Annotated in this window: 54 protein-coding genes (2 of these 54 only partly in view); 32 read left to right on the top strand and 22 right to left on the bottom strand. The window is 63.6% G+C overall.

Annotated elements, in window-relative coordinates; all coding sequences use genetic code 11:
* Positions 1-246: the start of an MFS transporter gene (locus GGD40_RS22575; RefSeq protein ID WP_373565344.1), read on the bottom strand. It extends 1128 nt beyond the left edge of the window; only the first 246 of its 1374 coding nucleotides appear in the window; the start codon lies at positions 244-246; its stop codon lies off the left edge, out of view.
* A 304-nt stretch (positions 247-550) separates the two neighbouring features.
* Between GGD40_RS22575 and GGD40_RS22570 the strand changes: the two genes are divergently transcribed.
* Complete coding sequence (locus GGD40_RS22570; protein ID WP_179745149.1) at positions 551-1294, top strand: GntR family transcriptional regulator; 744 nt, start codon at positions 551-553, stop codon at positions 1292-1294.
* Positions 1295-1531: 237 nt separating this feature from the next.
* Here GGD40_RS22570 and infA read toward each other — a convergent pair whose 3' ends face one another.
* The 3 genes from infA to GGD40_RS22555 all read right to left on the bottom strand — a co-directional run bounded on the left by infA (position 1532) and on the right by GGD40_RS22555 (position 3051).
* Complete coding sequence (gene infA / locus GGD40_RS22565) at positions 1532-1807, bottom strand: translation initiation factor IF-1 (RefSeq protein WP_035557988.1); 276 nt, start codon at positions 1805-1807, stop codon at positions 1532-1534.
* Positions 1808-1940: 133 nt separating this feature from the next.
* A complete protein-coding gene (locus GGD40_RS22560) occupies positions 1941-2222 on the bottom strand; it encodes a hypothetical protein (RefSeq protein ID WP_035557986.1) in 282 nt (93 codons plus the stop codon).
* Positions 2223-2832: 610 nt separating this feature from the next.
* On the bottom strand, positions 2833-3051 hold the full coding sequence (locus GGD40_RS22555) for a hypothetical protein (RefSeq protein WP_028194708.1): 219 nt from the start codon (positions 3049-3051) through the stop codon (positions 2833-2835).
* A 229-nt stretch (positions 3052-3280) separates the two neighbouring features.
* Here GGD40_RS22555 and GGD40_RS22550 point away from each other — a divergent pair, with 229 nt between their 5' ends.
* The 3 genes from GGD40_RS22550 (at position 3281) to GGD40_RS22540 (ending at position 4523) form a co-directional block, all read left to right on the top strand.
* A complete protein-coding gene (locus GGD40_RS22550) occupies positions 3281-3925 on the top strand; it encodes a helix-turn-helix transcriptional regulator (RefSeq protein ID WP_035563390.1) in 645 nt (214 codons plus the stop codon).
* A gap of 86 nt (positions 3926-4011) precedes the next feature.
* A complete protein-coding gene (locus tag GGD40_RS22545; RefSeq protein WP_179745148.1) occupies positions 4012-4206 on the top strand; it encodes a DUF1653 domain-containing protein in 195 nt (64 codons plus the stop codon).
* A gap of 122 nt (positions 4207-4328) precedes the next feature.
* Complete coding sequence (locus GGD40_RS22540; protein WP_035557981.1) at positions 4329-4523, top strand: YqaE/Pmp3 family membrane protein; 195 nt, start codon at positions 4329-4331, stop codon at positions 4521-4523.
* Between the two features lie 46 nt (positions 4524-4569).
* Here GGD40_RS22540 and GGD40_RS22535 read toward each other — a convergent pair whose 3' ends face one another.
* Both GGD40_RS22535 and GGD40_RS22530 read right to left on the bottom strand, forming a co-directional pair.
* A complete protein-coding gene (locus GGD40_RS22535; RefSeq protein WP_179712867.1) occupies positions 4570-4881 on the bottom strand; it encodes a 2Fe-2S iron-sulfur cluster-binding protein in 312 nt (103 codons plus the stop codon).
* Between the two features lie 175 nt (positions 4882-5056).
* Positions 5057-7060 carry a sigma-54-dependent Fis family transcriptional regulator gene (locus GGD40_RS22530; RefSeq protein WP_179745147.1) on the bottom strand — a complete coding sequence of 668 codons (2004 nt, stop codon included), beginning with the start codon at positions 7058-7060 and terminating at the stop codon, positions 5057-5059.
* Between the two features lie 403 nt (positions 7061-7463).
* Here GGD40_RS22530 and GGD40_RS22525 point away from each other — a divergent pair, with 403 nt between their 5' ends.
* Positions 7464-7754, top strand: coding sequence for a DUF1488 family protein (locus GGD40_RS22525; protein ID WP_134964767.1), 291 nt, complete (start codon positions 7464-7466; stop codon positions 7752-7754).
* Positions 7755-7936: 182 nt separating this feature from the next.
* Here the strand turns inward: GGD40_RS22525 and GGD40_RS22520 are convergent, their stop codons facing one another.
* From GGD40_RS22520 to GGD40_RS22495, 6 genes are all read right to left on the bottom strand, one after another.
* Positions 7937-9238, bottom strand: coding sequence for an NCS2 family permease (locus tag GGD40_RS22520; protein WP_179745146.1), 1302 nt, complete (start codon positions 9236-9238; stop codon positions 7937-7939).
* Between the two features lie 19 nt (positions 9239-9257).
* Positions 9258-9635, bottom strand: a complete 378-nt coding sequence (locus GGD40_RS36985; protein ID WP_257030552.1) for a YaiI/YqxD family protein — start codon at positions 9633-9635, stop codon at positions 9258-9260.
* 246 nt (positions 9636-9881) lie between these two features.
* On the bottom strand, positions 9882-10142 hold the full coding sequence (locus GGD40_RS22510) for a DUF4148 domain-containing protein (protein WP_179745145.1): 261 nt from the start codon (positions 10140-10142) through the stop codon (positions 9882-9884).
* 153 nt (positions 10143-10295) lie between these two features.
* Positions 10296-11069, bottom strand: a complete 774-nt coding sequence (locus GGD40_RS22505; RefSeq protein ID WP_179745144.1) for a slipin family protein — start codon at positions 11067-11069, stop codon at positions 10296-10298.
* Positions 11066-12790 carry an NfeD family protein gene (locus GGD40_RS22500; protein ID WP_179745143.1) on the bottom strand — a complete coding sequence of 575 codons (1725 nt, stop codon included), beginning with the start codon at positions 12788-12790 and terminating at the stop codon, positions 11066-11068. The genes GGD40_RS22505 and GGD40_RS22500 overlap by 4 nt, the downstream gene beginning before the upstream one ends.
* A gap of 172 nt (positions 12791-12962) precedes the next feature.
* The gene (locus tag GGD40_RS22495; RefSeq protein ID WP_179745142.1) at positions 12963-14045 is read right to left on the bottom strand and encodes an AraC family transcriptional regulator; all 1083 of its coding nucleotides are present in this window, start codon (positions 14043-14045) and stop codon (positions 12963-12965) included.
* Positions 14046-14290: 245 nt separating this feature from the next.
* Here GGD40_RS22495 and GGD40_RS22490 point away from each other — a divergent pair, with 245 nt between their 5' ends.
* From GGD40_RS22490 to GGD40_RS22445, 10 genes are all read left to right on the top strand, one after another.
* On the top strand, positions 14291-15424 hold the full coding sequence (locus tag GGD40_RS22490) for an acyl-CoA dehydrogenase (RefSeq protein ID WP_179745141.1): 1134 nt from the start codon (positions 14291-14293) through the stop codon (positions 15422-15424).
* A 197-nt stretch (positions 15425-15621) separates the two neighbouring features.
* Positions 15622-17316 carry an AMP-binding protein gene (locus GGD40_RS22485; RefSeq protein WP_179745140.1) on the top strand — a complete coding sequence of 565 codons (1695 nt, stop codon included), beginning with the start codon at positions 15622-15624 and terminating at the stop codon, positions 17314-17316.
* A gap of 59 nt (positions 17317-17375) precedes the next feature.
* The gene (locus tag GGD40_RS22480) at positions 17376-18905 is read left to right on the top strand and encodes a CoA-acylating methylmalonate-semialdehyde dehydrogenase (protein WP_179712884.1); all 1530 of its coding nucleotides are present in this window, start codon (positions 17376-17378) and stop codon (positions 18903-18905) included.
* Positions 18906-18951: 46 nt separating this feature from the next.
* Positions 18952-19854 (top strand): 3-hydroxyisobutyrate dehydrogenase, encoded by a 903-nt coding sequence (gene mmsB / locus GGD40_RS22475; RefSeq protein ID WP_179745139.1) that lies wholly within the window; start codon positions 18952-18954, stop codon positions 19852-19854.
* Positions 19854-20702 carry an enoyl-CoA hydratase gene (locus GGD40_RS22470; RefSeq protein ID WP_179745138.1) on the top strand — a complete coding sequence of 283 codons (849 nt, stop codon included), beginning with the start codon at positions 19854-19856 and terminating at the stop codon, positions 20700-20702. The genes mmsB and GGD40_RS22470 overlap by 1 nt, the downstream gene beginning before the upstream one ends.
* Entirely contained in the window at positions 20699-21838 is a 1140-nt protein-coding gene (locus GGD40_RS22465) for an enoyl-CoA hydratase/isomerase family protein (RefSeq protein ID WP_179745137.1), read from the top strand. The genes GGD40_RS22470 and GGD40_RS22465 overlap by 4 nt, the downstream gene beginning before the upstream one ends.
* 310 nt (positions 21839-22148) lie before the next feature.
* Entirely contained in the window at positions 22149-23726 is a 1578-nt protein-coding gene (locus GGD40_RS22460; RefSeq protein ID WP_179745136.1) for a helix-turn-helix transcriptional regulator, read from the top strand.
* A 303-nt stretch (positions 23727-24029) separates the two neighbouring features.
* On the top strand, positions 24030-24212 hold the full coding sequence (locus GGD40_RS22455) for a CsbD family protein (protein ID WP_035557932.1): 183 nt from the start codon (positions 24030-24032) through the stop codon (positions 24210-24212).
* Between the two features lie 90 nt (positions 24213-24302).
* Positions 24303-24545: a CsbD family protein gene (locus GGD40_RS22450; RefSeq protein ID WP_179712894.1), complete on the top strand. Its 243-nt coding sequence runs from the start codon at positions 24303-24305 to the stop codon at positions 24543-24545.
* A gap of 157 nt (positions 24546-24702) precedes the next feature.
* Complete coding sequence (locus GGD40_RS22445) at positions 24703-25788, top strand: AI-2E family transporter (RefSeq protein WP_179745135.1); 1086 nt, start codon at positions 24703-24705, stop codon at positions 25786-25788.
* 91 nt (positions 25789-25879) lie between these two features.
* On the opposite strand, the gene GGD40_RS22440 is transcribed toward GGD40_RS22445, so the two are convergent.
* From GGD40_RS22440 to GGD40_RS22425, 4 genes are all read right to left on the bottom strand, one after another.
* Positions 25880-27136, bottom strand: a complete 1257-nt coding sequence (locus GGD40_RS22440) for an MFS transporter (protein ID WP_179745134.1) — start codon at positions 27134-27136, stop codon at positions 25880-25882.
* Between the two features lie 102 nt (positions 27137-27238).
* Positions 27239-28066: a siderophore-interacting protein gene (locus GGD40_RS22435; protein WP_179712900.1), complete on the bottom strand. Its 828-nt coding sequence runs from the start codon at positions 28064-28066 to the stop codon at positions 27239-27241.
* Between the two features lie 206 nt (positions 28067-28272).
* Positions 28273-29307 carry a PadR family transcriptional regulator gene (locus GGD40_RS22430; RefSeq protein WP_257030549.1) on the bottom strand — a complete coding sequence of 345 codons (1035 nt, stop codon included), beginning with the start codon at positions 29305-29307 and terminating at the stop codon, positions 28273-28275.
* Between the two features lie 479 nt (positions 29308-29786).
* Positions 29787-30701, bottom strand: coding sequence for a glutaminase (locus GGD40_RS22425; RefSeq protein WP_179745133.1), 915 nt, complete (start codon positions 30699-30701; stop codon positions 29787-29789).
* A 157-nt stretch (positions 30702-30858) separates the two neighbouring features.
* On the opposite strand from GGD40_RS22425, the gene GGD40_RS22420 reads away from it, so the two are divergent.
* Positions 30859-31617 carry an AraC family transcriptional regulator gene (locus tag GGD40_RS22420; protein WP_373565414.1) on the top strand — a complete coding sequence of 253 codons (759 nt, stop codon included), beginning with the start codon at positions 30859-30861 and terminating at the stop codon, positions 31615-31617.
* 29 nt (positions 31618-31646) lie between these two features.
* On the opposite strand, the gene GGD40_RS22415 is transcribed toward GGD40_RS22420, so the two are convergent.
* Positions 31647-33230 (bottom strand): DHA2 family efflux MFS transporter permease subunit, encoded by a 1584-nt coding sequence (locus GGD40_RS22415; protein ID WP_179745131.1) that lies wholly within the window; start codon positions 33228-33230, stop codon positions 31647-31649.
* 272 nt (positions 33231-33502) lie between these two features.
* On the opposite strand from GGD40_RS22415, the gene GGD40_RS22410 reads away from it, so the two are divergent.
* The 3 genes from GGD40_RS22410 (at position 33503) to GGD40_RS22400 (ending at position 36500) form a co-directional block, all read left to right on the top strand.
* Positions 33503-34162 carry an alpha/beta hydrolase gene (locus tag GGD40_RS22410; RefSeq protein WP_179745130.1) on the top strand — a complete coding sequence of 220 codons (660 nt, stop codon included), beginning with the start codon at positions 33503-33505 and terminating at the stop codon, positions 34160-34162.
* A 191-nt stretch (positions 34163-34353) separates the two neighbouring features.
* Entirely contained in the window at positions 34354-35406 is a 1053-nt protein-coding gene (locus tag GGD40_RS22405; RefSeq protein WP_179745129.1) for a rod shape-determining protein, read from the top strand.
* A gap of 305 nt (positions 35407-35711) precedes the next feature.
* Positions 35712-36500, top strand: a complete 789-nt coding sequence (locus tag GGD40_RS22400; protein ID WP_179747009.1) for an alpha/beta fold hydrolase — start codon at positions 35712-35714, stop codon at positions 36498-36500.
* Between the two features lie 25 nt (positions 36501-36525).
* On the opposite strand, the gene GGD40_RS22395 is transcribed toward GGD40_RS22400, so the two are convergent.
* Positions 36526-36927 carry a hypothetical protein gene (locus GGD40_RS22395; protein WP_035557907.1) on the bottom strand — a complete coding sequence of 134 codons (402 nt, stop codon included), beginning with the start codon at positions 36925-36927 and terminating at the stop codon, positions 36526-36528.
* Between the two features lie 419 nt (positions 36928-37346).
* Between GGD40_RS22395 and gltA the strand changes: the two genes are divergently transcribed.
* The 6 genes from gltA to GGD40_RS22365 all read left to right on the top strand — a co-directional run bounded on the left by gltA (position 37347) and on the right by GGD40_RS22365 (position 45376).
* The gene (gene gltA / locus GGD40_RS22390) at positions 37347-38645 is read left to right on the top strand and encodes a citrate synthase (protein WP_179745128.1); all 1299 of its coding nucleotides are present in this window, start codon (positions 37347-37349) and stop codon (positions 38643-38645) included.
* A gap of 316 nt (positions 38646-38961) precedes the next feature.
* Complete coding sequence (locus GGD40_RS22385) at positions 38962-41235, top strand: amylo-alpha-1,6-glucosidase (RefSeq protein ID WP_179745127.1); 2274 nt, start codon at positions 38962-38964, stop codon at positions 41233-41235.
* 98 nt (positions 41236-41333) lie between these two features.
* Positions 41334-42188, top strand: coding sequence for a MurR/RpiR family transcriptional regulator (locus tag GGD40_RS22380; protein WP_176057264.1), 855 nt, complete (start codon positions 41334-41336; stop codon positions 42186-42188).
* A gap of 123 nt (positions 42189-42311) precedes the next feature.
* Positions 42312-43379 (top strand): C45 family autoproteolytic acyltransferase/hydolase, encoded by a 1068-nt coding sequence (locus tag GGD40_RS22375; protein WP_257030548.1) that lies wholly within the window; start codon positions 42312-42314, stop codon positions 43377-43379.
* Between the two features lie 55 nt (positions 43380-43434).
* The gene (locus GGD40_RS22370) at positions 43435-44763 is read left to right on the top strand and encodes an aspartate aminotransferase family protein (protein WP_179745126.1); all 1329 of its coding nucleotides are present in this window, start codon (positions 43435-43437) and stop codon (positions 44761-44763) included.
* 58 nt (positions 44764-44821) lie between these two features.
* Positions 44822-45376 carry a carboxymuconolactone decarboxylase family protein gene (locus tag GGD40_RS22365; RefSeq protein WP_179747007.1) on the top strand — a complete coding sequence of 185 codons (555 nt, stop codon included), beginning with the start codon at positions 44822-44824 and terminating at the stop codon, positions 45374-45376.
* Position 45377: 1 nt separating this feature from the next.
* Here the strand turns inward: GGD40_RS22365 and GGD40_RS22360 are convergent, their stop codons facing one another.
* Positions 45378-45686, bottom strand: a complete 309-nt coding sequence (locus tag GGD40_RS22360) for a DUF4148 domain-containing protein (RefSeq protein ID WP_179745125.1) — start codon at positions 45684-45686, stop codon at positions 45378-45380.
* A gap of 359 nt (positions 45687-46045) precedes the next feature.
* Between GGD40_RS22360 and GGD40_RS22355 the strand changes: the two genes are divergently transcribed.
* The 5 genes from GGD40_RS22355 to GGD40_RS22335 all read left to right on the top strand — a co-directional run bounded on the left by GGD40_RS22355 (position 46046) and on the right by GGD40_RS22335 (position 50528).
* Positions 46046-46471 carry an OsmC family protein gene (locus GGD40_RS22355; protein WP_035557889.1) on the top strand — a complete coding sequence of 142 codons (426 nt, stop codon included), beginning with the start codon at positions 46046-46048 and terminating at the stop codon, positions 46469-46471.
* A gap of 226 nt (positions 46472-46697) precedes the next feature.
* Positions 46698-47546: an isocitrate lyase/PEP mutase family protein gene (locus GGD40_RS22350; protein WP_179745124.1), complete on the top strand. Its 849-nt coding sequence runs from the start codon at positions 46698-46700 to the stop codon at positions 47544-47546.
* 73 nt (positions 47547-47619) lie between these two features.
* Positions 47620-48258, top strand: coding sequence for a TetR/AcrR family transcriptional regulator (locus GGD40_RS22345; RefSeq protein WP_179712920.1), 639 nt, complete (start codon positions 47620-47622; stop codon positions 48256-48258).
* A 30-nt stretch (positions 48259-48288) separates the two neighbouring features.
* Positions 48289-49761 (top strand): MFS transporter, encoded by a 1473-nt coding sequence (locus tag GGD40_RS22340; protein WP_179745123.1) that lies wholly within the window; start codon positions 48289-48291, stop codon positions 49759-49761.
* Positions 49762-50252: 491 nt separating this feature from the next.
* Positions 50253-50528, top strand: a complete 276-nt coding sequence (locus GGD40_RS22335) for a YodC family protein (RefSeq protein ID WP_179712924.1) — start codon at positions 50253-50255, stop codon at positions 50526-50528.
* A 38-nt stretch (positions 50529-50566) separates the two neighbouring features.
* Here the strand turns inward: GGD40_RS22335 and GGD40_RS22330 are convergent, their stop codons facing one another.
* On the bottom strand, positions 50567-50878 hold the full coding sequence (locus GGD40_RS22330) for a superinfection immunity protein (protein ID WP_035557882.1): 312 nt from the start codon (positions 50876-50878) through the stop codon (positions 50567-50569).
* A gap of 206 nt (positions 50879-51084) precedes the next feature.
* On the opposite strand from GGD40_RS22330, the gene GGD40_RS22325 reads away from it, so the two are divergent.
* Both GGD40_RS22325 and GGD40_RS22320 read left to right on the top strand, forming a co-directional pair.
* Positions 51085-52548 (top strand): M20 family metallopeptidase, encoded by a 1464-nt coding sequence (locus tag GGD40_RS22325; RefSeq protein WP_179745122.1) that lies wholly within the window; start codon positions 51085-51087, stop codon positions 52546-52548.
* Positions 52549-53019: 471 nt separating this feature from the next.
* Positions 53020-53907, top strand: coding sequence for a crotonase/enoyl-CoA hydratase family protein (locus GGD40_RS22320; protein ID WP_179712928.1), 888 nt, complete (start codon positions 53020-53022; stop codon positions 53905-53907).
* 73 nt (positions 53908-53980) lie between these two features.
* On the opposite strand, the gene pdeR is transcribed toward GGD40_RS22320, so the two are convergent.
* Together pdeR and GGD40_RS22310 are read right to left on the bottom strand one after the other, a co-directional pair.
* A complete protein-coding gene (gene pdeR, locus GGD40_RS22315) occupies positions 53981-55984 on the bottom strand; it encodes a cyclic di-GMP phosphodiesterase (protein WP_179745121.1) in 2004 nt (667 codons plus the stop codon).
* Between the two features lie 247 nt (positions 55985-56231).
* Positions 56232-56481: the final stretch of a DEAD/DEAH box helicase gene (locus tag GGD40_RS22310; RefSeq protein ID WP_179745120.1), read on the bottom strand. Its footprint extends 4268 nt past the window's final position; 250 of the gene's 4518 nt are visible here — the last part of the coding sequence; its start codon lies beyond the right edge, outside the window; the stop codon is at positions 56232-56234.

Genomic DNA, 56481 nt, shown 5'->3' with positions numbered 1-56481 from the left:
GGCGCCGAACGCACCGATGCCCATCGCCACCACCGGCAAGCTGGTCAGCAACGATGCGCCGTAAAAGCTCAGGCCGGTGGCCGCGCGAATCGTGGTCATCAACGGACTGATCGACGTCAGCAAAGGCCGCAGATTCACGCCGATGACGACGATCGCGCCGAGCCATAACGCGTCCTGCCAGGTAAGCGTTCGGGATGCGTCGTTCGCATGGCGAGGGGTTGGGTTGACGCTGGAGGGCGAATTCACGATAGACATGGAGACGGAAAAGCGGCGCCATCGCGCGAGCGAGCGCCGGTTCAAAACTTGGCGCGGCCAGCGACGGCAAGGACACTTACGTGCGATGAAAAATCACACAAGCGCATTTTTGGTCAACCATAATAACATGAAATGGTTAACCATTTTTGCAATGCCCGGTATAGCTTATGACGTAAGCGGATGGCGCCGGTTTGGCGTCGCCGCTAGAATGCCCGGCGCCGGCACGCGGTTTTCAGCACGCGGCGGCGCGCTTAGTCATCACTTAGTTATCACTCAGTCACCCTTCATCGAAACCATGGCCACACGTTCCCGTCCTTCACCGTCCGCCGACACCGCAACGGCCATCCCCAGCGCGCCGGACGACGACCCCGTCAGCATCGAACAACGCATCTACGCGTCGATCACCGCGGCGTTGCTGCAAGGCCGCTTGCGGCCGGGCGCACAACTGGTCGAGCGGGATCTCGCCGCCGCGTTCGGTTGCACGCGCGGCGCGCTGCGCAAGGTGCTGGCGCGGCTGGGTTTCGAGGGCAAGCTGGTGCTGGAGGCGAATCGCGGCGCGTTCGTGCCGTCGCCGTCGGAAGAGGACATTCGCCAGGTGTATCGCGCGCGGCAGATCGTCGAAGCGGGCATCGTCGCGGCGCTGTGCGGGGCATTGAGCGCGCAGCACAAGCGTCGTTTGCGCACGCATGTGCGCAGCGAGGAAAAAGCGGCGCGCGGCGGCGCGATCGACGAGTCGGTGCGCCTCGCGGGCCAGTTTCACGTGTTATTGACGGAATTGGCGGGCGGTACGGAATTGTTGGGGCTGGTCGGACAACTCGTCGCGAAGACCGAGCTCTACAAAGCTTTGTTCGACCCGTCGAAAGGCTCGACGTGTTCCGCGGACGAACACCTGCAAATCATCGAGGCGCTCGACACAGGCGACCTGCACGCGGCGTTGGCGGCGATGCGCGAGCATCTGGCGGAGTTGGAAGAGCGCGTGATCGCGCAGGTGCGCCAAAGCGCCGCCGACGAGGATCTCGGTGCGGTATTCGGAGAATAGGGATAGAGAATGAAGCAGAAACGCCTGGCGCCGTTCAAGGCCGCGAGGGTGTGAAACGCCGTTGCCGCCGCAAAGGGCCGGCCGAGGTCAGGCTGGTGAACGAACGCAGCCGCAGCGCGCCGCTCAGGCTCGATTCAACGAGTCAAGCCGGAGAAGGCGCGCGAAAGGCTTCGCGTACAACTGACTGCAATAATTCACACCGGCGCCGTGTGGGACGCGCTCAGCGTGCTGTCCGTCTTAACGGCGACGGAATTGCGAATTGTTGCGGGCTCCGCCACCACCGCTGGCGCGCTCGTCTTTGTGACGGAAATTGATCCGACCTTTGGTCAGGTCGTAGACCGACAGTTCCAGCGTAACGCGGTCGCCCGCGAGAATACGGATGTGGTTCTTGCGCATGCGTCCGGACGCGTAAGCGCCAACCACGACGCCGTTGTCGAGCGTCACGCGGTAACGGCTGTCCGGAAGTACTTCGTCGACGATACCGTCAAGTTCAAGCAATTCTTCTTTCGCCATGCATAACTCCTGGTCGATGGGATAGCGGGTTGCTGGTGCCCGGCAAGACCGGGTGAACAGCAGGGATTACGGTTGACAGTTGGCTTTCAGGCCCACTGTCGTGCGGCATCAGCCTATGCGCTGATAGTACCGCTCAAAGATCGGCGACGGACTGGCCGTCTACACGGCCGTCGATCAGTTGTTCGGCGTGAGCCATGCACGCGATGCGCGCCTTGCCCGTACCGTCGAACGGAAACAGATACTGCAGACGGAACACCCGGCCGTCGGCCGCCGGATTGGCGCCCACGCGGCAGATGCGCACCGACGCGTCGTAGCCCGCGTCCGGATTGCGGCTCGTTTGACCGTCCGCCGGACGGCGCGGATAAACGAGCGGGTGAATTTCGTAACCTTTGTACGTCTTGACAACTGAATTCATGAAGCACGTGTCCTGTATTACGTGGCTGACGTGTCACGCGTGTTACGCGCGGCACGACAGGCCGGGCAGCGCAGCACCCTGGGGCGCGCCGCCATGGAAAAAGGTTGGCACAGGCCCGATGGCAAGGGCTTGAGCGCGGCCGCGCAAAATCGCGGATTCGATGGAGAAGAAACACGCTGATGTCGCGCGGACATCGGGCGCGTAAAAGCTGAACCACTCAGCTGCACAACTCGCGACGGCGCATGCATGCAGCGCATTGCCGGAGTGACAGGATCGCCGACAGGCGGCGGTCGAACAGTCGAGGGTGGTGCGGAGATGCGGGTTTGAGACTGCCCGGTGTTGCCTGGGTGTTACGTGTTGCTGCCGCTTATTGCTCCCGACACGGCGGATTCGGGATGCAGCTATTCCAATATGATGCACTAAATGGGGCTGATTGGATAGCAAAAAGTTCCACGCGCGAGCCAGCCGCCCGGCTGGTGGGGCTTTGGGCGAATCGCGACTGACATGGGCGGGGCGCCCGCGCAGCCGTCGCGTGCCGTCACGCGGCCGGCGTGACGCTCAGCGCATCGTTCAGCCCGCCAATGTCGGCCGCGGCGAGCGGCGGACCGACTCAGCGGGTGGTCTCGGCAACGCGCTTCTGCAACTCGCGCGACGCCGCCAGCGGAATGCGGGCGTCATCCCAGCCGGCCAGCCATTCGACTTCCTTCGACGTAAAGATCTGTCCGTGATTGCGCAGCGTGTACTGCAGCGAATCGATGATGTGATTGCGGATGATTTCCGGCGTGCCTTCGTCATCGAGCACGGCGCGAAACGCTTCGAGCGTGGCCATCTGTTGCTCCGTGAAATAGATGGTCTTTTATCGCACGAAAAAAAAATGCTCGCCAAGCGAACAAAATTCGCCGCACGCAATAGCGACGTTGCGCGCGCCGGCGGTTTTTGGGGGCGTGATCGGCGCGGCGGTCGCGGCGGCCGGGCCGGGTGGCTACAATGGCGAGTTGCCCCGCGAGGCCATCCGGCATGGCGGGCACGCGGCATCCTTCGAACACTGCGATTTTCCAATGCGCAAGACAACTGTGTCTCCTGTGAAAGACCTGCTGCTGGAGCGCTACGCTCCCATCGCCGACGGTATCGCGGCGCTGTTTTACCCGTGTGCCGAAGTGGTGATACACGACCTGCGCGATCAGACCATCGTCTACCTCGTGAACAATCTGTCGAAGCTCGAGGTTGGCGGCCCGTCGGTGCTCGACGAAGTCCACTACGCGGCGCGCGGCCAGACCATCGGTCCGTACGAGAAACTGAACTGGGACGGCCGGCGCATGCGCTGCGTGAGCAACATCCTGTTCGACGACGAGCGCAAGCCGGCCGGCATGCTGTGCATCAACTTCAACATCGCGGTGTTCGAAGATGTGCGCTCGACGCTCGATCTGTTCATCAAGGGCGGCACGCTGTCGGACGCGCCCTCGGAGGACCTGTTCCGCGACGACTGGCAGGACCGCATCAATACGTACCTGCACACGTGGCTGCGCGAGCGGCAGATTGGCGTCAACGCGCTCACGCGCGAGCACAAGCGTGAAATCGTCGAAGCGCTGCATGCGCAAGGCGCGTTTCGCGGCCGCAGTTCGGCGAACTACGTGGCGGCCGTGCTGACGATGGGGCGCGCCACCGTCTACAAAATTCTGAAGCAGATGAAAGAGGGCGGTTGAGCTCGGAACGACGTTTCCGAAGGGGACGTGTCGAGCGTCACCGACCCCACGCGCTGTGGTTTTCAATTCAACGAAGGAGCATTCGAATGGTGCGTTACCGGCACTACAAAGGCGGTCTGTATGAACTGGTTTGCGAGGCCACGCTGGAGTCCGATCCCACGATCACGATGATCGTGTACAAAGCGGCCAATGGTTCGATCTGGACGCGTCCGGCTTCGGTATTTTTCGAGCTGGTCGAGGTCGACGGCGTTAAGGTGCCGCGCTTTGCGTCGATCGACTAGACGCTTGTATTTGTGTTTGTATTTGGGTTCGCAATAAGGCGGTAGCGGTTGTCATTGTCATCGTCATCGCACTCGAACAACGCTTGCCGCCATCATCATCATCATCCAGACAGGAATTTCGAATGCGTCTCTTGCTTGCCATTGTTTTGCCGTGGTTTCAGTTCTTCACGATCGGCCGTCCGTTCGCGGGGATCATCTGTCTGTTGCTGCAACTCACGGTGATCGGCTGGATTCCGGCCGCGATCTGGTCGGTGTATGCGTTGAGCCAGTACACCACGGATAAAAAAATCGCCCGGGCAATGGGCAACTCGCGCTAAGTCAGGTTAGCGCGCATCGGCGCTCAAGATGCCGCCGGCGCCGCGTTCATTTCAGCGGCGCCAGTCCGACCGCATCGGGGACTTCCAGCACCACATCGGTTTCCGCGATCGCCACGCACGGCAGGATATAGCCTTCGGCCTTTTCTTCGCGGCTCAGCCCCGGCCACTCGATCATGTAGCTCACGCGTCCGGCCGTCATCCGGCACATACATGTTCTGCACGTGCCATTGCGGCACGAGCGTGGCAAATGCAGATTCGCGAACCCGGCGGCTTCGAGAATGGTCAGCGAATCGGGAGCCTCGAAGCTCTGACCGAGCGGTTCGATGCGAACCAGAGGCGGGCGGGTGGAATCGGACATCATGTGAGTTTGTGACGGATTGCGTCACACTTTACACGGTGCTGCTTCTGTTGACCGCCTCGACAAGCTGCATCAATGAGCGACCCTGGCGAGTCGTCTAAATGAGCGACCCCGGCGGAGTTGTCTCAACGAGCAGCGTTAACGTGCGGCCTTAACGGTCGCTCAACGCCCCACCTCAATGAGCCGCCCCGGTGCGCCGCAAATATCGGTACACGGTATTACGCGCCAGCCCCAACTCGCGCGCCGCCGCCGATACATTACCGCCGAGCCGAGCGAGCGTCTGCGCGATCAACCTGGCCTGCCAGTCCTCCATTCGCGCAGGCGATTGCGTCGCGACGCCGGCAAGGCGAGCGTCGCCACCATCGCGGCGTTCCACAGCCGCCACCGTCACCGGCAGCCGCACCACCTCACCGCCCGCCACATCGACGCAATCCTGCAAAAAGTCTTCCGGCAAATCATCGAGCTCGATCTGCTCCGCGCCTTCGGCCATGATGCTCGCGGTGCGTAGCACGTTGGCCATCTGCCGCAAATTGCCCGGCCAGCGGCACTGCGCGAAACGCTCGAGCACCGCAGCCGACACCCGCCGCGGCAGACGCTCGCCATCCGGCTGCAACGCCAGGATGCGCGTGACGAGCGCCGCCAGATCGCTGCGCTCGCGTAGCGCCGGTAACGTGACGACGAGTCCGTTGATCCGGTAATACAGGTCTTCGCGGAAGGTGCCCGCTTCGATCATTTCACGCAGGTTGCGGTGCGTCGCGCAGATGACGCGCAGATCGACCGGAATCGCGCGCGTGCCGCCGAGCGGCACGACGGTGCGCTCCTGCAGCACTCGCATCAGCCGCACCTGCTGGGCGAGAGGCATGTCGCCGATTTCGTCGAGGAACAGCGTGCCGCCGTCGGCCTGCACGATCTTGCCGACGCTGCCGCGTTTTTTCGCGCCGGTAAACGCGCCGTCTTCGTAGCCGAACAGTTCCGCTTCGATCAGCGTGTCCGGCAGCGCCGCGCAATTCAACGCCACGAACGGCGCGCCCCGTCGCGGCGAATCGTGATGGATCGCACGCGCGAGCCACTCTTTGCCGGTGCCGGTCTTACCGAGCACGAGAAGGGGAATATCGCGGCCACGCAGTTTGGCCACACGCCGTAGCACCGCGGCCATGTGCGCATCGCCGGTGTCGAGCGTTTCCAGGGTCGCGAGCGGGACGGGCTCGCCTCGCTGCTGCGCTGCCGTGAAGGCCAACTGCGCCGCACCGGATCCAAACTCACGCGACGAACTCGCGCGATTTTCCGCCGGCGCGACATAACGCGGCGTCGCGTACTCGCCGCGTGCCACCACGCGCACGCCGCTCGGCAATGTCAACTCGATACTTTCACCAGGCGCGCGCGTGATCTGCTGCAACAGCTTCGCGAACGCGATTCCGAACAACGCATCGATCGGTTGCCGTTGCAGATCGGCGAGCGGCTGCCCGAATTGAAACAGCGCGCTGCGATTCGCCGACAGAAACCGTCCGTCCGGCGCGAAGGCCGCGAGCCCTTCGAACAACGTGCCGATGAACTCCGCGCGCGCGTGAAAGTGGACCCGGATCGAATCGGCGAACTGGTTGGAGAACAGATGATTTTCAATCATCTGCGCCGACATTCTGACGAGCGCGAGCGTGTGCTTATGAAAGCCGCGCGTGTCGCCGCTCACGTCGAGCGCGCCGATGGTGCGCCCGAACGGATCGGCGATCGGCGCGCACGAACAGGTGAGAATCCGGTTGGCATGCAGAAAATGCTCGCCGCCATGCACGACGGTAGGTTGTCCGTCCACCAGCGCCGTGCCGATCGCATTGGTGCCGCGATCCGCTTCGGCCCACGAGACGCCCGGGCACAACGCGACGCGATTGGCTTTTTCGATGAAGTCGCTGTCGCCGAGACTATGCAGGATCACGCCGTGGCTATCGGTGAGCAGCACCATGCTTTGCGTGTCGACGATCTGCGCGTGCAGCGTCTCCATGACCGGCAACGCATGCGTGTAAAGCGATTGATTGCGCTCGACGAGCTCGCGCAACACCGGCTGACGCAGCGGATGAAAATCCGGCGTTTCCGACGCACGCAGGCCGATCTCGACCGAACGGGCGTGAGCTTGCGCGATGACATCAGGCCGACCGATGCTGGCCGGCGAGGCAGGGCGTTGGGTCAATGCGTGTCTCCGGTGATCGGACGCGACGGGTGCGTTGCCCGTCGCTCGATGCCGCATCGCAACATATGCGCTTGCGGCCCAGCACCGATATTACAGGACGAAGCGCATCGTGCGCGGCACGGGAAAAAACCGGGATCGCGCCCGCGGCGTGCCCAAAAAAACCGTGACAGGCACCAAAATCAAGCAAACGAAAAGGAAAACTTGCGCCGCGCCAGAACTCGTCTAGAGTGAATCAAATCACCTCCGCGGGGCGCGAATTGCGCGGCCGTCGTCATGGGGTGACGAGCCCGCGTCGCCGGCAATTGAACAAGGAGGAGTCAACGGCAGGCGCGATCGGACGTAACCGGCGTGCGCATAACCCGGCGACACCATGCGCGGCGCCCAACTCTCCAGGTGAACTCCCATGCAGATCCTATTCCCTAACGAAACTCCTGAATATTCAGGTCGCGAACTCACTTTGGCGTTCCCGGCGATGGTCGACGGGCAAAGGGTGGAATGCATGATCACCGCGGAAGCGCTGGAAGACCACTACGGCGCGGCATCGCCGCGACTGGAAGACATGGTCGGCGCATTCGACGCGCATCGCACCCGGATCGAAGCGGCCACGCGGCGTTTGCTGTCGGAAACGCGCGCGCAGTGCCTGGTGTTGCGAAGCGGCTATGTGCGCTTCTACGAAGCGAACTGGCGCAACTGAGGCGCCAATGGTCTGACTGCCGGAAGCGTGGGGGTCAGCAACCGCGCCAACCGGCGTCCCGCGTAATCGAGCCTGATCGCGCTTGAGCCTGCTTGAGCGTGCGGCTTTGCGCCGCATCGGCTCATGTCGTTGCCGCATCGCGCGGCAACCGACTTTTCAGATCTTCAGATCATGCGTCGCAATTATTCGCTGCCGAGATAGAAATATCGGAACAGGAAGATCGCGGCGATGATCCACACCACCAGCTTGACCTTGCGCGCCTGGCCCGTCAGCAGTTTCAATCCCGCATACGAAATGAAGCCGAACGCGACGCCGTTGGCGATCGAATAGGTGAACGGCATCAGCAGCGCGGTCAGCGCGGCCGGCACGACTTCGGTGGCGTCGTCCCACGGCAGGTCGAGCATTTCGCGCAACATCAGGCACGACACGTACAGCAGCGCCGGCGCCGTCGCGTAGCCGGGCACCACGCCCGCCAGCGGCGCGAAAAACAGCGCCGCGAGGAACAGCACTGCGACGGTGATCGCGGTGACGCCGGTGCGTCCACCCGCCTGCACGCCCGACGCGCTTTCGATATACGCGGTGGTCGACGACGTGCCCAGCATCGAGCCCGCCAGGATCGCCGTGCTATCGGCGAGCAGCGCGCGGTTCAGTCGATGCATCTTGCCTTCCACCAGCAGCCCCGCGCGATTGGCCACGCCCATCAGCGTGCCGGTCGCATCGAACAGTTCGACGAGGAAGAACACGAGGATCACGTTCAGCACGCCGGTGGACAGCGCGCCGCGAATGTCGAGCTGGAACAGCGTCGGCGAGATGGACGGCGGCGCGGAGACAATGCCGTGAAACTGATTGCCGCCGAAGAAAAAGCTCAGCACGGTCACGCCGACAATGCCGATCAGAATCGCGCCGCGCACCTTCAGATAGTCGAGCGTGACGATCGCGAAGAAGCCGATCACCGCGAGAATCACGTGCGGACTGTGCAGATCGCCGAGCGTGACGAGCGTGGCCGGATTGCCGACCACGACGCCGGCCGTCTTCAGCGAAATGATCGCGAGAAAGAGGCCGATGCCGCCGGTGATCGCGATGCGGATGGAGTGCGGAATGCCGTTGACGATCACCTCGCGCACACGAAACAGCGTGACGATCATGAACAGGCAGCCGGAGATGAACACCGCGCCGAGCGCGGCCTGCCACGTGAAGCCCATGCCCTTGACGACCGTGTACGCGAAGTACGCGTTCAGGCCCATGCCGGGCGCGAGCGCGATCGGGTAATTCGCGTACAGACCCATGATCAGCGACGCCAGCGCGGCCACGATGCAGGTCGCGACGAACACCGCGTCTTTCGGCATGCCGGCGTCGCCGAGAATCGCCGGGTTGACGAAGATGATGTAAGCCATCGTCAGGAAGGTGGTGAGTCCTGCGAGCACTTCGGTGCGCAGGTTGGTGCCGGCGGCGTCGAAGCCGAAGTAGCGGTTTATGGCGTCCATGAGGCGGGTCTCTCGTCGTTCAGAAAGCGTTTCTTGTGGTTGAGGCGGTGAGGCTGAAAACGGGCGATGCGGTTTGGCGTCGCGTTGTTTGCGTGGCTGTTGCGTCGGTGCCGCGGCTGCACGGCAGCACTACGGCCGGATTGTAATCACGATTGACGGCGGCGAGCGGAATGTCGGCGGTAATCACGAGATCGCCCGCGACGACGCGTTCGGCGATCCAATCGTCGGCGGCGTCGAAACCGGCCGGCACCTGGATCGCGCGGATCAGCGGCGACGGCGGCACACGTAGAAACGAATTGGCGACCAATGTCAGCGTCATGCCGGTGCGGCGCGCGGCGCGGTACAGCATTTCCTTGATCACGACCGGACAGGCGTCGGCGTCAACCCAGATTGGCATCGTGCGGATTCCCACTGCGGGGTGTGTCGAAGGGGCGAGATGATACCTTGCCAGCGAGCGAGGCGGCGCGGCAAGCGGATTTACGATGTTGTGGGGCGTGGGGCGTGGGGCGTGGGGCGTGCGGAGAGCGGAGGTGGACGTAAACAAGCGGAACAAGCGGAGAACAGAGACACGCCAGACCCACAACGCCCACGACCGTTGCAGTCGCGGGCGGCCCGGCATGCCGCGTGACGGCGTGAGCGCCGCTTACTGCGTCATCGTCCCGCCGGCCGCTTGCGCGCGCCGTGCCGCGACGATGCGCCCCGCGCGCTGCGCGTTGTTCGGATAGTCGATCCAGTCGAGCGGATCGTATCCGGCGGCGCGCCATTCGGCGAGATCGGCCCGGACCTCGGCACGCGTTTTCGGCGCGGACGGATCATTGGCGCGAGCCGAAGTCTGCGCGATCGCGCTGCTCATACTCACGGCGATCAACAACGCGCCGAGTCCAACCAGAGATGCAATTTTCATGACGAGCTCCCAGGGAGCGGTTAAAAACAATCCTCCTATTCTAGTTTTGCCCTCCACATCGAGTAAGGCGATTGAAGGCAATGCACCGTTTCACTTCGCGGCTCAATCGGGGTCTCACGGCACCGCCGCTTATGAAGCCACTTATGAAGCCAACTACGACCCCGACGGCTTGCTGAAGCGATCCAGCACCGCGCTCAACAGATCGATCGGCAACGGAAACACAATCGTCGAATTCTTGTCGGCGGCGATCGTCGTGAGGGTTTGCAGATAGCGCAGTTGCATGGCCTGTGGCTGCTGCGCCAGCGTCTGCGCCGCTTCCAGCAGATGCTGCGAGGCCTGCAATTCGCCTTCCGCGTGAATCACCTTGGCGCGCCGCTCGCGCTCGGCTTCGGCCTGCCGGGCGATCGCGCGAATCATCGTTTCATTGATGTCCACGTGCTTGATCTCGACGATCGACACCTTGATGCCCCACGCGTCGGTCTGCGCGTCGAGCACTTTCTGGATGTCGGCGTTGAGTTGCTCGCGATCGGCTAGCAGTTCGTCGAGTTCGTGTTTGCCGAGCACCGCGCGCAGCGTGGTTTGCGATAACTGGCTGGTCGCCTCGAAGTAACGCGCCACCTGAATCACTGCCTTCTCCGGATCGACGACGCGGAAATACACCACTGCGTTGACCTTCACCGAGACGTTGTCGCGCGTGATCACGTCCTGCGGCGGCACGTCGAAGACGACCGTGCGCAGATCCATGCGCACCGCCTGCTGCACGATCGGGATGATCAGCACCAGGCCCGGTCCCTTGACCTTCCAGAAGCGCCCGAGCATGAACACGACACCGCGTTCGTACTCGCGAAAAATCCGTATCGATGAAGCAATCAGCGCGGCCACCAGCAGAATCAGAATGCAGGTGAAGCCGAATGTGAAACCGATCATGAGCGTTCTCCTTGTTGTCGCCCTTCCGTTGGCACCACGGTGAGCGTCAGGCCGCGCCGCGCGATGACCCGCACGGTGTGGCCCGCCGCGACCGGGGCCACGCTGGACACCCGCCAGCGCTCGCCATGCACCTGCGCCCAGCCGGCGAGCGGGGCGTGGGCGGTGGTGGTTTCGAGGATGGTGCCGGCGGCGGTCGCGTTGCTGACCGCGCTTCCCGTTGGACTTTCGATTGCGTTCCCAACTGCGCTTCCGGCTGCGCTTCCAGCAGCGTTTTCAGCCGGGCTCTCCGGCAGCAAACCGCCATCGAGCACCACACCGATACTGCCGATCAACGCTTCCGCTCCCGTCACCACCGGCCGCCGTCGCGCGCGCAATGCAAGCCGCGACACGCCGAGCACGAACAGCACGCTGAACACGACGACGGCGGCGATCATCGGCAGTGGAATGCCGTAGCCGGGCACGTCGGTATCGATCAGCATCAACGCGCCGATCACGAACGCGACCACGCCGCCGAAACCGAGCGAGCCGAAGGTCGGCAGGAACGCCTCGCCGATCAGAAACGCGATGCCGAGAAAGATCAGACCGAGGCCGACGTAATTGACCGGCAGCATCTGCATCGCGAACAGGCCGATCAGCAGACTGATCGCGCCGACCACGCCCGGCAGCACGAAACCCGGGTTGGCGAATTCGAAGAACAGGCCGTACATGCCGATCATCAGCAGGACCAGCGCCACATTGGGATCGGTGATGACGGCGAGGAAGCGGCTGCGCCAGTCGGCTTCGAGTGTGACGATCGGGGCGTGCGCGGTGTCGAGCGTGACGTCGCCGCTGCGGGTGGTGACCTTGCGGCCGTCGAGCTGGCGCAGCAGGTCGGGGAGGTCGCGCGCGTTCAGGTCGACCACGTGTTGCGCGAGGGCTTCCGCGGCCGACAGGCTGACGGCTTCGCGTACCGCGCGCTCGGCCCAGTCGGCGTTGCGCCCGCGCATTTGCGCGAGGCCGCGGATGTAGGCGGCGGCGTCGTGAACCTGCTTACGGAGTTCGGTCGATTGGGTGTCGAGGGGGAGGGTGCTGGCGCTAGCGGTGGCAGCGGCGGACGCGCTTGATGTGCCGCTGGCACCTGTTGAACCAGCACCAGCACCAGCACCAGCACCAGCACCAGCACCAGCACCAGCACCAGCACCCGGCAACCCCGGCATTCCGCCACCCGCCGGCGGCTCCGCACCGCCCATGCCCATCTGAATCGGCGTCGCCGCGCCGAGGTTGGTCCCCGGCGCCATTGCCGCGATATGGCTCGCATAGACGATATACGTCCCGGCACTCGCGGCCCGCGCGCCGCTCGGCGCAATAAACGTGGCCACCGGCACCGGCGACGCGAGAATCGCCTTGATGATCTGCCGCATCGACGTATCGAGCCCGCCGGGCGTATCGAGTTGCAGCACGGCGAGTTGCGCGTGCTGCTCGGCGGCGCGTTGCAGGCTGCGCACGATGAAGTCCGCACTTGCCGGACCGATCGCGCCATCCACTGGAATCACCACTACGCTGCCGGGCGCCACCGCCGCTTCGGCCCGCAACGGCGCCACCGCTTCGCACGATGCGAACCCGATGGCCAAAAGCACGCCGAGCGCGGTCATGCCGCGCATCAACCGGCTCACGACACCGCCACGGATAAGCGGCATACGCGAGCCGGACTGCCGGAACGGGAGACGCGGATACGTGCTCATCGCTGACGGCTGCCGCGCCGGGTCGACAGGATGCGAGCGGCGCGGGCCGAACCCTCTGGTAAGGCAGGCCTGCTGCTTACAGCTTAGTCCGATTCCGCGCGCCGCGTGAAATCGCCGCGTGCCGTGCCTGCGGGCTTTAGAGCCTTCATCGCCTTAGCCGCCGTAACCGCACTCACCGACTCGCCTTAACAGCCGCAGCCGCAGCAGTCGCAGCAGCCGCAGCAGTCGCAGTAGCCGGCGCAGCGCCACCCCCCACCGGCCGATAATCAGTCGGCCGCATACCCGTCCACTTCCGAAACGCGCGATGAAACGCGCTCGGCTCGGCAAACCCCACCGACGCGGCAATATCCGCAATCGTGCGGTCGGTGTCCTGCAACTCGCCGATCGCGATGTCGCGCCGCAGGTCGTCCTTGATCGACTGATACGTATAGCCTTCCTGTTTCAGATGCCGCCGCATGGTCGCCTCGGCGACGTTCAGCCGCCCGGCCATCCGGTCGGCGGCGGGCCAGCCGGACATCGGCAGCGCGCGCAGCATCTTGCGCACGCGCGCCGCGAGCGAACCCGCGTTGCGGTACTTGACGATAAAACTGCCGGGCGCGTCGCGTAGAAACGGCTTGACCGATTTCGTCGTCTGAATGATGGGCAGTTCGAGAAACGCGGGCGACAGATCGACATAAGACTCGGCCTGATCGAAGCGCATCTCGTCGCAGAAAATCAGCCGGTATTCGCGCGCGGCGGGCGGTTCGGCGCAGCGAAAACGCGCTTCGAACAACGGAATACGCCGTCCGACCAGCCAGCACAGCAGCCCATAAACGAGGATGAACCACGTCGCATAGGCAAACATGGCCGGCGGCGCGGCGCCCTCACGCTCGACGAAACGCAGCCTCACGCGTTGCGCATCGGTTTCGATGCGCGCGCCGAGATCGTCGAGCACCAGCCGCATGAAACCGACCGCCCGCGCGAGTGCCTGCGCGCCGTTGCGCGCGGTCAGCGCGGTCTGCGTCATCGCGATGAAGCTGCCGCTTTTCATGCGACGCGAATCCTGGCCGAAAAACTCGTCGTCCAATGCGCGCGCGATGCCGGCCCACAGCGCGCCGTATTGCGCAGCCGACACGCGGCTCTTCGGTGAGGCGAGCAGCGCCGCCGCGATGCCGGTTGCTTCGGCCAGCGGCAGCGCGTCGAAGCCGCTCGCGCGCGCCAGCGCCAGGGTTTCCCCGACCATGCTGACGGAAATCGTGCCCTTGTCGTTTTTCATCCGAGTCTGCTCAAGCTGGCAAAAGCGCTCAACATTTTCCTTGTGACGATTCGCCAAGCCCTTGAAATTGCGGCTCGAATCGGGCTTGCATAGTATCAGTATGGCAAATGCGCTCACCCAGAATGATCGGGCTGAGCATCGAACCTGTCCAGCGGCTTGCCTACACTTATCCTTTATGAGATCGCGGGCGACCCAGGAGACGGGCTCTTCACCGCGATCAGACGGACCAGACAGGATCGAGCGCCATGGACAGCTTCTATACCGAAGACCAACGAATGATCCGCGACGCCGCGCGTGACTTCGCCACCGAACAACTCGCGCCGCACGCGGCGCAATGGGACCGCGAAGCGCAACTGCCTGCGGAGGTCGTCACGCAGATGGGCGAGCTCGGTTTGCTCGGCATGATCGTGCCGGCGGAATGGGGCGGCTCGTACACCGACTACGTGGCCTACGCGCTCGCGATCGAAGAGATCGCGGCCGGCTGCGCGTCGTGCGCCACGCTGATGAGCGTGCACAACTCGGTCGGCTGCGGGCCGATTCTCAAGTTCGGCACCCAGGCGCAGAAAGACCGCTATCTGCAAGATCTCGCGACCGGCCGCAGTATCGGCGCGTTCTGTCTGACCGAGCCGCAGGCGGGTTCCGAGGCGAACAATCTGCGCACCCGCGCCGTGCTGCAGGACGGCAAGTGGATCCTCAACGGCAGCAAGCAGTTCGTGACCAACGGCTCGCGCGCCGATATCGCGATCGTGTTCGCCGTCACCGATCCCGAGCTCGGCAAGCGTGGTTTGTCGGCCTTCATCGTGCCGACCGATACGCCGGGCTTCAACGTCGGCAAGCCGGAGCACAAGCTCGGCATTCGCGCGTCCGACACCTGCCCGATCTCGCTCGACGATTGCGCGGTGCCGGAAGAGAACCTGCTCGGCGAACCGGGCGAGGGCTTGCGCATCGCGCTGTCGAATCTCGAAGGCGGGCGCATTGGTATTGCCGCGCAGGCGGTCGGCATTGCACGGGCCGCGTTCGACGCCGCGCGCCTCTATGCGAGCGAACGCATGCAGTTCGGCAAGGCGATCAAGGATCACCAGGCCATCGCTTCCATGCTCGCCGACATGACCACGCAATTGAACGCCGCGCGCTTGCTGGTGCACCACGCGGCACGCTTGCGCACGGAAGGGTTGCCGTGTTTGTCGGAGGCGTCGCAGGCGAAACTGTTCGCGTCGGAAGCGGCCGAGCAGATCTGTTCGAAGGCGATCCAGATTCACGGCGGCTACGGCTATCTGGAAGACTATGCCGTGGAGCGTCACTATCGCGATGCCCGCATCACGCAGATTTACGAAGGAACCAGCGAAGTGCAGCGTATGGTGATCGCGCGCAATGTTTAAACGCGAGGCAGACCGCGTTTGAGCGCAAAATAGTTTGACCGCGGAGCCGACGCGCGAGGAAGCCGGTGCATGAGTGTAAAGCGGCAAAGAAACAAAGCAGCAACGCAGCAAAGCCAAAAAAACGGAGCGCATAGCGCGCCACCAATGCGACCCGAGTCAGCGCCCACCGCTAACCCGGGTCGACACAGGAGACGACGATGACGGCAGCGAAAGGTTTCTTCGACGCGCGTGACTTCCTACTGCGCCATCGAACCGACTACGACCGGGCGTACCGCGAATTCACGTGGCCGGCGTTGGGCGAGTTCAACTGGGCGCTGGACTATTTCGACGTGATCGCGCGCGACAATCACAACCCGGCGCTGTGGATCGTCGACGACCCAACCGGCGGCGGTCTGCGCCTGTCGTATGCGCAGATGTCGGAGCGCTCTTCGCGCATGGCGAACTACCTGCGCAGTGTCGGCGTGGGCCGCGGCGACCGCTTGCTGCTGATGCTGCCGAACCGCGTCGAACTATGGGACGTGATGCTCGCCGCGATGAAACTCGGCGCGATCGTGCTGCCCGCCACCACGCAGTTGTCAGCCGACGACGTGCGCGATCGCGTGCAGATCGGCGGTGCAAAATTCGTGGTGGTCGACAGCGCGGAGTTGAGCAAATTCGACACGCTCGACGTGCCGCTCACACGCATTTCGGCCGGCGCTCCGCGCGACGGCTGGCTCGATCTTGCCGCAGCCTACGAAGCGTCGCCGCAATTCACCCCGCAGGGCGTCACGCTCGCCACCGATCCGCTGTTGCTGTACTTCACGTCGGGCACGACGTCGAAGCCGAAGCTGGTCGAACATACGCATCAAAGCTATCCGGTCGGGCATCTGTCGACCATGTACTGGATCGGCCTGCAACCGAACGACATCCACTGGAACATCAGCTCGCCGGGTTGGGCCAAGCACGCGTGGAGCTGCTTCTTCGCGCCGTGGAATGCGCAGGCCTGCGTGTTCGTGTTCAACTTCCCGCGCTTCGTGCCGAAAGACACGCTGAACGTGCTGGTGCGTTTCAACGTCACCACGCTGTGCGCGCCGCCCACCGTCTGGCGCATGCTGGTGCAGGAGCCTCTGACCGATTATCCGGTCAAGCTGCGCGAGATCGTCGGCGCGGGCGAGCCGTTGAATCCGGAGATCATCGAACGCGTGAAGCACGCGTGGGGCATTACGATACGCGACGGCTTCGGCCAGACCGAAACGACCTGCCAGATCGGCAACTCGCCGGGACAACCAGTGGTGGCCGGATCGATGGGACGTCCGTTGCCCGGCTACAAAATCGAACTGGTCGACGCCGACGATCAACTCGTCACCGAAGGCGAAATCGCGCTGCCGCTCAACGGCGCGCGTCCGCTCGGCCTGATGACCGGCTACGCCAATAACGCCGACGCCACCGCGCAAGCCATGCGCAACGGTTTCTACCGCACGTCCGATGTCGCATTGCGCCGCGACGACGGCTACTACGTCTATGTCGGCCGTGCCGACGACGTTTTCAAATCGTCCGACTATCGACTGAGCCCGTTCGAACTCGAAAGCGTGCTGATCGAACACGAAGCGATCGGCGAGGCCGCCGTGGTGCCCAGCGCCGACGCACTGCGTCTCTCCGTCCCCAAAGCATTCGTCACCGTGCGCCAAGGCTACGAAGCCGGCCCGGAACTCGCGCGTGCCGTGTTCGCGTTTTCGCGCGAAAAGCTCGCGCCGTACAAGCGGATTCGCCGTCTGCAATTCAGCGAGCTGCCGAAAACCATCTCCGGCAAGATTCGCCGCGTCGAGTTGCGGCGCCGCGAAATGGAGCGCGAAGCCGAACCCGCGCGCCTGCCGGACGAGTACTGGGAAGAGGATTTCCCGGACCTGCGTTGATTTTTTTCATTCCCAGTTACTGCCCGGCCGCCGCGCGGCCACTGCACAGGAGTTTCAGCATGAACGCAATTGCTTCGAACCAGGCGGCGCACGAAGTGGCCACCGTCAAGTTGCTGATCAACGGCGAGTTCGTCGAATCGAAGACCACTGAATGGCGCGATATCGTCAACCCGGCCACGCAGGAGGTGCTGGCGCGCGTGCCGTTCGCCACCGCCGCGGAAGTTAACGAGGCGATCAGCTCCGCGCACGCCGCGTTCAAGACGTGGAAGGACACGCCGATCGGCGCCCGCATGCGCATCATGCTGAAGTACCAGGCGCTGATCCGCGAGAACATGCCGCGCATCGCGAAGACCTTGAGCGCCGAACAGGGCAAGACGATTCCGGATGCCGAAGGCGATATCTTCCGCGGTCTGGAAGTGGTCGAGCATGCGTGCTCGATCGGCAGCTTGCAGCAGGGCGAATTCGCGGAAAACGTGGCGGGCGGCGTGGATACGTACACGCTGCGTCAACCGATCGGCGTGTGCGCCGGCATTACGCCGTTCAATTTCCCCGCCATGATCCCGCTGTGGATGTTCCCGATGGCGATCGTCTGCGGCAATACCTTCGTGCTGAAACCGTCCGAACAGGACCCGATGTCGACCATGCAACTGGTCGAACTCGCGCTGCAGGCTGGCATTCCGAAGGGCGTGCTGAACGTCGTGCACGGCGGCAAGGACGTGGTCGACGCGCTGTGCACGCATGAGCTGATCAAAGCGGTGTCGTTCGTCGGCTCGACGGCGGTCGGCACACACGTGTACCGCCTCGGCAGCGAACACGGCAAGCGCGTGCAATCGATGATGGGCGCGAAGAACCACGCCGTGGTGCTGCCCGACGCGAACCGTGAGCAAACCCTGAACGCGCTGGCCGGCGCCGGCTTCGGCGCGGCCGGGCAGCGTTGCATGGCGACCTCGGTTGTCGTGCTGGTGGGCGCGGCGCAGCAGTGGGTGCCGGAGATCGTCGCGAAGGCGAAAACGCTCAAGGTCAACGCGGGCAGCGAGCCGAATACCGATGTCGGCCCGGTGGTCTCGCGCGCGGCGAAGCAACGCGTTCTCGGTCTGATCGAAGCGGGCGTGAAAGAAGGCGCCACGCTCGCGCTCGACGGTCGCGACGTGAAGGTGCCCGGCTACGAGCAGGGCAACTTCATCGGCCCGACGGTGTTCACCGACGTCACGACCGAGATGCAGATCTACACGCAGGAAATCTTCGGACCGGTGCTCGTGATTCTGAACGCCGCCACGCTCGACGACGCGATCGCGCTCGTCAACCGCAATCCGTTCGGCAATGGCGTCGGCCTCTTCACGCAGAGCGGCGCGGCGGCGCGCAAGTTCCAGAGCGAAATTGACATCGGCCAGGTCGGCATCAACATTCCGATTCCGGTGCCGGTGCCGTTCTTCAGCTTTACCGGTTCGCGCGGCTCGAAGCTCGGCGATCTCGGCCCGTACGGCAAACAGGTCGTGCAGTTCTACACGCAGACCAAGACCGTCACGGCCCGCTGGTTCGACGACGACACCGTCAACGACGGCGTCAACACGACCATCAGCCTGCGCTGAGCGCTTAATTGACCAGGCGATCACGCGAACACACGGAGACGACATTATGAAAATAGCTTTCATCGGACTCGGCAACATGGGCGCGCCGATGGCGCACAACCTGCTGAAAGCCGGCCACACGGTCAATGTGTTCGACCTCAACGCGCAAGCGGTGCAGGCGCTGGTCGACGCCGGCGCGAAAGCCGCCGCGTCGCCGCAAGCGGCGGTGACGGACATGGAATGCGTGATCACGATGCTGCCGGCCGCCGCGCATGTGCGCAGCGTGCTTACCGCAGCCGACGGCGTGTTCGCGGGCATCGCCAAAGGCGTGACGATCATCGATTCGAGCACGATCGATCCGGTCAGCGTGAAGGCCTTCGCCGAACTCGCGGCGCAGCACGGCAATCGGTTCGTCGATGCGCCCGTGTCGGGCGGCACCGGCGGCGCGGCGGCCGGCACGCTGACCTTCATGGTGGGCGGCAGCGCCAGCGCGTATGAGCAGGTCAAGCCGGTGCTGTCGGCCATGGGCAAGAACATCGTCCATTGCGGCGACACCGGCACCGGCCAGGTCGCGAAGATCTGCAATAACCTCGTGCTCGGTATCACGATGGCGGGCGTCGCGGAGGCGATGTCGCTCGGCGAAGCGCTCGGTATCGACGCGAAGGTGCTGGGCGGCATCATCAATACGTCGACGGGGCGCTGCTGGAGTTCCGACACGTATAACCCGATGCCGGGCGTGATCGAAACCGCGCCGTCCACACGCGGTTATACGGGCGGCTTCGGCACCGATCTGATGCTCAAGGACCTGGGCCTCGCCACCGACGCCGCCCGAAGCGCGCGTCAGCCGGTGTATCTCGGCGCGCTCGCGCAGCAGCTCTATCAAACGATGAGCACGAAAGGCGCGGGACGTCTCGACTTTTCCGCCGTGATCAAGTTGTATCGCAACGACAGCAAGGACGGGGACGCGTAATGATCGAACTCGATTACGCGCACGACGGCGCCGTCGCGCTGCTGACGCTGAAGCGGCCGCCCGCCAACGCGTTCACGCCCGAGGGCTTGCTGCAATTGCAGCAGACGGTCGAGCGATTGAACGTCGAGGCTCGCGTGCGAGCCATCGTGATTACCGGCGACGGCCCCAAGTTTTTTAGCGCGGGCGCCGATCTGAACACTTTCGCCGACGGTAACCGCGAAGTCGCGCGCACCGCGGCGGCGCGCTTCGGCGCGGCGTTCGAAACCTTGCAGAACGCGCGGCCGGTGGTGATCGCGGCGATCAACGGCTACGCGATGGGCGGCGGACTCGAATGCGCGTTGGCGTGCGATATCCGCATCGCGGAACAGCACGCGTTGCTGGCCTTGCCCGAGACCGCGGTCGGTTTGCTGCCTTGCGGTTGCGGCACGCAGACGCTGCCGTGGCTGGTCGGCGAAGGCTGGGCCAAGCGGATGATCCTGACGGGCGAACGCGTCGACGCGGCGACCGCGTTGCGGATCGGTCTGGTCGAGGAAGTCGTCGAGAAAGGCGCCGCGCGCGAGGCCGCACTGAGCATGGCGGCGCGGGTCGCGAATCTGAGCCCGCAAGCGGTCGGCTTCAGCAAGACGTTGATTCATCAGGGGCGCAACGGCGTGCCGCGCTCGGCGGCGTTGGCGCTGGAGCGCGAGCGTTTCGTCGATCTGTTCGACGGTGCAGATCAGCGCGAAGGAGTCAACGCGTTCCTCGAAAAACGCGCACCGCGTTGGGCGGTGGCGCAGGGGCAGCCGGGCGATCACTCTTCGGACCACGCCGCTCGTGCCGCTCAAGCCGTGCAGGAGACGAATCGATGAGCGCCGTGCAAAGCGCCGCCCTCGACACGCAAGTCGAAGCGGAACGCGAGATTCTGTTTCGCGTCGTCAACCGCGTGGCGATCGTCACGCTGAACCGGCCGGCTGCGCTCAATGCGCTGTCGCACGCCATGGTGCGCGAGCTCGCGGTGCTGGTCGAACATTGCCGCAGCGACGACGGCATCGTCGCGCTCGTGCTGAAGGGCGCGGGCGCCAAAGGCTTTTGCGCCGGCGGCGACGTGCGCGAAGTGCAAAAGCTGGCGAAAAACGCCGACAGCCGCTGGCTCGCGTTCTTCGTCGACGAATACCGGATCGACTACGCGCTGCATACGTTTCCGAAGCCGGTGGTCGCGCTGCTCGACGGGGTGACGATGGGCGGCGGCATGGGCCTCGGCCAGGCGGCGCGGCTGCGTATCGTCACCGAGCGCAGCAAGATCGCGATGCCGGAGACGCGCATCGGCTTTCTGCCCGATGTCGGCGCGACGCACTTTCTGGGCGTGATGCCGACGGAACTGGCGTTGTATGTCGGCCTGACCGGCGCGACGCTGTCCGGTGCGGATGCATTGCGCCTGCAGCTCGCCGATCTGTGCGTGCCGGCGGAATGGCTCGCTACCTTCGAAGAGCGCCTGCAGCGCATGCCGCACGACGGCGATCTGCTCGCCGCGTTGCGCGGCGTCTTCGAACCGCCGTGCAACATCATTCCGCACGCGGCGGTGGGGCCGTTCACGCAACTGATCTTGCGGCACTTCGATCGGCGCTCGAGCATCGAGCGAATGGTCGCGACGTTGCGCCACGATCTGGAGCGTGAGCCGCCGCGCGAGGTCAGGCAATGGTTGCAGGCCACCTACGACGCGCTCACCGGCCATTCGCCCACCATGCTGTACGTGACGCGCGAGGCGCTGCTGCGCGGCCGGCAGATGACGCTCGCCGAGTGCTTCCGGATGGAATTGGGCATCGTCAAACGCGTGATCGACGAGGGCGACTTCTGCGAAGGCGTGCGGGCGCAATTGATCGATAAAGATCGCAAGCCGCGCTGGGCGCCGGCCACACTGGCTGAAGTGCGGCCTGAGCGGGTCCGGCATTTTCTGGCTTCGCCGTGGAAGCGCGAGGCGCATCCGCTGGTTGCGTTGGGGGCTTAGCGGAGCGCGATTCGACAAGTTTTGACGCGGCGCCGGTCGGCGCCGCGGAATAACGCGTGAATCCACCTGACGGCGCTGCAATGGCACCGTATTCGTACTTTCTACCGGCTCGTCCTGAAGTTTGCCCGTATCGGAGCCGGAAAAAGCGTGAAGTTTGCCGGTTTGCCCACGCGACCGGCCTGTCCCTCCTGCACCTGGTGCACTTGCATCAGACCGCCTGGTGCATTGGCTATTGGCATAACGCCGCGATTTCGGCGATTCTGCGGTCTGGACAGGCTATCGCGCACGGTTCGCGCGCGCAAAAATCATAATGACCGACACGACTTCCGCTGCACCGGCGCCACTGGTGCAATCTCCCGCTTCGGACGACGCCCCGCCGCCCGACGACAAAGTGCTGCGCTCGCAGACCGATCGTCGCCAGTTGCAGCAGATCATCACCGGGCTCACCGAGGGCGTGATTCTCGTCGAGCCGGATCAGACCATCGTCTGGGCCAATCAGGCCGCGCTGGAGATGCACGGCATCACCGAAGTCGCGCAACTGGGCGCCGACGTCACCGAGTACCGCGAACGCTTCAGGCTGCGCTACCGCAATAACCATCCGCTGCCGGAAGGCAGTTATCCGATCGAGCGTGTGGTCGCGGGCGAGTGCTTCAGCGATGTGGTGGTCGAAGTTTTTCCCGCGCACGACGACGAAGTGAACTGGGTGCACCGCGTGCGCAGCCTCGTGCTGACCAATGCGCGCGGCGAGCCCGACTGTCTCGCGCTGATTCTGCACGACGCCAGCGAATGGGCGAGCGCCGAGAAGCGCTTCGAAAAGACCTTCAACGCGAATCCTGCGCCGGCGGTGATCTGCCGGTTGAGCGACCAGCGCTACATCAAGGTCAACCTCGGCTTTCTGGAGATGACCGGCCATGCGCGCGAGGACGTGATCGGCCGCTCGGTGTACGAACTCGACGTGTTCGAAGGCGCTGAAAAACGTGAACTCGCGATCGAACGCCTCAGCGAAGGCGCGACCATTCCGCAGATGGAGGCGTTGCTGCGCCTGCCCGAAGGTGGCACCAAGTTCGTGGTGGTGGCCGGCCAGCCGATCGATATCGGCGAGGAGGCCTGCATGCTGTTCACGTTCATGGATCTGGAACCGCGCAAACGCGCGGAAAGCGCGCTGCGCCAGAGCGAGGAACGCTTCGAGAAGTCGTTCAGGATGACGCCGGTATCCACCGCGCTCTTCGTCGCCGACGACTACACCACGCTCGATATCAACGACGCGTTTACCGCGACCACCGGCTTCGGATCCGAGGAATTGCTCGGCAAGCCGCTCGATCAGAGCCCGCTCTGGACCGACGACGCCTGCGCGCGGATCAGCGCGGCGCTGGTCGAGTCCGGCAGCTTGCGCAACGTCGAATTTCTGGTGAAGAGCCACGGTGGCGAGATGCTGAACTGCCTGGTGTCGGCGGAGGCGGTCAGCATTCACGGCAAGGACTGCGTGTTGATGACCTTGCTCGATATCACCGAGCGCAAGCGCTCCGAAATGGAACTGGTGACCGCGATCGAAACCGTCATGCAGGACGCCTCGTGGTTCAGCCAGACCTTGATCGAAAAGCTCGTCAACGTGCGGCGTGCGAATGCACCCGACGCGGGTGGCCATCTCGCCGATCTGACCGCCCGCGAGCGCGACGTGTTCGCCTGCCTGTGCGGCGGTCTCGCGGACAAGGAGATTGCGCGGGAACTGGGGTTGGCGCCGAACACGGTGCGTAACCACGTCGCCACGATTTACGCGAAGCTCGACGTGCATAGTCGCGGCGAGGCGATTGTGTGGGCGCAGACTCGCGGACATTTTGGACTCGCGCAGGGGAGTGCGCCGCGCAGGAAGGGGACGAAGGGGGCGTGAGTGGGTTTCGAGCGGTTTTTTTGCCGGAGAAGCGGTCCGGGAATGAACCGTGCTGTTGGTGTTCGGCTTGGTGTGTGAGTGGATCGGGCCGAAGCGGGGCGAATTGTCAAATGGTGCAGGGGTGCAGCCGGTTAAAGCTTCAAACGCAGAGGCTCAAATGCACCAGGCGATCACCTGCATTCGCGACTGTCGTCTGGTGCATTGAACCGGGACAATGAAATCCTGCATCGAATGCCGTGGGCACGCCCGACGTCGTTCGATTGGCAACGCGTTGGCAACTCAACCTTTTTCAAGGAAACCGTCATGGACAAGAATCGCGTGGAAGGTGCAGCAAAACAGGTCAAGGGCTCCGTGAAGGAAGCGATCGGCAAGGTCACGGGCAATCGCACGACGCAAGCCGAAGGGGCGGCGGAAAAGCTCGCCGGCAAGGTGCAATCGAAGGTCGGCGAGGCCGCGGACGCGGTGCGCGATCGCGTGAAGCGCTAGGTCGAATTCGAACTGAAGGCACATGACGCCGTCATGGCCGGCCGCCCACCGGCGCCGGCCGCCTGCTCACTCTGTTCAAGGAGAAACACGATGAATGCCAACCAGCTCGAAGGGACCGTGAAAGACGCCGCAGGCAAGGTGCAGGACGCTGTCGGCGGCCTCACCGGCGATGTGGATTTGCAAGCCGAAGGCAAAGTCCGCCAACTGGCCGGCAAGGCGCAGGCGAAATACGGAGACAGCGTCGACCACGTCGCGGAAACGGCCCGCAACAATCCGATCGGCGCGCTATTGATCGCGGTCGGCGTCGGATTTCTGCTGGGCAAGCTGATGTGACGTTTGCGCGTGCCGCACCGCCCGGTGCGTTCGGCACCGGCGGTGCGCGGCACGCTTCGCTGTTTCCACCCCGCCGGTGCCTGATTGATCCGATGGTTGTCCGATGCTCCCGGCGCGTTCGAGGCGCCGGATCTCATCGTCTATTCGAGGAAGGTTCATGCTGGGATTCGACGTTTCCACGGCCAGAAAAGTCTGGACCGCGTTTCTGATCGCGCTGCTGCTGTTTGTTATCTATACCGCTTCGTCCGCTGTGCTGGTGGTCGTGTTCGCGGTCTTCTTCAGCTACCTGATTTACCCGATGGTCGATCTCGTCGAGCGGATCCGGCCGCGGCGCGTGCCGCGCGTGGCGTCGATCGCGCTGGTGTTCGTCGTGGTGGTCGCGATGATCGCGGTGGTCGGCTCGATCTTCGGCGTTCAGTTGCAGGACCAGGCCTCTCATCTGTTCGCGCAACTGCCCGAACTGATGAAGTCCGATGTGCCCAATCGTCTTCCGTTGCCGCATTTTCTTGAGCCGTTGCGCGAGCGGATCGTGGATTTCGTGCGTAGCCAGATCGAGACCGGTTCCGACAAGGCCGTGCCGATGGCGCGCAGTGTCGGCCTCGGCGTCATGCATGCGGCGAGCAATCTGATTTATCTCGTGCTGATTCCGATCCTGAGCTTCCTGTTGATCAAGGAAGGCCCGCAAATGCGCGACGCGTGTCTCGCGTTGCTGACGGACCGGCATCGTGTGTTGTGGGAGGAGATCGTCACGGATCTGAACGTGCTGCTGTCGAAGTACGTGCGAGCGTTGCTGTTCTTGTCGCTGGCTACGTTGATCTGCTACGGCGTCGCGTTCTCGCTGCTCGGCGTGCCTTACGCGTTTCTGCTCGCGGTCAGTGCGGGATTGCTGGAGTTCGTGCCGTTCGCCGGGCCGCTAGGCGCGGTAGCGATCACGCTGGTGGTAGCGGTGTTCAGCGGCTATCCGCATCTGCTGTGGTTGGTGATTTTTATCGTGCTGTACCGGCTGTTCCAGGACTACGTGCTCAATCCGTATTTGATGAGCGAAGGGGTGGAGGTCAGCCCGTTTCTGGTGATTGTCGGCTTGCTGGCCGGCGATCAGCTCGGCGGTGTGGCGGGGATCTTTCTCGCCGTGCCGGTGATCGCGATGCTGAAGATCATTATCGGCCGCGCGTGGGTCTTCTACTCGGCTTCGCGTGCTGAAGGCGAAGCGGCGCGGCGTGCGCTGACGGGTAAAACCGATTGACGGTTTGCGTGGGTCTTGTGGATTCTTCCGGATGAGCGAGTCGCTCCGCGCTTTGGATGCTTTGGACCAGAAGCGCGGAGCGGCCAGCAGATTAACTTTCGCCGATCGCGTCGACCGGCAACGTGCTCGGCGGCGGCGCACTATGCTTTGAACCATGCACGCGGGAAACCCAGAACAAACCGATCGACGCGATGGCCACCGCGACCATGCCTACGGTGCCGTATCCGTCGATCCGCCCGGTCGGCGAATTGCTCAACATCAAGCCGCCGAACCACGCGCCGCAGCCCATGCTCAGCGCCTGAATCGCGCTGTTCGCACTGAGGAACGCGCCGCGCCGCGCGGGTTCGGGCACAGTGGTCAACAGCGCCTGCATCGGCACCATCCGCCCGGACAGCAGGACCATGAAAAACGGGAAAAATAGCACCAGCCCGTAGAACGGCAAATCCGGCAGATGTGTGACAAACAGCACGGGCAGGAACGACAGCACCGCCATGACCCGGAACACGCGCCGCGTGCCGTAGCGATCCGCGAGCCGGCCCACCCGGCGCGACGTGAAGAACGTCGCCGCGCCACCCGCCATGTACAGCCAGGACAACTGCTCGGGCGCTACACCGTGATTGGCGACCAGCACCGGCGAAATGAACGGAATCACCAGCATGTGCGAGACCATCATGACGAGGGTCAGCGCGAACGCGTTCAAATGGCGCGGGTTGCTCAGGAGTCGCCACAGATCCGGCAGCACTTCGGCGAGCGGCGGCGGACGCCGGCTCAAATGCTCGGCAAGCGACGGCACCTGCTTCTGGGCGACCACCCAGACCACGAGCGACAACACCACCAGTAGAAAGAACGGCGCGGCCCAATTGAAGTGCGCCCCTAGCATCACGCCGGCCGGCACGCCGGCAATCGCGGCGAGCGAGAAGGCCGTCATGATCGTGCCGGTCGCGGCGCCGCGGCGATTCACCGGAATCACGTCGCTGACGATCGCCATGATCACCGAACCCAGTACGCCGCCGGTGAGGCCCGCAAAGGCTCGTGCCGCCAGCAGCAGCGGAAAGCTGCTCGCGAGCGCGCAGGCGAGGTTCGACAGCGCGAACAGCGCATACACGGTGAGCAGCAGGCGACGCCGGTCGAAGCGGTCGATATAGGTTGCCGCGAACAGCCCCGACAGACCCGAACACCACGAATACGCCGATACGGCCGTGGCGAATGCCGCCGGCGTGATCGCGAAGGTGTGCATGATCTGCGGACCGAGCGGCATCATCACCATGAAGTCCATGATGATGGTGAACTGCGTCAGCGCGAGCAGCCAAAGCAGATGGCGCTCGTGTTTACTGCTGATTGAATACATCGATTGATTCCTCGTTGTAGTTGTTGTTTTCCGAAGCGTTATTGTCCGAAGCGCACCGCTCGATGCCAAAGCGCCGCGCGAATTATTGCGCGGCGCTTTGGCTCAGTCATCAAGGTTTTCGTGAACCGCCACGGCGCCCTGTTTCCAGTAGCTGGCCGCCCGAATGCGCGATTTGTCGACGCCACGTTCGGTGCACAGGTGATAGCGAACCGCGCGCATCGTCGCGGATTCGCCGGCGGCCCACACGTAGCCTTCGCCGTCTTCGGGCAGATAGATTTCGCGGACCGCTTGCAGCAGCGGTTCGCCGCGATAGCCTGTTTCGTTGCGATAGCACCAGACCAGATGCAGTTCGGCGCGGGTGGTGAACTCGATGCGCGCGGACGGATCGGCCACTTCGATGACGGCAGCGGCACGCGTGCCGGCCGGCAGTTCCTCCAGGCGGCGAGCGATGGCCGGCAAAGCCGTGTCGTCGCCGATCAGCAGATGCCAGTCGAAGCCGGTGGGAATCACCAGCGAACCGCGCGGCCCGCCGACGCCGAGATACTGGCCGACTTTGGCTTGCGCCGCCCACGTGGCCGCGGGGCCCGCTTCGTGCATCGCGAATTCGATGTCGAGCTCGCGCGCTTCGCGGTCGAACCGGCGCGGCGTGAAATCGCGCGCGGTCGGACGTGGCTGGCCGGCCGGGAACACTGGGCCGTCGGGGCCGGCTTCCGGCAGCGCCGGTCGGTCTGCGCCGGATTCGGGGAAAAACACCTTGATGTGGTCGTCGAACGAAGCGGAGACGAAGTCGTGCAGATCGTCGCCCGTGAAGGTGACGCGGATCAGGTGCGGGGTCAGCGCATTCACCTGCTTGACCTGCAGCAGACGGAACTTCAATGGATGCCGTACGCGTTGGACTGTCAGGTCGGCTCGGTGATCATTGGTCAGCATAGAGGGTCACTCCTGTGTCGACCCGAGTTAGCGCTTCAGCGCTGACTCGGGTCCCATGCAACAGGGTTGTATCGATTCGAGTTAGCGTTTCAACGCTGGCTCGGGTGCGATGCAACAGGGTTGCGGTTGGTCGGTTGACGCGAGCGCGCGCACGGGGCGGCGGCTTCTCGCGGGGCAAGCGTATTGCGGGGACGGACGGTGCGATCTCAAGAGGGGGGCTGTTCGCCACTTTGTTCGCCGCTCTGCTCGTTGCTTGCGTTGTCGGGCTTGATGTCGCTTTCAATTTCTCTCGCCGCGCGCATCAGAATCACGGCGATGCGGCGCTGTTCGTCGGCCGACGCGTTGCCGCGCAGCACCAGCATGTTCTTCAGCTTGCGCCGCGCTTCGGTCAGCTCGGGCAGCCAGCCGCCTTCGCTGATGTCGGCCGGTTCTTCGCCGGCAAACGCGCGACGCACCGAATCCATCTTGCGGGCGAAATGACTCAGCTTCGCGAGCATCAGGTCGATGCGGTCGCGGTTGGTGGTCAGATAGTCGCGGCCCGTGTCCGACAATTCGTAGCGTTTGCGATTGCCTTCCAGTTGTACCGTCACGTAGCCGAGTTCTTCGAGATACGTGAGCGCCGGATAGACCATGCCGGGGCTGGGTGTGTAGAAGCCGTTCGAGCGCGTTTCGAGCGCTTTGATCAGCTCGTAGCCGTGGCTCGGCTGCGCTTCGATCAGCGACATCAGCAGCAGTTGCAGGTCGTCGGAGCTGAATTTGCGGCCGCGCGGGAAACCGTCGCCGTCGCCGCCGAAGCTGCTGCCGCCTGCGCCACCGCCACCGCCGAAGCGGCCACCGCGGCCGCCGCCGCGATGTTCATGGTGGCCGCCGATCGCGTGCCACAGCGCATGGAGTGAGAGGCGGTCGTGGCCGCGGTGGCCGTGACTGTGACCGTGATCGTGGCCGTGCGCTTCGCTACGCGACCCGCGGCGGCCGTGGGCTTCGTCAGCATAGGCGTGATGGCCGCGATGACCGCGTTCGTCGCCATGAAACGCGTGATGACGCTCGCGGCCCTGATCGTCGCGCTGATACTCGTGCCGATCGCCGCGACGGCGTTCGAAGCCTTCGCCGCGTTCACCGCGATACTCAGGGAGCTGGCGGGTGAACGCGTGCCACAGCGCATGCAGCGACGCACGTTCATGGCCGGTGTGGATACTGTCGTCCGCGCTGCGCGAACGGGAAAAACGGTGATGATGACGCATCTTGGGTACTCCGTTTGTGTCTTAAGATGCATCGTAAGATATATATCTAAAGATAGTTTGTCAAACACCTTTTTTGCGATACGACCCTTCGCCGCTCCGCTCACATGACGAAATGTCATTGAAAAGGCAGCCCTTATGTCCCGAGAAGTCGCTTAGGCAGTCTGGAATGCTTGCCTGTGTGGTATCGACGAATTCAGGGGCAACGAACGTGTTCGCGGTAAGCGGCGGGAGCGAGGCAGGGCAGGTTGACGGCGCGACGGTGCGCGCGTTATCGGACGCCGGGCCCGCAAAGGCGGCGCATCATTTAGACAATCGATGGATTCAACTCGGGCTACACCGAGTTCGAGGACGACGTGAACGAACGGGGGGCGGATCGGAGGATGTTGGCGGAACGGGTGAAGCGCGCCAGATAAAACAGCGAAGGCTACAGTGTGGTGCGTGATGGCGAAGCCAATCACGCACCACACATTCGACAAAAATCAAAAAATCGACTGCCCCGTAAACGTGGTCAACCACTCAAGCGCCAGCACCCCCGCCAGCGAATTCCCATTGCTATCCAGCCCCGGCGACCACACGCACACCGCCATCTCACCCGGCAGCACCGCCACGATCCCGCCGCCCACGCCGCTTTTCGCCGGCAAGCCGACCCGATAGACGAAATCGCCCGCCGCGTCATACGTGCCGCATGTCAGCATCAACGCGGAGAGCCGCTTGGCCGAACTGGTATCCAGAATCCGCTCGCCCGTAGCCGGCACCACGCCGTGATTGGTGAGAAACAACGCCGCTTTCGCGAGCTCGACGCAACTCATCGAGATCGCGCATTGACGGCAGTAAGCGTCGATCACCACCTCCGGCGGCATCTCCATGTTGCCGAAGCTCGCCATGAAATGCGCCATCGCGCGGTTGCGGTGCGCGTGCTGCAACTCCGATTGCGCGACGCGCGAATCGTAGTCGATGCCGGTTTCGCCGGTCAGCCGTCGCATGAATTCGACCAGCGCGGTTTCGGCCTGGACGAAACGGCGGCACAACACGTCGGTGACGACCAGCGCGCCGGCGTTGATGAACGGATTGCGCGGTTTGCCTTGCTCGGCTTCGAGCTGCACCAGTGAGTTGAATGCGTTGCCGGACGGCTCGCGTCCCACGCGTTGCCAGAGCGCGTCGCCGAGTAGCCGGAACGCCATCGTGCAGGCGAACAGCTTGGAGATGCTTTGAATCGAAAAGCGCGTGTCGGCTTCGCCGGTGCGGAACACTTCGCCCGACGCCGTCACGATCGCCATGCCGAAGCTGTCGGCAGGAACGTTGGCGAGTTCGGGAATGTAATCGGCGACCTTGCCGGTGCCCAGATAAGGCTGCAGATCGCAATGAATCTGTTCGAGGATGGATGCGTAGTTCATTGGGCTCGGACCGTTGAAGCCGCGATTCTACTGGCAAGCCTGCACGAATGGGGCATGCGTGGAAAGCGCGGCGAGGTCGCAAACGCGTAGAGCAGGTCGTCGCACCGCCTATGCTAATCTTGCTGCCTTTCCCCCCATAACCGGGCAAAACGGACGCCTGATGGAATCTTTCGATCCGGACCTCGTCGAGCCAACGCCATTCGTGGTCAGCGAGCGCCATGACGCGCTGGATGAACCTTGGCGCGCGTATCGGCGCGCGCGGTTGATTCACGTCGGCGCAGGGGTGCTGACGGTGCGCACGGAAACGGGGCGTTGGGTGGCGCCGCCCGGCCACGCGGTGTGGATGACGCCCGATGTGCTGCACTGCCTGTCCGCCAGCCGTCCGGTGCAGTTTATTTCGCTGTACGCCGGCTCGGACGCCGCGCCGCTGCCGTCGCAAAGCGGCGCGATCGGGCCCGATCGGTTGGTGGAAGCTTTATTGACCGCCGCCGCCGAACTGCCCTACGACCAACCCTACGACGAACCCGCCAAACGCCTTCTGCAAGTGCTGCTGGACCGTCTCGCGCGCGTGCCCGCTGCGCCGCTCGGTTTGAACTGGCCGCGCGATCCACGCATCCAGCAGATTGCCGACGCGTTGAGCGCCGATCCGACAACGTCGGCGGTGCTCGACGAGTTAGCCGCGAGCGCGGGCGTAACCGCGCGCACGGCGGCGCGTCTGTTCGTCAAGGAAACGGGGCAGACTTTCGGCCAGTGGCGCCAGCAGTTGCGCTTGCTGGTCGCGCTGGAACATCTCGGCGCCGGTGCCAGCGTCACGCAGGTGGCGCTCGATGTGGGCTATCAGGATGTGTCGTCGTTTATCGCGGTGTTCCGCGATGTTTTCGGCGATACGCCGGCGCGTTATTTCCGCTCGGGTTGACGCGAACGCTGAGGTTGACGCTCACACCCTCAATGCGCGCCCGCCGCATCCGCACCGCCACCACCCTTGGCCGGCCGCGTGATCCAGATTAGCGGAATGATCAGAATGAAGATCACCGCCGACACGAAGAAAATATCGTTCAGGCCCATCATCGCCGCTTGCGTGTTGACGGTGAAATCGAACAGCGCATGCGCCGATTGCGTATTCAGATGCAGCAGCGACTGAGTCGACTCGATCTGCTGATTGAACACCGGGTTGGTGACGGACGCCTGCTCGGTGAGCCGTTCATGATGCAGCACGGTGCGGTTGTTCCACTCGTTGCCCGCGATCGACGTCCCCACCGCGCCGCAAAACACCCGCGCAAAGTTCGACAAACCCGCCGCGGCCGGAATCTTGGAAGGCGGCTGCCCGGACAGAATGATCGAGGTCAGCGGCACGAAGAACAGCGCCATCGGAATCCCTTGCAGCAGCGTGGGCAGCACCAGGTGCCATGTATCGATTTCGACCACGTACTTCGAGCGCATATAAAACACGATTGCAAAACCGATAAACGCCAGCGTGGCGATCACGCGCGCGTCCGAGCGCGGCAGCACACGGCCCATGACCGGCGCGAGCAGCACCGCGAAAATGCCGAGCGGCGCGGTGACCAGACCGGCATCTACCGAGCGGTAGTTCAGGTACTCCTGCATCCATTGCGGCAGCAGCACGAGATTGCCGAAGAACACGCCATACGCGACCGAAATCGCAATCGTGCCGCCGAGAAAATTGCGCTGCTGGAACAGCCTCAGGTCGACGATCGGATGTTCTTCGGTCAATTCCCACACGAGGAAGAACGCGAAACTGATCAAGGCGGTAATGCCCAGAATCACGATCACCGGCGACGAAAACCAGTCGAGGTCCTTGCCTTTGTCGAGCATGATCTGCAGCGACGCGACCCAGGTGATCAGCAGACCGAGTCCGACCACGTCGATAGGCGGCTTGCGGGTGGGCGACTCGCGCGTGCGATAAATCATCCACGTCACGCCGGCCGCGAAGATGCCGACCGGAATGTTGATGTAGAAGATCCACGACCAGCTATAACTGTCCGTGATCCAGCCGCCGAGCGCCGGGCCCGCGATCGGTCCGACGGTCGCGGTCATCGCCCATAGCGCGAGCGCGGTGGAGGATTTTTCCTTCGGATACGAGCCGAGCAGAATGGCTTGCGACAACGGAATCAAGGGGCCGGCCACCGCGCCCTGGAAGATCCGCGCGAGCAGCAGGATAGGCAACGTCGGCGCAATGCCGCACAACCACGAAGCGAGCACGAACGCCAGAATCGCGCCGACAAAAAGCTTCACCTGGCCGATGCGCTGCGTGAGCCAGCCGGTCAGCGGAATCGACACGGCGTTAGCCGCCGCGAACACGGTGATGACCCACGTGCCTTCATCGACCGAGACGCCGAGGTTGCCGGAGATCGTTGGAATCGCAACGTTCGCGATCGACGTGTCGAGCACGTTCATGAACGTGGCGAGCGCGACGGCGATGGTCGCCAGCACGAGTCGGCCACCTTGAAGTGGCGGCGGTGCGGGCGGTGGCGGCGACGCCGAGGCAGGCGCGGACGAGGGCTGGCTCAACGGATTCTCCAGATCGGGATGCTGCGGCGGGTCGGCGGATGGCCTGCCACGCCCGCGCGGCGGGCGCCGCGGCGAGACGGCCGGATGCTCACAAAAGCATACCTGCAATCATGCCGGGGCGTCGTCGAACTCCGCAGGCGAGGCGGCGGAAACAAATCCGGCAGCGTATGCTCGCGGCTGAAGCCGTACGGAACATGGCGGCAGGCCGCCAGGCAAGGCCGTCGCGTGCGGAACCACACAACACGAAACATCAGCGAAACAAGGGATCAGATATGGCCTGGGAGCAATTCGAACACGGCTGGCGGCGCGCACCGGCAAGCGCGCCGGCCAAGGGTCTGGTGGTGCTGTTGCACGGCGTCGGTAGCAACGCGCGCGATCTGATGCCGCTCGCGGACATCTGGAGCGAGAGTCTGCCGGACGTCGCGTTCACGTCGCTCGACGGCACCGACGCATTCGACGGCGGCTTCGGCGGCCGCCAATGGTTCAGCCTGCGCGAGGTCAACGAAGGCAACCGCGAAGCGCGCGTCGTCGCTGCCTACCCGGCATTGCGCGCCGTGCTCGACGCGGAACTCGCGCACTGGCGCGTGGCTTTCGACCGGCTTGCACTGGTGGGCTTCTCGCAAGGCTCGATCATGGCGATGCATCACGTGGCGAGCAGCGCGGAGGGCGCGGCCGGCGTGGTTGCGTATTCGGGTCGGCTCGCGTCGGTGATCACGGTGAACAACGGCACGCCGCTCACGCTGATCCACGGCGAAGACGACGAAGTGATTCCGGTGCAGGAACTGGAATACGCCGCCGACACCTTCAGCAACGCCGGCTACACGGTCGACGCCTACGCGTTGCCCGGTATTGGTCATACGATCAACGCCGACGGCGTCGCGCTCGGCCAGGAAGCGCTGGAGCACGCATTGGGCGCTTTGTCGCGCGGCTGACACGGCCCCGATTGAAAAGTGGCCCTAAAGAATTCGATCTGCTTGCCGTTAATAGCTCATTAGCATGAAAATCACCCCCGCCGCGCGGACCGCGTTACGTCCTGCTGGGCGTGCCACGCGGCTCGGGTGACCGGGGGCGCACTTTTCAGACTGCCCGGTATGGGCGGATAACGACACAACAGAGCCTTCTTATGGCCAAACCGACGCCGCATTACCCGCTTTTCGATCGCCTGTTCCGTCATGCCGTGGCGGTGGACCTCGGCACGGCCAATACCCTGATCTATACCGACGACGGCGGCATCGTGCTGAATCAGCCGTCCGTTGTCTGCTTCGAGAAAGAGCCTTCTTCAGGGCCGAAACGCGTCGCCGCGGTCGGCACCCAGGCGCGTCAACTGCTCGGCCGTGCGCCGCGCAATCTCGAAGCGGTGCGGCCGATGCGTCACGGCGTGATCGCCAACTTTTCCGCCGCCGAACACATGATTCGCCAATTCGTCGACATGGCGCGACCACGGCCGCTGTTCAGCCGTCGCGCCGCGTTCACGCTGTGCGTGCCGGCCGGCGCGACCCAGGTCGAACGTCGCGCGATCAAGGAAGCCGCGGTTGCGGCGGGCGCATGGAAAGTGAGCCTGATCGGCGAATCGTTGGCGTCGGCGGTCGGCGCGGGCTTGCCGGTGTCGGAGGCGATCGGTTCGATGGTGGTGGATATCGGCGGCGGCACCACCGAAGTCGGTGTGATCGCGCTCGGCGGCATGGCGTACAACGGCTCGATTCGCGTTGGCGGCGACAGCTTCGACATGGCGATCATCAGTTACGTGCGCAATCTGTACGGCGTGCTGCTCGGCGAGCAGACCGCCGAGCACGTCAAGAAGAGTATCGGTTCGGCCATCCGCGACGTGCCGGCCGAGCATATGAATGCAACCGGCCGCAGTGTCGACGACGGTTTGCCGCGCACGGTCCAGTTGAGCAACCACGATATCGCCGATGCGATCGAAGGCCCGTTGCGCCAGGTGATCGGCGCGGTGAAGCGCGGCCTCGAACAGGCTCCGGCCGAGCTGGTGACCGACATCGCGAACAACGGCATCGTGCTGACCGGCGGCGGCGCGCTGCTGAACAATCTGAGCCGCCGCCTGACGAATGAAATCGGACTCGAGGTGCGCGTGGCGGACGAACCGCTAACCTGCGCCGTGCGTGGCGCGGGCGCGGCGGCGAGCGCCGGTTTGCTCGACGATCTCGCGTACGAATGAGCCGGCGCGGGCTCGCCCGCGTCGTTGCTATCGGGCTTGCCAATGGCGCAATCCGGCCCCCGCACTGAGTGCAGCGCCGCTGCATCGCTTTGAACACCTGCCACGCAGTTCGAGTGGCTGTGTGACAATACGCCACGCGTCCCAATTGAAGGGACGCGGACTCGCTTTTTCTTTCAATTCAATTTCAAGCCGGCAACGCTGAACCCGCGTGTTGCCGCGCTGTCCGTGAACCACCCGTGAATCAATCTGTTTCCGCTTCGTCCCCGTCGCCGTCTTCCTTTATCGAACTCCAAAGCGGTTTGCGCATGCCTTATGTCGAAGCCGGCGAAGGCGAGTTACTGCTGTTCGTGCATGGCTCGCTGTGCGATCTCCGTTACTGGCAACCGCAACTCGCGGGGCTGTCGAAGCATTACCGCTGCGTCGCGGTGAGTCTCACGCATTACTGGCCGGTGACCGATACCGAGCCCGGCCTGCCGTTCAGCTGGAGCGAACATGCGGACGAAGTCGCTGAATTCATCGAACGATTCGGCATGGGGCCCGCGCACGTGGTGGGGCATTCGCGCGGCGGCTGCGTGGCCTACCATTTCGCGCGACGTCACCCTGGGCGAGTGCGCACATTGACGCTCGCCGATCCGGGCGGTCCGCTGCAAATTGCCGGGCGTCCGCCCGCGAGCTTGCCGGAAACGGTCAACGCGTTACGCGCCAAAGCCGCGCAATTGATCGAGACGGGTGAGGTGGAAGCCGGCTTGCAACTGTTCGTCGACTCGGTGAGCCGCCCGGGCTTCTGGGCGATGAGCACGCCAGGTTTCCGGCAGATGGCGACCGACAACGCGCACACACTAGCGCGTCAATTCCGCGATCCGTTGCCGGCGTATGTGCCCGACGAAGCCACTGAAATTCGCTGCCCCGTCTTGCTGATCGACGGCGAGAAAAGCCCGCTGATGTTCCGCCGGGCCGCCGACGCGCTGCAGGAATGGTTGCCGGATGCGCGCCGCGAGACGGTGCGCGGCGCGTCGCATGGGATGAACCTGGCGCATCCTTCAGCGTTCAATCGCTATGTGCACGAGTTTATCGGCGCGATCAACGCGGCTTGAGCGCGCGGCAAGCCTGCAAAAAAACTCAAGCCTTGCGATGTGCGTCTTTGTCGAGCGCGAGTTCCGCCGCTTCGCCAACCAGGCCGTGGTAGTACAGATGCACGCCGATCGCGAGCGAGTCGTTGCGGATTTCGTGGAACGCTTTCCACGCTTTCACCGGGTCTTTGAACAGCAGATAGTGCGCTTCCTGCGCGATCAGATCCGCGACTTCGTGCAGGCCATGGCCGTGCAAAACGTCGACGAGCGCGTCGAGGCTGCGATGGGTGCGTGCGTCGGTGCGCGGGTAGAGCATATGCAGTACCGCCACGTCTTGCGTCTTCAGCGCTGCTGACAACGCGACCACGATGTCCTGATGATTCAGTGCAGTGACGATGTTGTCTTCGTTGTGGACATGGTCCGGAAACAGCGTTTCGAGAGAGGCGTTCATCGGGTCCTTCCTTTGTTCTGGCCGATTAAAAAGGCCCGCCGTCAACCGGCGGGCCAAAGACAGCATGTGTTCGCAGGGGAAGCAAAACACGAAACCAGTATCGCAGATGGATTCCGCCCGTGCAGCTTGACTGCCGCAAAACATTGTTGCAGTGAGCGTGCTAGCTTTCATTTCAGGGGCGCTTGTAAATAGTTGCACGACGCGTTTGCGCGCAGCCTGCCGGCGCGCGTTTCAGCGCCGTTCGCGGCAACGAATGTTGCGCCAGTCGAGATGGATTGTTGCGGCCAATCGTCGCAATGAAGCCTTCTCTGGACCTTAGAATGCGAAGCGGAGCCTGAGCATGCCAACCCGCTCATAGCACGCTATGACGATCGAGCATGCCGGCACGTGTGCGATGTGACAGTAAAAGGAACGTGTAGATGAACTCGAAGACACACGCAACGCTGAGCTTTTCCGACAGCGACCAGACTATCGATCTGCCGATTTATCAAGGCTCGCTCGGGCCCGACGTAATCGACATTCGCAAGCTTTACGGCCAGACCGGCAAGTTCACGTACGACCCGGGTTTCATGTCGACGGCGGCCTGCAATTCCGAAATCACGTATATCGACGGTGATAAAGGCGAGCTGCTGTATCGCGGTTATCCGATCGACAACCTCGCGCAAAACGCGGACTTCCTCGAAACCTGCTATCTGCTGCTGAAAGGCGAACTGCCCACCGCGCAGCAGAAGGAAGAGTTCGTCGAGACCGTCACGCAGCACACGATGGTGCATGACCAGATGCACTTCTTCTTCCGCGGCTTCCGTCGCGACGCGCATCCGATGGCGATTCTGGTCGCGGCTGTCGGCGCGCTGTCGGCGTTCTATCACGACTCGCTCGACATCAACAATCCGCTGCACCGTGACATTTCCGCGGTGCGCATGATCGCGAAGCTGCCCACGCTGGTGGCGATGGCGTACAAGTACACCGTCGGTCAGCCGTTCGTTTATCCGAAGAACGACCTGTCGTACAGCGCGAATTTCATGCGCATGATGTTCGCCAATCCCGCCGAAGAGTACGAGGTCAACGACGTGCTGGTACGCGCGCTCGACCGTATCCTGATCCTGCACGCGGACCACGAACAGAATGCGTCGACGTCGACCGTGCGTCTGGCCGGTTCGTCGGGCGCGAATCCGTTCGCGTGCATCGCGGCCGGTATCGCGTGTTTGTGGGGTCCGGCACACGGCGGCGCGAACGAAGCCGCGCTGAACATGCTGGAAGAAATCGGCTCGGTCGAGAACATCCCCGAATTCATCGCGAAGGTGAAGGACAAGAACTCCGGCGTGAAGCTGATGGGTTTCGGTCACCGCGTCTACAAGAACTACGATCCGCGCGCCAAGCTGATGCGCGAAACCTGCTACGAAGTGCTGGAAGAACTGGGCCTGCACGACGACCCGCTGTTCAAGCTGGCCATGGCGCTGGAAAAGATCGCCCTGGAAGACGACTATTTCGTGTCGCGCAAGCTGTATCCGAACGTCGACTTTTACTCGGGTATCGTGCAGCGCGCGCTGGGCATTCCGACCGCGATGTTCACGTGCATCTTCGCGATGGCGCGTACGGTGGGCTGGATTGCGCAGTGGAACGAAATGATCGCCGATCCGGAACAGAAAATCGGCCGTCCGCGTCAGCTCTTCGTGGGCGAGACGCAACGTGAAGCGAAGCCGCTAGCACAGCGGTAAAGCGATCGTGTGGTGCATGACGATTGGCTGAAACAATTCACTTCCGTTCACAGGAAGTGAGCCGATGAAAGGCGCGAGCGATCGCGCCTTTTTTTATGGCCGCAGCCGGCATTGCATTGCGTCGAGTCGACGCCGCCGCAGCGAAAACCCTGCACGTCCTGTGCCACGGAAAAAAATCGGAAACTCCGCTGTGATAAGTTCGTCTGACGCGGGTAGACCCTCTACAATCGGAAGCGACCGGGCTGGTCCCAGCAGTAACCGGATGTGACACTGAACGCACCATGAACGCACAAGCGAACCCATAGGAGTGACTCTGATGCAGCAGCCAGAAGCCCTCGGCGGCCTTTCGGGCGGAATCGATCATCACGAACCCGAGCCGGACGGCGCATTCATCCCGACGGAAAATCTCAACGTCGCAAGCGCCGCCCAGCACGTGCTGAAGTCCGGCGACACCTTCATCGTCAACGACCCGCTCGGCGATATCACGGGCCACGACGACGGCCTGTTCGTCAACGACACGCGGGTGCTGTCGCAACTGCGGCTGACCTTCGGCGGCCGCGCGCCGTCGCTGTTGTCGGGCAGTGTCAGCAGCGACAACACGTCGTTCACCGCGCATCTGACCAATCGTCCGTTGCCGCCGCTCGGCGGCGACAGCACACCGGAGGGCGTGATCCACGTCGAGCGCGTGCGGGTGCTGTCGGGCACCGTGCTCAACGAAGCGATCGAACTCACCAATTACGGCACCAGCGACGCCATCGTGCCGCTGTCCATTTCGTTCGCCAGCGACTTCCGCGACATGTTCGAAGTGCGCGGCCTGAAGCGCGACAAGCAAGGCCGTATCGAACCCGCGCGCATTGAAAATCGCGAGGTCCTGCTCAGCTACCTGGGGCTCGACGACGTGGCGCGCAATGTGCAGATCGCGTTCTCGCCGGAACCGGACAAGCTGTTCGCCGACCGCGCCGACTACACCGTCAAGCTGCCGGCGCAGGCCTGCGTGTCGATCTATCTGTCGGTGGCGGTGCAGGTCGTGCCGCAAGCGGGCAAGCCCGCTGCCGAAGTCTCCCAGCCCACCCACGCGCAGAGTGAAGCGCACATGTCGCAGATCGACGCGGAGCGCCCGCGTGTCGGCCGTGCCGCGGTGCGTGCCGCGCTGGTCGACGCCCACCTCGTGATGCGCGAGCGCCGTCGCGTGACCGCGCGCGTGCGTTCGAGCAACCCGCTGTTCAACGCGTGGATCGACCGTTCGCTCGCCGATCTGGGTCTGCTGACCACGGACCTCGCCACCGGTCCGTATCCGTATGCCGGCATTCCGTGGTTCTCCACGCCGTTCGGCCGCGACGCCGTGATCACGTCGTTGCAGACGCTGTGGCTGCAGCCGCAACTGGCGGCCGGCGTGCTGCGCTTTCTCGCCGAGCATCAGGCGCGTGAAAACTCACCGTTCCGCGACGCCGCGCCCGGCAAGATCATGCACGAAATGCGCAAGGGCGAAATGGCCGCCACGGGCGAGGTGCCGTTCGCGTTGTACTACGGTGGCGTCGACACCACGCCGCTGTTTATCGTGCTGGCTGGCGCCTACGCGGCACGCACGGGCGACCTCGCGCTGATCGACGAATTGTGGCCGGCGCTGGAGCGCGCGGCGCAGTGGGTCGCGGGCGTGTGCGACAAGAATCGTTTTGGCTTGCTCGACTATCAGCGCGAGTCGGACGGCGGTCTGGCGAATCAAGGTTGGAAAGACAGCCACGACTCCGTGTTTCATGCCGACGGCCGCTTTCCCGACGGCCCGATCGCGCTCGTCGAAGTGCAGGCCTACGCGAGCGCCGCATTCGACACGATGGCGCACTTCGCGAAGCTGCGCGGCCTGCACGAACCTGCCGAGCACTACAGCGAACGCGCGAAAAAAATCCGTCAGTGCGTGGAAGAAAAGTACTGGATGGAAGAGTCCGGCTTCTACGGCATCGCGCTCGACGGTCACGGCGAACTGTGCCGCGTGATGGCGTCGAACGCGGGCCATCTGCTGGCCTTCGGTCTGCCTGCGCGCGAGCGCGGCGAAGCGGTGGTGCGAGCGCTCGACTCCACGCTGTTCCATACCGGCTGGGGCGTGCGCACGCTGGCCGCGAGCCAGGCGCGCTTCAATCCGATGGCGTATCACAACGGCTCGGTCTGGCCGCACGACAACGCGCTGTGCGCGCGCGGTCTGTCGCGCTACGGCGGTAAAGCGGCCGCCGTTCGGCTTCTGCAGGCGCTGTTCCAGGCGGCGGTGAATTTCGACATGCGTTTGCCCGAGCTGTTCTGCGGCTTTCCGCGGCGACGCGGCGAACCGCCTACCGCGTATCCGGTCGCGTGTCTGCCGCAAGCCTGGGCAGCGGGCTCGCCGTTCATGATGCTCGAAGCCTGTCTGGGCATCACGATCGACGCCGAACGCCGCGAAGTGCTGATCGAACAGCCAATGCTGCCCGAAGGCATCGACTGGCTCGAAGTCGGCGATCTGCGGGTCGGCGATTCGTCCGTATCGATCACGTTCCGCCGCATTGGCGAGAAGGTGGTTGCGTCGGCCGAGCAGGGTGACGTGCGGGTGGTGGCGCTGCTGTAAATCGGCGGTAAAACCGTGTTGTCACTAATGTTGGATGCGATGTGCCGGGTGGTAACATTTGTTGTCATCCTCATCGGCCGTTCGCCCGGTACATCCGCATGCCAGACAGTTTCGACCAGCTCGCCGCCCTGATCAGGGCGCGCTTTTCCGAACTGAGTCCGCAGTTCCAGATGGGAGCGGGTTTCCTGCTCGATCATCCCGACGAGGTCGCGGTCTCGTCCATGCGCAAAGTGGCCGAGCGCGCGCAGGTGCAACCGGCTTCGCTGGTGCGCCTGTCGCAGCAACTCGGTTTCCCCGGCTGGAACGAATTGCGCAACCTGTTCGTCGCGCGCGTGCGCACGCGGCCCGAAGCGCTGACCAGCCGCGCCCGCTCGCTGGTCAAATCGAAAGACGCGCTGGCCATCGATCTGCTGGCCGCGCAACAGCACAATCTCGCCGTCACCGCCGCGCACAACGGTCGCGCGATCGTGGAGGCGGCGCGCCTGTTGCGGCGCGCGCCGCATGTGCATGTGGCCGGTTTCCGCTCCTGTTATGCGGTGGCTTTCGGGTTCGTCTACGAGTACCGGCTGTTCCGGTCGTCCGTGTCGCTGATCAACGGCGAGGCGGGCACGCTGGAAATGCAGTTGCGCTCGGTCGAGCGCGATAGTGCGACCGTCGTCGTCAGTTTTGCGCCGTATTCGGTGGAGGCGGCGCGCGTGGCCGAAGCCGCGCAGGAAAAAGGCAGCAAGCTGATCGCCATTACCGACAGCGCGGTCTCGCCGATCGCGTTGAATGCCGACAAGGTGCTGATCTTTTCGCACGAGAGTCCGTCGTTCTTTCCGTCGCTGGTGGCGGCGACCGCGATTACCGAATCGCTGGTCGCGCATCTGCTGGCGCTGGAAGGCGCCGACGCGGTCGAACAGCTCGCCATCGCCGAGCAGTCGTTGCACGCCAAGGGCGCGTACGTCCCTTGAAAATGTCCGTTTGAGTCGAGGTAAGAAATCGCACGGAGCAGCATGGCTCCGTGTGGTTCACGGCCACGCCGTTTGACAACAAATGTTGTTGTGACGTATAAATGCGGATCGATTGTTGATTGGATGCGAGCCGTGGCGTCGAAGCAGGATATGAAGGTGGTTCAGGTAAGCGGCGAGCCGTTTGAGATTGGCCGCCAGTTGGGCGAACTCGCGAGGCCGGTGTTTGCCGCCTACATGGAGCAGAATCGCGCGTGGTGCGACGTGCGCCGCTGGCGTGGCGATGCGTTCGTGCAAAAGTTGCGTGAAGCGGCTCGCGCGCATTGCCCCGAGTTGCTGGACGAACTCGACGGCATGGCCGCGGGTCTCGGCTGGTCGGCGGGAGATGTGTTTCTGTGGAATTGCCGTGGCGAACTGGTTCACAACGCGCCGGACGGTTGCACCACGCTCGCGGCCGCGACGGAAAGCGCGCGCTTCATCGCGCACAACGAAGACGGCGATCCTTTCCTGCGTGAACGTTGCCGACTGGTCGACGTTCGGCCCAATGGCAAGCCGGGCTTCGTCAGTTTCTACTATCCCGGTTCGCTGCCCGGGCACACCTTCGCGGTCAATCGTGCGGGCGTCGTGCAGGCCATCAACAATCTGCGCATTCGCGAGCCCGCCGTCGGCGTGCCGCGCATGATCCTCGCGCGTGCCGTGCTCGATACGGGTTCGCTCGACGAAGCGCTGGCGCTACTGCGTAGCGTGCCGAAGGCGAGCGGTTTTCATCACACGCTCGGCTGCGCCGGCGACACGCGTCTTTACAGCGTCGAAGCGAGCGTGCAACGGTGTTCGGTGCAGACGGTGACGAACCTTGCCGGTCACGCGAACCATCTGATTCATCCGGGCTGCGAGGCCGAAGCGCAGATCGTCACCGATTCCTCGCGTGACCGGCAGCGGCGCGTGGAGGCCTTGTTGCCCGCGCTGACCCAGCCGTTGCAAGCCGCTGCTTTGCTTGACGTCCTGCACGATCGCGCGCCGTCAGGCTTGCCGATCTATCGCGACGATCCGCTCGATCCGGACGACGAAAACACCCTCGCCACCGCGCTGTTCGAGATCGGCGACGATGGCGTGTCGATGAAGCTCTACCGGAAAGGGCAGTGCGCGTTCAATACCTTCATCGCCCGCGTGGCGCCCGACTCCACCGGCGCTTAAGTCACCGCTGTCCACCGCCGTCCGCCGCTGCCTTTTACCCAGGAAACCGACCACCATGTCCACCGTCTTTCATCGTTCGCCGAAGCAGTCGCTGCCGGTTGCCGTCGCGGGCGACGGCATCGAAATCATCGATTCCGCCGGTAAGCGCTATATCGACGCTTCCGGCGGCGCCGCCGTATCGTGTCTCGGCCACAGCAACCAGCGCGTGATCGACGCGATCAAACGTCAGTCGCAGCAATTGCCGTACGCGCACACGTCGTTCTTCACGACCGAGGCCGCCGAGGAACTTGCCGATTGTCTGGTCGCAAGCGCGCCCGCCGGGCTCGAACACGTGTACTTCGTGTCGGGCGGCTCGGAAGCGATCGAGGCGGCGCTGAAACTGGCGCGTCAGTATTTCGTCGAGAAGGGCGAGCCGCAGCGCCGGCATTTCATCGCGCGCCGGCAGAGTTATCACGGCAATACGCTGGGCGCGCTGGCGATTGGCGGCAACGCGTGGCGCCGCGAGCCGTTCCTGCCGATCCTGATCGAGGCGCATCACGTCAGCCCGTGTTACGCGTATCGCGAGCAACACGCCGATGAAACCGAAGAGGCCTTCGCGCAGCGTCTCGCCGATGAACTCGAGCAGAAGATCATCGAGCTCGGCGCGGATTCGGTGGCCGCGTTCGTCGCGGAAACGGTGGTGGGCGCAACGGCCGGCGCGGTGCCGCCGGTGCGCGAGTATTTCCGCAAGATTCGCGCGGTGTGTGACCGCTACGGCGTGCTGTTGATTCTCGACGAGATCATGTCGGGCATGGGCCGCACCGGCTATCTGTACGCCTGCGAGGAAGACAGCGTGGCGCCGGATCTGCTGACCATCGCCAAGGGGCTTGGCGCGGGGTATCAGCCGATCGGCGCGACCCTGGTGAGCGATCGTGTCTATCAGACGATCGTCGGCGGCTCGGGTTTTTTCCAGCACGGGCACACCTATATCGGCCACGCGACCGCCTGCGCCGCCGCGCTCGAAGTGCAGCGCGTGATCGCCGACGAACAACTGCTGCCGAACGTGCTGGCGCGCGGCGAACAGTTGCGCGGGCGCTTGCGCGAGCACTACGCGCAGCATCCTCATATCGGCGATGTGCGCGGACGCGGACTGTTCGTCGGCGTCGAACTGGTCAGGGACCGCGCGAGCAAAACGCCGTTCGATGCCGGCGTGAAACTGCACGCGGCGATCCGTCGCGAAGCGTTCGCGCGCGGCTTGATGGTGTATCCGATGGGCGGCACGGTCGACGGCAAGATCGGCGATCATGTGCTGCTGGCGCCGCCGTTCATCTGCACGGCACGCGACATCGACGAGATCGTCGGGCGATTGAGCGACGCGATTAGCGGCGCATTGGCCGCCGTGTGATCCCGGGCGACTTCTCATTCACCTTTCCGACTACGCCACGCGACCTGCGAGACCGATGATGACCGAGCGTTTGCCTCACTTCGACCCGTCCGACGCCACCCCCGAACAGAAGGCTGTGCTGGACGAGATTCTGTCCGGTCCGCGCGGCAATCTGAACGGGCCGTTTCTCGGCTGGATTCATAGTCCCGAACTGGCGCAGCAGGCGCAGCGCCTGGGTGCGTTCTGCCGCTACCGGACGGGGTTGCCGCTGCGCCTGTCGGAGCTGGCGATTCTGGTGACTGCCGCGCGCTGGCAGGCGCAGGCGGAGTGGACCATCCACTATCCGATCGCGTTGGAAGCGGGCGTACCGGCCGCGGATGCCGAGACGATCCGTCAGGGGCATCGTCCGGATTTCGCGGACTCGGACGACGCGCTGATTCACGATTTCGCGAGCGAGTTGTACAACACGAAACGCGTGTCGGACGTGACCTACGCGAAGGCGGTTGGGCGCTTCGGGCATCAGGTGGTGATCAACCTGGTCGGCTTGCTCGGCTACTACGCGCTGGTGGCGATGACGTTGAACGTGTTCGGCATGCGGGCGGTGGGGCAGGAGAGTTTGCCGTTCGAGGAATGAGTTACTGCCCGCGATACGTCGAGAACAACCGTTGCTGCGCCGACGTCGGCGCACCAGCCGCCGACGACCCGGCGCTCGTCCCGCCCACATCCTGCGAACCTTGTTCAGCGACCGCGACCGGGACCGCGTTTTGCGGCACGGTCTTCGGATAGGTGGTGTCGTTCTGGTTCAGGAGGCCCGCTTGCTGCGCGGCAACCAGTTCGGCGCGAACCTGGGCGCGCGTCACGGGGCCATTCGTCTGCTGCGCAAACGACACGGCCGGAACGAGGAGAGCGGATGCAACGACCACAGCGGAAATAAGCGATTTCATGATGACCTCCGTTATTCGATTGTTGGAGAGACCGGGTGGAATGCTGTGTGCCGATCTGTTGAAATCAGTCTATTTCTTGCAAGGTCCGTGAAAAAGCCGTGTTCCAGAGAAAGATTGTTACCAATATTGATATGGTGAGGTAGGTGGGTTCCATGCTGGGCGTTTGCGGCACCGTCACGACGCTGGCACATGGAAGCGCCTATGATGAGGTTCGATTCCCGCCCGAGAGGGTACAACTCGCAACTGCGTTGCGTGGGACCAGAGTAAGCGCTGAAGCGCTAACGCTGGTCAAGCGCAACTTCGTTGCATGGGACCAGAGTAAGCGCTAAAGCGCTAACTCTGGTCGACAGGAGAGAGCGATGAAGCGTAAAGCATCAGCAGTCTGGCAAGGCGGCCTGCAAGACGGTAAAGGCTCGATTTCCACCGACAGCGGCGTCCTCAAGGAGACCCAGTACTCATTTGCGACCCGTTTCGCGGACGGCATCGGCACGAATCCGGAAGAGCTGATCGCGGCTGCGCATGCGGGGTGTTTCTCGATGGCGCTATCGGCGGAACTGGGCAAGGCCGGCATCACGCCCGAACGGATCGGCACCACGGCCACCGTCACGCTGGATAAAGACGGCGGCGGCTTCTCGATCACCGCCGTGCATCTCGATGTGGCAGTGAAGATTCCCGGCGGCGACAAGGCCGCTTTCGAAAAAGCCACGGCGGACGCCAAGGCGGGCTGCCCGGTTTCCAAGGTCCTGAACGCCACGATCACGCTGGACGCGAAGCTCGAAACCTGAGCCGCAGCCTGAGTTAAAACTTAAGCCGCAACCTGACGTGAAACCTGAGTTCCAACCCAGGCCGCATCGCGAGTTGCCGCTTTCAAACCCGCTGTCATAATGCGGCAGGCCGGTGCGCGGGCAGAACCCGCCGCCGGCTTTTCTCGTTGCTCTGCAAGCCTCCTCAACGATTCACCGCTGCGCTGCGGCAAACTGCCGGGGCTGGCGGTCTTCCATGGAACCGTCAATGACAACGCAATCCGATAAAGCACGGCAATTCCAGTCGTATCACGCCGCCGGCGAAGCCTTCATCATCCCCAATCCGTACGACATCGGCACCGCGCGACTGCTCGCGCTGGCCGGCTTCAAAGCGCTCGCCACCAGCAGCGCCGGCTACGCGTTCACGCGCGGCTTGCCGGATAACGCGATCGGCCGCGCGCAGATGATGCTGCACCTCGCCGAGATCGCCGGCGCCACCGATTTACCGGTCAGCGCCGATCTGGAAAACGGCTTCGGCGACGCCCCCGAAGATTGCGCGGAAACTATCCGCCAGGCGGCGGCGGCTGGGGTCGTCGGCGGTTCGATCGAAGATTGGACCGGCCACGACGACGCGCCGATTTATCCGTTTGAAGTGGCCGTGGAGCGCGTGCGCGCCGCGGTCGAAGCCGCTCGCTCGCTGCCGTTTCCGTTCACGCTGACCGCGCGCGCCGAAAACTATCTGACCGGCCGTCCCGATCTCGACGATACGATCCGCCGTTTGCAGGCGTATCAGGAAGCCGGCGCGGACGTGTTGTACGCGCCCGGTTTGAAGACGCGCGAAGAAATTGCCGCGGTGGTCAACGCGCTGGACCGGCCGGTCAACGTGTTGATGGGCTTGCAAGGCGTCGTGCTCAGCTTCGACGAATTGCGGGCGCTGGGCGTGCGTCGCGTGAGTGTGGGCGGATCGTTGGCGCGCGCGGCGTTGGGCGCGTTCCAGCGCGCGGCGCGCGAGATGCGTGAGCACGGCACGTTCGATTTCACAAAAGAAGGGGCCAGCGGGAGCGAGATGAATCAGTTGTTCACTGAGGCGGACCAGAAGTGGCGAAAGCCGGGCTGAGCGGTGAGCAAGCCTCTGGGTCTACGAAAACTCGATCTTGCTTTCTTGAACGGTTGGTCATAATATCCATCCTATGAAGCAACCCGGCTCTCCCCATCAATCGGCGAAGAAAGCAGGTGCGGGGTGTCCGCGAGGCCGGCCGCGCGAGTTCGATACCAACACGGTATTGGCGAGCGCGAGCCAGGTCTTCTGGAACCACGGCTACCACGCCACCTCGATCGACGACCTGTGCAAGGCGACCGGCCTGTTGCGCGGCAGCCTGTACGGCGTATTCGGCGACAAGCACGGCATCATGCTGGCCGCACTGGATCACTACGCGGAAGGTTCGGTCGCGCGGCTCGCCGAGCGGCTGAACGCGCCGGTCCCGGCCGAAGAGTCGCTGCGCAACGCGCTGCTGCATTACGCGCGGGTTGCCTGCGCGTTGACCGGCGAGCGTAGCTGCTTCATCACCAACACCACGCTCGAAATGCAACCGGGCGACGAAGAACTGCGCGCCCGCGTCGCCGCGATTCAGCGGCGCATGGCGACCTTGCTCGCGGCGTCGGTGATTCGCGGCCAGGCGAGCGGCGCGTTCAACGCCACGCTCGACGAAAAAGCCGTCGGCGATTTCCTGCTGTGCATCATGCAGGGGTTGCGCGTGATGGGCCGCGTCGCCCATCAGGAAGACGCACTGATAAAAATCGTGGACGTCGCGATGCGCGCGCTCGTCTAATTTTTTTGCCTAATTTTTGAACGATCGGTCATGAATTGTGAAGCAATCAAGTCCACTACGGCGGCAAGCTCGAAGCAAACTGCGCCGCGCGGTGAACGGCAGGGGCTGGCGCTCGCCGTGCTGTTCGTCGGCGCGTTCCTCGCGCCGCTCGACTACTTCATCGTCAATCTCGCGCTGCCGTCGATTCACAGCGGCCTGAACGCCACTAACGCGCAGTTGCAACTCGTGGTGTCCGCGTATGCGTCGTCCTATGCGGTGCTGCTGATCACGGGGGGACGGCTCGGCGATCTATACGGGCGCCGTCGCATGTTCATGACGGGCATGGCGGCCTTCGTGATCGCGTCCGCGCTGTGCGGCTTCGCCACCAGCGGCCACATGCTGGTGATCTCGCGGATCGTGCAAGGTATCGCCGCTGCGGTGATGGCGCCGCAGGTGCTCGCGACGGTTCGCGCGGTGGTGCCGCTGCATCGGCAGACCAAGGTGATGAGCCTGTATGGCTTCATGTTCGGGTTGTCGTCGATCGTCGGGCAGTTGGGCGGCGGCGCGTTGATCACGTATCACCCGTTCGGGCTCGACTGGCGCATCATCTTTCTGATCAACATTCCGATCGGCATCGTGGCGTTCATCGGCACGTGGAAGTTCGTGCCGGAAAATCAGCCGGCCACCCGCGCGGGCATCGACCTGAAGGGCGTGGCGTTGCTCTCCGCGGTGCTGCTGCTGATCATTTACCCGATGACGCATGGCCGCGAAGCTGGCTGGCCTGTGTGGACCTTCGTGATGTTCGCGCTGGCCGTGCCCGTCTTCGCGCTGTTCGTGGCGACCGAGCGGCGGGTGGAGCGCAGCGGCGGCTATCCGCTGGTGGATTTGCAATTGTTCCGCAATCCGGCCTTCGCGCTGGGTCTGGTACTCGCGTTCCTGTTCTACTGCAACAGCGCGTTTTTCCTAACGTACGGGGTTTTCCTGCAGACGGGTCTGCACTGGACGCCGCTCGCGTCCGGCATGGCGATCATGCCGTTCGCGCTGGGCTTCGTGGCCGGGCCGTTGACGTCGCCGATGGTGGTCAAGCGGATCGGCAGTCATGTGCTAACGCTCGGCTTTGCGATGATGACCGTCGGCTTCACGATCACCGGCTGGGCCTCCGCCCACTCTGTGACGCCGGATCTGCCGTTCTATCTGGGGCTGGTGTGCGCGGGTATCGGCCACGGCTTGTTGCTGCCGTCGATCGTGCGCATCGTGCTGCTGGAAGTGACGCCGGAGAAGGCCGGGCTCGCGTCGGGCGTGGTCTCGTCGACCTTGCAGATCGGCTCGGCGTTCGGCACGGCGGCGATCAGCGGCGCGTTCTTTGGGGTGATCGGCGGTCATTCGACACCCACCGCGTACGCCCATGGCTTCCAGTTCAGCCTCGCGATCAATGCGCTACTCATGTTCGTATGCATCGGTTTGAGCGTGCTGCTGGTGCGGCATCAGCAACATGCGCTGCGCCTCGCGGCACAGCCGGTTTGAAAATCGCGGGCCGGTAATCGTTTTCAGCAAGCTGGCCGGAAATTATTATGCGCTTTCAACAAACCGTAATATCGGGCATAGCTTATTTGCCGGTGAGCGCGTCGTTCACAGGTAATTCCGTTCGTGACGTTTGACGGGGATCATAATAAGCCCTGATAACGGTATGTAAGCGCATTAAATATGACGAAATACAACTCGCATTTTCTACTGGAAAGGCGAGCCGCAGGCCGTAACTCTTGCGATCGTGCGGTGCCGCATGGGTGGTATGCCTGGCGTGGCATTGAAGGGTTTTCCCTGCTTTGTGTGCGCTAGCCCGCTATGCCAAACCTATTGCAGTGCCGCTGAAAACGATGTCAATAAATAGCGCTTGCCGGGATTAAATTCAATTGTTAATCTGGCTTCACTTTTTAGAGCCCTCCCTCAGCAGTTCCAACGTCGAAAAGCCCGGTGCAATGACTTAAATGCCGCTCAATAGTTCCAGGGGATTGAATATGCTGACCGCCACCATTGACGCACTGCAGATACCGCTAGCCGCCAGCTTCAACGTCGGCGACGTCGTGACGTTGAAGGACGGGGGCTCGCGCATGACAGTCACCTACGCGGGACCGGTGGCGCTCAATCCCGGCGACTGGCTGATCTGCGAGTGGTTCGACGAACACGGCGAACTGCGCCGCGAGATGTTCGCGCCGGCCAGCGTACGTGTCGAGCCGCGCTCCATTCCCGCCGGCTCCGTGCAATGGAGCCGGGTGGGGCGCCGGGCGGCCTGAGCGCCGGCGCTTAAGCGAACTGAGTCGGCTTCGCGGCCTTACTTCTTCAAACTATCCCGTGCGGTGGCGCGTCGTTGCACGCGCACCAGCAACGCGGTCGAAAAAGCCTTCATCCGCACGATCTTGCGTGTCTCGACCACCTCGCCGGCGACGTTCTTCGGCGGGTTCGGTTGCAACGACCAGTAGAGCGCAAGCAGCCAGCCGAAACCGGTCCAACCGAGACACGCGTTGAAGAGCGCCAGCGTCAGCACGTCGTGACGCTTGCGGCGATCCGCCAGAATGGCCGGCAGAAAATACAGCGCCAATGCGAGCACGGCGGCCACGGCCTGAACGATGACATTGCCCGCCATGGGGGCACTCCTCAAACGCAACGTAAACGACGATTGTCGCGCGATTATTTCTTTTGCGCAGCGCTCGTGCGGAACGATTTTTCGCATTGAGCCGGCGGTCGCCAGCGAGCCGCCGGAGGCCGGGCTGAGCGGCGAGGGCTTCAGCGCATCGGGCATCAGGACTATCATGTTCGTTTCGACCGACCAGAGCCGACACGGACGCCACCATGATCTCCGACGATACGACCCAGCAGACCCGACGCATCAACCACGACACGCTACGCGAATTCGTCGACCGTAAATGGAACGATGAGATCGTGCCGGCGTTGACGGACTACATCGCGATTCCGGCCAAGAGCCCGGCGTTCGATCCCGAGTGGGTCAAGAACGGCTATCTGGAGCGCGTGATCACCGACGCCGCGCAATGGGCCGAACAGCAACCCGTGCGGGGTCTGAAGCTCGAAGTGATCCGCCTGCCGGGTCGCACGCCGGTGATCTTCTTCGAAACGGCCGCGACCCGTTCCGGCAGCGAAGAAACCATCGTGCTGTACGGTCACCTCGACAAGCAGCCCGAGTTCGACGGCTGGCGCAACGACCTTGGGCCGTGGACGCCGAAGCTCGAGAACGACAAGCTCTACGGCCGCGGCGGCGCCGACGACGGCTACGCGATCTACGCCAGCATCACCGCGCTCGCCGCGCTGGACGCGCAAGGTATCGAGCGTCCGCGTTGCGTCGGTCTGATCGAAACCTGCGAGGAGTCGGGCAGCTACGATCTGCTGCCGTACGTCGACGTCTTGCGCGAGCGGCTCGGCAAGGTCGGGCTCGTCGTGTGTCTCGATTCGGGCGCGGGCAACTACGATCAACTGTGGCTCACCACGTCGCTGCGCGGACTCGTGGCCGGCGACCTCGAAGTGCAGGTGCTCGACGAGGGCATTCACTCGGGCGGTTACGGCGGCATCGCGCCGTCGAGTTTCCGCATCATGCGGCAACTGTTCGACCGTCTCGAAGACTCCGCGAACGGCACGCTGCTGCCGAAGGGTTTCCACGTTCAGATTCCGGCGGAGCGTCTACGCGAAGCCGAAGCGACCGCCGCGATTCTCGGCGACGACGTCTGGAAGAAACTGCCGTGGGCCTGCGGCGAGAACGGCCGCCAGGTGCTGCCCACCACCACCAACCCGCAGGAAGCGCTGCTCAATTCGACGTGGCGTCCGTCGTTGTCGGTAACCGGCGCGGCGGGCATGCCCGCGCTCGCCGATGCCGGCAACGTGCTGCGTCCGCGCACCGCGTTCAAGCTGTCGCTGCGTCTGCCGCCGATGATCGAAGCGGAGAAGGCCGTCGCCGAACTGAAGGCGCTGCTCGAAGTCGATCCGCCGTACAACGCGAAGGTGACGTTCAAGCCGGACGCGGGCGCGGCCAGCGGCTGGAGCGCGCCCGATCTCGCACCGTGGCTCGCCACCGCGCTCAACGACGCATCGCGTCAACACTATGGCGCCGACGTCGCCTACATGGGGCAGGGCGGCACGATTCCGTTGATGAACGTGCTGAAGGCGGGCTTCCCGAAATCGCAGTTCATGGTGTGCGGCGTGTTGGGGCCGAAGTCGAATGCGCACGGGCCGAACGAGTTCCTGCATGTGCCGTACGGCAAGAAGCTGACCGCCGCGGTGGCCGATGTGATCGCCGCCGCGCCTTGAGCGTTCGTGCGTCCGTAAGTTCGTAGGTCCATGAGTTCGTGCCGTTCGGTCAGACCCGATCGGCACGACTCGCACAGCACGGGGAAGGTCCGCGCTATGCAATTTAGGTATTCCGTCGGTCAGGTCACAATTCAAAAAATAAACATCCGCAATGCCTATTTTCGATTGCATTGCCTAACCGCGCGTTATTTCCTTTTCATTCCAACTCAGCAAAAAAATCGGATTTACGCCGCCCGCTTTTTGCGCGCGCCGGCATGCTCATTGATGGGCTAATTTCGCCCATCTTCGGTGCGCAAGCGTTTGCGTCGACGGCATCGCGCGAATAGACGGCCGCGTGCCGCCGGAGCGCCGTCCGGCGTGGCTTCGATAAGCGCTTGCTTTCATCTGTTGGTTACCCCGCTCCCATCCGATTCCGGTCTGCTTTAGGCTCGCATTGCATTACCAATGTTTAACCTTAAAGGACCGTTCAAAATGAATCTGCATAGCCACCACGCCTGCCGTCCGTTCATCGAAGCCGGCAACCTGTCGCAAATCTCCGCTTACTATGAGGAAGGCCGTAACGTCATGTGGATGATGTTGCGAGCGCAACCGCGTCCCTGTTTCAACCTCGATCTGGTGCATGACATTCTGGGCCTCGCGCAGGCGGCGCGAGAGTCGGGACTGCAGATCGATTTCTGGGTGACCGGGTCGTTGATTCCGACCATGTACAACGTCGGCGGCGATCTCGATTTCTTCGCCGAGACGATCCGCGCGGGCAAGCGCCAGGCGCTGATGGCCTACGCGCGTGCCTGTGTGGATTGCGTGCATGCGGCCGCGCGCGGCTTCGACACCGGCGCGATTTCGATCGCGATGGTGGAGGGCACCGCGCTCGGCGGCGGCTTCGAGGCCGCGCTCGCCCACCATTTCCTGCTGGCGCAGAACGATGCGCGCATGGGTTTCCCGGAGATCGCGTTCAATCTGTTCCCGGGCATGGGCGGGTACTCGCTGGTGGCGCGCAAGGCCGGCATGCGGCTCGCCGAGGAACTGATCGGCGTGGGGGAGTCGCATACGGCGGAATGGCACTACGGCAAGGGGCTGGTCGATCAGTTGTTCGAACCCGGCGACGCCTATCTCGCCACGCGCACGTTTATCGATACGCTCAAGCCGAAGATGAACGGCATTCGCGCGATGTTGCGGGCTCGCCAGCGCGTGCTGCAATTGTCGCGTGCCGAGCTGATGGAAATTACCGAAGACTGGGTGGACGCCGCTTTCACGATCGAGGAGAAGGACCTCGCCTTCATGGAGCGGCTGGTGACGCTGCAAAACCGCCGCACGTCCAACATGCGCCAGGCGGCTACCAGCGCGGCCAACTTCGCGTGAATCGCGGCTGATTCAAACGCGTCGAACCGCAACGGGCGGTCTCAATGGGACTTTCTACGGAGCGGGCGGAAGCTCAGGCAATCAGCCTGAGCTTCTGTCTATCCTGCAACCAGCGTTCGAACTCAGCGGCCGGCATGGCCTGGCCGTACAGGAAGCCCTGCACGTAATCGACGCCGAGCCCCTTCATGAACAGTTCTTCCGATTCGGTTTCGATCCCCTCGGCCACCACCTTCAGATCCAGCTCCTGCGCGACCGCCACCATGGAGCGCACTAACGCTTGCGCCTTGGTGTCCGCGTTGATCGAGCGCACGAAGCTGCGGTCGAGCTTGATCACGTCGAGCGGAATGCGGCCCAGTTGCGACAGCGACGAGTAGCCCGTGCCGAAGTCGTCCAGATGCACCTGCGCGCCGAGCACGCGGAACTGTTTGATGAGCTCCAGCGCGGCCGCTTCGTCTTCGATCAGGCAGCTCTCGGTGAGCTCGAGATCGATCAGGCAAGGGTCGAGGTTAGCGTTCTGCAGCGCCTCGGTGAAATGGCGCACCACGGCCGTATCGACCAGTTGCCGCGCCGACACGTTGATCGCGATGCGCAGGTTGTAGCCGTCCGCTTTCCACCTGGCGGCCTGCTTCGCGGCGGTGTTCATGACCCAGCGGCCGAGCACGCCGATCAGGCCGGATTCTTCCGCATAGCGGATGAACTCCGCCGGCATGATCTGGCCGCGCTCCGGCGAATTCCAGCGCACCAGCGCTTCGGCGCCTTGCACCGTGCCGGTGGCGAGCGACAGCTTGGGCTGGTAATGCAACGTAAGCTGGCCTTCGTCGAGCCCGCGCCGCAGATTGGTGTCGAGCCACATGTACTCGGCGACCCGGCGGTTCATGTCCGGCGAGAACACGCGGTGCGTGCGCTTGCCTTCGTCTTTGGCGACGTACATGGCCGTGTCGGCCGAACGGATCAGCGATTCGAGACTGTCGCCGTGTTCCGGATAGCACGCAATGCCGATCGAGCAGCCGGTGTAGACCTCCACGAGGCCCAACGCGAACGGCGTGCGCATGCGGTCGAGAATGCGCTGCGCGGTGGCTTCGAGTTCGTGCGCGGTGCCCTTGGCCGCGAGCACGATGAACTCGTCGCCGCCCAGCCGCGCGAGCACGTCGCCTTCGTTCAGGCAGGTGCTGATGGCCGACGACACGTCGCGAATCAGCCGGTCGCCGAACACGTGACCGTAGTGGTCGTTGACCTTCTTGAAGTTGTCGAGATCGAGGAACAGCACGCCGACCGCTTCGCCGGGCGCGGCTTCTTCGATCGCGACGCGGATCTTGTCCTGGATCGCGTTGCGGTTGGCGAGGCCGGTGAGCGCGTCGGTATTGGCCAGCAGGGTGAGCCGTTCCTGCGCGAGGCGTTCTTCGGTGATGTCGGTGCCCGAGCAGATCAGGAATTGCTCTTCGACGCCGCTGCCGCTCTGGACGAATTTATTGCGGAACAGGAAGAGCCGTTCGCCGTGCACCGTCTTGATACGCCGCTCGACTTCATACGACACGCCGCGATTGAAGAAGCCGGCAATGTTCTGGCTGGAGGCGGCGCCGTCTTCGGTGGACATGAACAGCGCCCACACGTTACGGCCGATGATGTTCTCTTCCTTGACGCCGGTGAGCTCTTCGGCAAGCCGGTTAAAGCGTTGTATTCGCCCGTGCCTGTCCACGATCACCACGACCGAATTCACTTCGGAGACGACCTGTTCGGCGAACGACAGACCGTGCACCAGATCGCGCGCCACCGATTCGGTGTCGTCGTACGCGGACGCGGTGCCGGCCCAGGTGTTGCTGTTGAGTTTCTTGCCGACCAGATGCAGACGCAACGGTTCGCCGAAGAGGCGCACGTCGAAGACCAGATGCGAGGTGACGCCGGTCAGGCAACGAATCTGCGACGCTTGTTGAGGGTTCAGCGGGATCGCGACATTGGCGGGGATGTCGCCGGTAACGGGCGTGAGTTCGAGCGCGTTGCTGTCGGTCGACAGACGCCAGCATGGGCTGCTTGTGCCGAACTGGGCAAAAAGCACCTGCTCGTGTTGGTCGTCGTTCATGGGATCCCCGGGCGATGTGTGCCGTTGGCCGCCGTAAAGGCGGAAGGCGGCAGACAGTCTTCATCATACTTAAGACTCTACCCATTGTAGCTAAGCGGCTGCGCTTCGGGCTTATAAACATTAACGGAAGGACAGCCCGGAGCTTTAGGGCTTGCTTCAAAATCGGCTTTAGTGCTTCTAAACGACCCGACCGTGTAATTCGCCGCGTAATTCGCTATGTAGTTCGCGTACAAACCGCGTGCAAACCCTAGAATCTTTTTGCCAGCCAGCCGCGTGCCCGCTCCCGTTCGACCGGGTTGTCCTCCACGGTGGGCGCGAACCAGAAAGTCCCTGCCACGAGTGTGGCGATCACCACGCCATCGCGATACAACACCCGATTGCCTGCCACGGCGGGCACGCGTTCTCCGACAAGCAAGGTGCCCGCCAGATTCAACGGATCGGTGCCGGCGACGCACACAAAAGCACCATCGTTCGCATGGCGACGCACCTCGCGCAAT

Source organism: Paraburkholderia bryophila, assembly GCF_013409255.1.
In the GTDB taxonomy this organism is placed as follows: domain Bacteria; phylum Pseudomonadota; class Gammaproteobacteria; order Burkholderiales; family Burkholderiaceae; genus Paraburkholderia.
This window is presented reverse-complemented; position numbering and strand designations above follow the sequence as displayed.

Excerpts from the sequence above, each read along its gene's own strand:
- GGD40_RS22330 (WP_035557882.1), bottom strand. The coding sequence starts at position 50,878 with ATGGCGGGCAATGTCATCGTTCAGGCCGTGGCCGCCGTGCTCGCATTG.
- GGD40_RS22545 (WP_179745148.1), top strand. The coding sequence starts at position 4,012 with ATGGTGCGTTACCGGCACTACAAAGGCGGTCTGTATGAACTGGTTTGC.
- GGD40_RS22495 (WP_179745142.1), bottom strand. The coding sequence starts at position 14,045 with ATGAAAAACGACAAGGGCACGATTTCCGTCAGCATGGTCGGGGAAACC.
- GGD40_RS22425 (WP_179745133.1), bottom strand. The coding sequence starts at position 30,701 with ATGAACTACGCATCCATCCTCGAACAGATTCATTGCGATCTGCAGCCT.
- GGD40_RS22560 (WP_035557986.1), bottom strand. The coding sequence starts at position 2,222 with ATGAATTCAGTTGTCAAGACGTACAAAGGTTACGAAATTCACCCGCTC.
- GGD40_RS22460 (WP_179745136.1), top strand. The coding sequence starts at position 22,149 with ATGACCGACACGACTTCCGCTGCACCGGCGCCACTGGTGCAATCTCCC.
- GGD40_RS22380 (WP_176057264.1), top strand. The coding sequence starts at position 41,334 with ATGCCAGACAGTTTCGACCAGCTCGCCGCCCTGATCAGGGCGCGCTTT.
- GGD40_RS22365 (WP_179747007.1), top strand. The coding sequence starts at position 44,822 with ATGACCGAGCGTTTGCCTCACTTCGACCCGTCCGACGCCACCCCCGAA.
- GGD40_RS22445 (WP_179745135.1), top strand. The coding sequence starts at position 24,703 with ATGCTGGGATTCGACGTTTCCACGGCCAGAAAAGTCTGGACCGCGTTT.
- GGD40_RS22335 (WP_179712924.1), top strand. The coding sequence starts at position 50,253 with ATGCTGACCGCCACCATTGACGCACTGCAGATACCGCTAGCCGCCAGC.
- gltA (WP_179745128.1), top strand. The coding sequence starts at position 37,347 with ATGAACTCGAAGACACACGCAACGCTGAGCTTTTCCGACAGCGACCAG.
- GGD40_RS22435 (WP_179712900.1), bottom strand. The coding sequence starts at position 28,066 with ATGCTGACCAATGATCACCGAGCCGACCTGACAGTCCAACGCGTACGG.
- GGD40_RS22555 (WP_028194708.1), bottom strand. The coding sequence starts at position 3,051 with ATGGCCACGCTCGAAGCGTTTCGCGCCGTGCTCGATGACGAAGGCACG.
- infA (WP_035557988.1), bottom strand. The coding sequence starts at position 1,807 with ATGGCGAAAGAAGAATTGCTTGAACTTGACGGTATCGTCGACGAAGTA.
- GGD40_RS22485 (WP_179745140.1), top strand. The coding sequence starts at position 15,622 with ATGACGGCAGCGAAAGGTTTCTTCGACGCGCGTGACTTCCTACTGCGC.
- GGD40_RS22500 (WP_179745143.1), bottom strand. The coding sequence starts at position 12,790 with ATGAGCACGTATCCGCGTCTCCCGTTCCGGCAGTCCGGCTCGCGTATG.
- GGD40_RS22525 (WP_134964767.1), top strand. The coding sequence starts at position 7,464 with ATGCAGATCCTATTCCCTAACGAAACTCCTGAATATTCAGGTCGCGAA.
- GGD40_RS22345 (WP_179712920.1), top strand. The coding sequence starts at position 47,620 with ATGAAGCAACCCGGCTCTCCCCATCAATCGGCGAAGAAAGCAGGTGCG.
- GGD40_RS36985 (WP_257030552.1), bottom strand. The coding sequence starts at position 9,635 with ATGCCAATCTGGGTTGACGCCGACGCCTGTCCGGTCGTGATCAAGGAA.
- pdeR (WP_179745121.1), bottom strand. The coding sequence starts at position 55,984 with ATGAACGACGACCAACACGAGCAGGTGCTTTTTGCCCAGTTCGGCACA.
- GGD40_RS22440 (WP_179745134.1), bottom strand. The coding sequence starts at position 27,136 with ATGTATTCAATCAGCAGTAAACACGAGCGCCATCTGCTTTGGCTGCTC.
- GGD40_RS22325 (WP_179745122.1), top strand. The coding sequence starts at position 51,085 with ATGATCTCCGACGATACGACCCAGCAGACCCGACGCATCAACCACGAC.
- GGD40_RS22465 (WP_179745137.1), top strand. The coding sequence starts at position 20,699 with ATGAGCGCCGTGCAAAGCGCCGCCCTCGACACGCAAGTCGAAGCGGAA.
- GGD40_RS22490 (WP_179745141.1), top strand. The coding sequence starts at position 14,291 with ATGGACAGCTTCTATACCGAAGACCAACGAATGATCCGCGACGCCGCG.
- GGD40_RS22480 (WP_179712884.1), top strand. The coding sequence starts at position 17,376 with ATGAACGCAATTGCTTCGAACCAGGCGGCGCACGAAGTGGCCACCGTC.
- GGD40_RS22430 (WP_257030549.1), bottom strand. The coding sequence starts at position 29,307 with ATGCGTCATCATCACCGTTTTTCCCGTTCGCGCAGCGCGGACGACAGT.
- GGD40_RS22360 (WP_179745125.1), bottom strand. The coding sequence starts at position 45,686 with ATGAAATCGCTTATTTCCGCTGTGGTCGTTGCATCCGCTCTCCTCGTT.
- GGD40_RS22340 (WP_179745123.1), top strand. The coding sequence starts at position 48,289 with ATGAATTGTGAAGCAATCAAGTCCACTACGGCGGCAAGCTCGAAGCAA.
- GGD40_RS22400 (WP_179747009.1), top strand. The coding sequence starts at position 35,712 with ATGCCTTATGTCGAAGCCGGCGAAGGCGAGTTACTGCTGTTCGTGCAT.
- GGD40_RS22505 (WP_179745144.1), bottom strand. The coding sequence starts at position 11,069 with ATGATCGGTTTCACATTCGGCTTCACCTGCATTCTGATTCTGCTGGTG.
- GGD40_RS22510 (WP_179745145.1), bottom strand. The coding sequence starts at position 10,142 with ATGAAAATTGCATCTCTGGTTGGACTCGGCGCGTTGTTGATCGCCGTG.
- mmsB (WP_179745139.1), top strand. The coding sequence starts at position 18,952 with ATGAAAATAGCTTTCATCGGACTCGGCAACATGGGCGCGCCGATGGCG.
- GGD40_RS22355 (WP_035557889.1), top strand. The coding sequence starts at position 46,046 with ATGAAGCGTAAAGCATCAGCAGTCTGGCAAGGCGGCCTGCAAGACGGT.
- GGD40_RS22535 (WP_179712867.1), bottom strand. The coding sequence starts at position 4,881 with ATGTCCGATTCCACCCGCCCGCCTCTGGTTCGCATCGAACCGCTCGGT.
- GGD40_RS22450 (WP_179712894.1), top strand. The coding sequence starts at position 24,303 with ATGAATGCCAACCAGCTCGAAGGGACCGTGAAAGACGCCGCAGGCAAG.
- GGD40_RS22470 (WP_179745138.1), top strand. The coding sequence starts at position 19,854 with ATGATCGAACTCGATTACGCGCACGACGGCGCCGTCGCGCTGCTGACG.
- GGD40_RS22550 (WP_035563390.1), top strand. The coding sequence starts at position 3,281 with ATGCGCAAGACAACTGTGTCTCCTGTGAAAGACCTGCTGCTGGAGCGC.
- GGD40_RS22395 (WP_035557907.1), bottom strand. The coding sequence starts at position 36,927 with ATGAACGCCTCTCTCGAAACGCTGTTTCCGGACCATGTCCACAACGAA.
- GGD40_RS22410 (WP_179745130.1), top strand. The coding sequence starts at position 33,503 with ATGGCCTGGGAGCAATTCGAACACGGCTGGCGGCGCGCACCGGCAAGC.
- GGD40_RS22375 (WP_257030548.1), top strand. The coding sequence starts at position 42,312 with ATGCGAGCCGTGGCGTCGAAGCAGGATATGAAGGTGGTTCAGGTAAGC.
- GGD40_RS22320 (WP_179712928.1), top strand. The coding sequence starts at position 53,020 with ATGAATCTGCATAGCCACCACGCCTGCCGTCCGTTCATCGAAGCCGGC.
- GGD40_RS22370 (WP_179745126.1), top strand. The coding sequence starts at position 43,435 with ATGTCCACCGTCTTTCATCGTTCGCCGAAGCAGTCGCTGCCGGTTGCC.
- GGD40_RS22520 (WP_179745146.1), bottom strand. The coding sequence starts at position 9,238 with ATGGACGCCATAAACCGCTACTTCGGCTTCGACGCCGCCGGCACCAAC.
- GGD40_RS22350 (WP_179745124.1), top strand. The coding sequence starts at position 46,698 with ATGACAACGCAATCCGATAAAGCACGGCAATTCCAGTCGTATCACGCC.
- GGD40_RS22570 (WP_179745149.1), top strand. The coding sequence starts at position 551 with ATGGCCACACGTTCCCGTCCTTCACCGTCCGCCGACACCGCAACGGCC.
- GGD40_RS22540 (WP_035557981.1), top strand. The coding sequence starts at position 4,329 with ATGCGTCTCTTGCTTGCCATTGTTTTGCCGTGGTTTCAGTTCTTCACG.
- GGD40_RS22385 (WP_179745127.1), top strand. The coding sequence starts at position 38,962 with ATGCAGCAGCCAGAAGCCCTCGGCGGCCTTTCGGGCGGAATCGATCAT.
- GGD40_RS22455 (WP_035557932.1), top strand. The coding sequence starts at position 24,030 with ATGGACAAGAATCGCGTGGAAGGTGCAGCAAAACAGGTCAAGGGCTCC.
- GGD40_RS22405 (WP_179745129.1), top strand. The coding sequence starts at position 34,354 with ATGGCCAAACCGACGCCGCATTACCCGCTTTTCGATCGCCTGTTCCGT.